This is a genomic window from Ideonella paludis (assembly GCF_018069865.1).
In the GTDB taxonomy this organism is placed as follows: domain Bacteria; phylum Pseudomonadota; class Gammaproteobacteria; order Burkholderiales; family Burkholderiaceae_C; genus Ideonella; species Ideonella paludis.
The window spans coordinates 279,986-333,751 of sequence record NZ_JAGQDG010000005.1; the positions used below are offsets into that span (position 1 = coordinate 279,986).

At 65.2% G+C, this 53,766-nt stretch carries 55 protein-coding genes, 2 pseudogenes and 1 riboswitch (2 of these 58 only partly in view); of the genes and pseudogenes, 21 read left to right on the forward strand and 36 right to left on the reverse strand.

Translation table 11 applies throughout. The features are described from left to right. Window positions 1–135 carry the 3' end of a hypothetical protein gene (locus KAK11_RS14570; protein ID WP_210809924.1) on the forward strand. Its footprint begins 987 nt before the window's first position, so the window shows 135 of its 1,122 coding nt (coding positions 988–1,122); its start codon lies beyond the left edge, outside the window; it ends in the stop codon at window positions 133–135. Window positions 136–199: 64 nt separating this feature from the next. Here the strand turns inward: KAK11_RS14570 and KAK11_RS14575 are convergent, their stop codons facing one another. Further along, on the reverse strand, window positions 200–1,168 hold the full coding sequence (locus KAK11_RS14575) for a tetratricopeptide repeat protein (RefSeq protein WP_210809925.1): 969 nt from the start codon (window positions 1,166–1,168) through the stop codon (window positions 200–202). 164 nt (window positions 1,169–1,332) lie between these two features. Here KAK11_RS14575 and purE point away from each other — a divergent pair, with 164 nt between their 5' ends. From purE to KAK11_RS14595, 4 genes are read left to right on the forward strand one after another with little or no spacing between them, the layout of a single operon-like run. After that, window positions 1,333–1,797 (forward strand): 5-(carboxyamino)imidazole ribonucleotide mutase, encoded by a 465-nt coding sequence (gene purE / locus KAK11_RS14580; RefSeq protein WP_210810074.1) that lies wholly within the window; start codon window positions 1,333–1,335, stop codon window positions 1,795–1,797. Beyond that, window positions 1,794–2,975 (forward strand): 5-(carboxyamino)imidazole ribonucleotide synthase, encoded by a 1,182-nt coding sequence (locus KAK11_RS14585; RefSeq protein ID WP_210809926.1) that lies wholly within the window; start codon window positions 1,794–1,796, stop codon window positions 2,973–2,975. Before purE ends, KAK11_RS14585 begins: the two co-directional genes overlap by 4 nt. Window positions 2,976–2,985: 10 nt before the next feature. Beyond that, window positions 2,986–3,987, forward strand: a complete 1,002-nt coding sequence (locus tag KAK11_RS14590; RefSeq protein WP_210809927.1) for an L-threonylcarbamoyladenylate synthase — start codon at window positions 2,986–2,988, stop codon at window positions 3,985–3,987. A gap of 31 nt (window positions 3,988–4,018) precedes the next feature. After that, the gene (locus tag KAK11_RS14595; RefSeq protein WP_210809928.1) at window positions 4,019–4,972 is read left to right on the forward strand and encodes an SGNH/GDSL hydrolase family protein; all 954 of its coding nucleotides are present in this window, start codon (window positions 4,019–4,021) and stop codon (window positions 4,970–4,972) included. A 23-nt stretch (window positions 4,973–4,995) separates the two neighbouring features. Here KAK11_RS14595 and KAK11_RS14600 read toward each other — a convergent pair whose 3' ends face one another. Together KAK11_RS14600 and dacB are read right to left on the reverse strand one after the other, a co-directional pair. After that, window positions 4,996–5,289: an SWEET family sugar transporter gene (locus KAK11_RS14600; RefSeq protein WP_210809929.1), complete on the reverse strand. Its 294-nt coding sequence runs from the start codon at window positions 5,287–5,289 to the stop codon at window positions 4,996–4,998. Window positions 5,290–5,302: 13 nt separating this feature from the next. Next, window positions 5,303–6,748, reverse strand: coding sequence for a D-alanyl-D-alanine carboxypeptidase/D-alanyl-D-alanine endopeptidase (gene dacB, locus KAK11_RS14605; protein WP_210810075.1), 1,446 nt, complete (start codon window positions 6,746–6,748; stop codon window positions 5,303–5,305). A gap of 92 nt (window positions 6,749–6,840) precedes the next feature. Between dacB and tsaB the strand changes: the two genes are divergently transcribed. The 4 genes from tsaB to KAK11_RS14625 are packed head-to-tail and all read left to right on the forward strand — an operon-like array spanning window position 6,841 to window position 9,773. Then, complete coding sequence (tsaB, locus tag KAK11_RS14610; protein ID WP_210809930.1) at window positions 6,841–7,578, forward strand: tRNA (adenosine(37)-N6)-threonylcarbamoyltransferase complex dimerization subunit type 1 TsaB; 738 nt, start codon at window positions 6,841–6,843, stop codon at window positions 7,576–7,578. After that, window positions 7,575–8,108, forward strand: a complete 534-nt coding sequence (rimI, locus tag KAK11_RS14615; RefSeq protein ID WP_310737809.1) for a ribosomal protein S18-alanine N-acetyltransferase — start codon at window positions 7,575–7,577, stop codon at window positions 8,106–8,108. Before tsaB ends, rimI begins: the two co-directional genes overlap by 4 nt. Then, a complete protein-coding gene (locus KAK11_RS14620; RefSeq protein WP_210809931.1) occupies window positions 8,095–8,982 on the forward strand; it encodes a uracil-DNA glycosylase in 888 nt (295 codons plus the stop codon). The genes rimI and KAK11_RS14620 overlap by 14 nt, the downstream gene beginning before the upstream one ends. A 59-nt stretch (window positions 8,983–9,041) precedes the next feature. Beyond that, the gene (locus tag KAK11_RS14625; protein ID WP_210809932.1) at window positions 9,042–9,773 is read left to right on the forward strand and encodes a lysoplasmalogenase; all 732 of its coding nucleotides are present in this window, start codon (window positions 9,042–9,044) and stop codon (window positions 9,771–9,773) included. Here the strand turns inward: KAK11_RS14625 and glmU are convergent. From glmU to KAK11_RS14650, 5 genes are read right to left on the reverse strand one after another with little or no spacing between them, the layout of a single operon-like run. Continuing rightward, a complete protein-coding gene (glmU, locus tag KAK11_RS14630; RefSeq protein WP_210809933.1) occupies window positions 9,706–11,094 on the reverse strand; it encodes a bifunctional UDP-N-acetylglucosamine diphosphorylase/glucosamine-1-phosphate N-acetyltransferase GlmU in 1,389 nt (462 codons plus the stop codon). The two genes, KAK11_RS14625 and glmU, sit on opposite strands and share 68 nt — an antisense overlap. 13 nt (window positions 11,095–11,107) lie before the next feature. Further along, complete coding sequence (locus KAK11_RS14635; RefSeq protein ID WP_210809934.1) at window positions 11,108–11,740, reverse strand: DUF4136 domain-containing protein; 633 nt, start codon at window positions 11,738–11,740, stop codon at window positions 11,108–11,110. 29 nt (window positions 11,741–11,769) lie between these two features. After that, window positions 11,770–12,747, reverse strand: coding sequence for a tRNA 2-thiocytidine(32) synthetase TtcA (gene ttcA, locus KAK11_RS14640; protein ID WP_210809935.1), 978 nt, complete (start codon window positions 12,745–12,747; stop codon window positions 11,770–11,772). 10 nt (window positions 12,748–12,757) lie between these two features. Further along, the gene (locus tag KAK11_RS14645; RefSeq protein ID WP_210809936.1) at window positions 12,758–13,150 is read right to left on the reverse strand and encodes a dihydroneopterin aldolase; all 393 of its coding nucleotides are present in this window, start codon (window positions 13,148–13,150) and stop codon (window positions 12,758–12,760) included. A gap of 7 nt (window positions 13,151–13,157) precedes the next feature. Next, entirely contained in the window at window positions 13,158–14,006 is an 849-nt protein-coding gene (locus KAK11_RS14650) for an SDR family oxidoreductase (RefSeq protein ID WP_210809937.1), read from the reverse strand. Window positions 14,007–14,023: 17 nt separating this feature from the next. Between KAK11_RS14650 and KAK11_RS14655 the strand changes: the two genes are divergently transcribed. Further along, complete coding sequence (locus KAK11_RS14655; protein WP_375140687.1) at window positions 14,024–15,202, forward strand: class I SAM-dependent methyltransferase; 1,179 nt, start codon at window positions 14,024–14,026, stop codon at window positions 15,200–15,202. Between the two features lie 3 nt (window positions 15,203–15,205). Continuing rightward, window positions 15,206–15,397, forward strand: a complete 192-nt coding sequence (locus tag KAK11_RS14660; RefSeq protein WP_210809939.1) for a DUF2905 domain-containing protein — start codon at window positions 15,206–15,208, stop codon at window positions 15,395–15,397. Between the two features lie 3 nt (window positions 15,398–15,400). Here the strand turns inward: KAK11_RS14660 and KAK11_RS14665 are convergent, their stop codons facing one another. The 11 genes from KAK11_RS14665 to KAK11_RS14715 form a co-directional block, all read right to left on the reverse strand. Continuing rightward, entirely contained in the window at window positions 15,401–16,714 is a 1,314-nt protein-coding gene (locus tag KAK11_RS14665; RefSeq protein ID WP_210809940.1) for a hypothetical protein, read from the reverse strand. Window positions 16,715–16,722: 8 nt separating this feature from the next. Next, window positions 16,723–17,442 (reverse strand): ABC transporter ATP-binding protein, encoded by a 720-nt coding sequence (locus KAK11_RS14670; protein ID WP_210809941.1) that lies wholly within the window; start codon window positions 17,440–17,442, stop codon window positions 16,723–16,725. 1 nt (window position 17,443) lies between these two features. Beyond that, window positions 17,444–17,869 carry a GntR family transcriptional regulator gene (locus tag KAK11_RS14675; RefSeq protein ID WP_246498968.1) on the reverse strand — a complete coding sequence of 142 codons (426 nt, stop codon included), beginning with the start codon at window positions 17,867–17,869 and terminating at the stop codon, window positions 17,444–17,446. 155 nt (window positions 17,870–18,024) lie between these two features. Further along, on the reverse strand, window positions 18,025–18,993 hold the full coding sequence (locus KAK11_RS14680; RefSeq protein ID WP_210809943.1) for an exopolyphosphatase: 969 nt from the start codon (window positions 18,991–18,993) through the stop codon (window positions 18,025–18,027). A 129-nt stretch (window positions 18,994–19,122) separates the two neighbouring features. Next, the gene (locus KAK11_RS14685; protein ID WP_210809944.1) at window positions 19,123–20,091 is read right to left on the reverse strand and encodes an exopolyphosphatase; all 969 of its coding nucleotides are present in this window, start codon (window positions 20,089–20,091) and stop codon (window positions 19,123–19,125) included. A 120-nt stretch (window positions 20,092–20,211) separates the two neighbouring features. Then, complete coding sequence (locus tag KAK11_RS14690; RefSeq protein ID WP_210809945.1) at window positions 20,212–21,435, reverse strand: multifunctional CCA addition/repair protein; 1,224 nt, start codon at window positions 21,433–21,435, stop codon at window positions 20,212–20,214. After that, window positions 21,432–21,866 carry a GNAT family N-acetyltransferase gene (locus KAK11_RS14695; RefSeq protein WP_210809946.1) on the reverse strand — a complete coding sequence of 145 codons (435 nt, stop codon included), beginning with the start codon at window positions 21,864–21,866 and terminating at the stop codon, window positions 21,432–21,434. Before KAK11_RS14695 ends, KAK11_RS14690 begins: the two co-directional genes overlap by 4 nt. 21 nt (window positions 21,867–21,887) lie before the next feature. Further along, complete coding sequence (locus tag KAK11_RS14700) at window positions 21,888–22,865, reverse strand: complex I NDUFA9 subunit family protein (RefSeq protein ID WP_210809947.1); 978 nt, start codon at window positions 22,863–22,865, stop codon at window positions 21,888–21,890. Then, entirely contained in the window at window positions 22,862–24,871 is a 2,010-nt protein-coding gene (locus KAK11_RS14705) for a lytic transglycosylase domain-containing protein (protein ID WP_210809948.1), read from the reverse strand. The genes KAK11_RS14700 and KAK11_RS14705 overlap by 4 nt, the downstream gene beginning before the upstream one ends. A 50-nt stretch (window positions 24,872–24,921) precedes the next feature. Next, window positions 24,922–25,611 carry a glutathione S-transferase family protein gene (locus KAK11_RS14710; protein ID WP_210809949.1) on the reverse strand — a complete coding sequence of 230 codons (690 nt, stop codon included), beginning with the start codon at window positions 25,609–25,611 and terminating at the stop codon, window positions 24,922–24,924. Window positions 25,612–25,708: 97 nt separating this feature from the next. After that, complete coding sequence (locus KAK11_RS14715) at window positions 25,709–26,701, reverse strand: LysR family transcriptional regulator (RefSeq protein WP_210809950.1); 993 nt, start codon at window positions 26,699–26,701, stop codon at window positions 25,709–25,711. A gap of 89 nt (window positions 26,702–26,790) precedes the next feature. Between KAK11_RS14715 and KAK11_RS22310 the strand changes: the two are divergent. After that, window positions 26,791–26,958: pseudogene (locus KAK11_RS22310) on the forward strand (DUF2917 domain-containing protein); the annotation flags it as partial. A gap of 56 nt (window positions 26,959–27,014) precedes the next feature. Here the strand turns inward: KAK11_RS22310 and KAK11_RS14720 are convergent. Next, a complete protein-coding gene (locus KAK11_RS14720) occupies window positions 27,015–27,437 on the reverse strand; it encodes a TfoX/Sxy family protein (RefSeq protein WP_210809952.1) in 423 nt (140 codons plus the stop codon). A 213-nt stretch (window positions 27,438–27,650) separates the two neighbouring features. Between KAK11_RS14720 and KAK11_RS14725 the strand changes: the two genes are divergently transcribed. The 3 genes from KAK11_RS14725 (at window position 27,651) to KAK11_RS14735 (ending at window position 32,952) form a co-directional block, all read left to right on the forward strand. Further along, entirely contained in the window at window positions 27,651–28,244 is a 594-nt protein-coding gene (locus KAK11_RS14725) for a 5-formyltetrahydrofolate cyclo-ligase (protein WP_210809953.1), read from the forward strand. A gap of 7 nt (window positions 28,245–28,251) precedes the next feature. After that, window positions 28,252–30,240, forward strand: coding sequence for a hybrid sensor histidine kinase/response regulator (locus KAK11_RS14730; RefSeq protein ID WP_210809954.1), 1,989 nt, complete (start codon window positions 28,252–28,254; stop codon window positions 30,238–30,240). A 201-nt stretch (window positions 30,241–30,441) separates the two neighbouring features. After that, on the forward strand, window positions 30,442–32,952 hold the full coding sequence (locus KAK11_RS14735) for a bifunctional diguanylate cyclase/phosphodiesterase (RefSeq protein ID WP_210809955.1): 2,511 nt from the start codon (window positions 30,442–30,444) through the stop codon (window positions 32,950–32,952). Here the strand turns inward: KAK11_RS14735 and KAK11_RS14740 are convergent. From KAK11_RS14740 to ahcY, 5 genes are all read right to left on the reverse strand, one after another. Further along, on the reverse strand, window positions 32,949–33,551 hold the full coding sequence (locus KAK11_RS14740) for an OmpW/AlkL family protein (protein ID WP_210809956.1): 603 nt from the start codon (window positions 33,549–33,551) through the stop codon (window positions 32,949–32,951). The genes KAK11_RS14735 and KAK11_RS14740 overlap by 4 nt on opposite strands. Before the next feature lie 178 nt (window positions 33,552–33,729). Then, window positions 33,730–34,461: a response regulator gene (locus KAK11_RS14745; protein ID WP_210809957.1), complete on the reverse strand. Its 732-nt coding sequence runs from the start codon at window positions 34,459–34,461 to the stop codon at window positions 33,730–33,732. A gap of 97 nt (window positions 34,462–34,558) precedes the next feature. Next, a complete protein-coding gene (metF, locus tag KAK11_RS14750; RefSeq protein WP_210809958.1) occupies window positions 34,559–35,395 on the reverse strand; it encodes a methylenetetrahydrofolate reductase [NAD(P)H] in 837 nt (278 codons plus the stop codon). Between the two features lie 5 nt (window positions 35,396–35,400). Next, the gene (locus tag KAK11_RS14755; protein ID WP_210809959.1) at window positions 35,401–36,171 is read right to left on the reverse strand and encodes a TlyA family RNA methyltransferase; all 771 of its coding nucleotides are present in this window, start codon (window positions 36,169–36,171) and stop codon (window positions 35,401–35,403) included. After that, window positions 36,171–37,613 (reverse strand): adenosylhomocysteinase, encoded by a 1,443-nt coding sequence (ahcY, locus tag KAK11_RS14760; RefSeq protein WP_210809960.1) that lies wholly within the window; start codon window positions 37,611–37,613, stop codon window positions 36,171–36,173. The genes KAK11_RS14755 and ahcY overlap by 1 nt, the downstream gene beginning before the upstream one ends. A 95-nt stretch (window positions 37,614–37,708) precedes the next feature. Further along, window positions 37,709–37,813: riboswitch (S-adenosyl-L-homocysteine riboswitch) on the reverse strand. A gap of 165 nt (window positions 37,814–37,978) precedes the next feature. Between ahcY and KAK11_RS14765 the strand changes: the two genes are divergently transcribed. From KAK11_RS14765 to arsB, 5 genes and pseudogenes are all read left to right on the forward strand, one after another. Beyond that, complete coding sequence (locus tag KAK11_RS14765) at window positions 37,979–39,022, forward strand: ArsJ-associated glyceraldehyde-3-phosphate dehydrogenase (RefSeq protein ID WP_210809961.1); 1,044 nt, start codon at window positions 37,979–37,981, stop codon at window positions 39,020–39,022. A 15-nt stretch (window positions 39,023–39,037) separates the two neighbouring features. Beyond that, window positions 39,038–40,276 carry an organoarsenical effux MFS transporter ArsJ gene (arsJ, locus tag KAK11_RS14770; RefSeq protein ID WP_210809963.1) on the forward strand — a complete coding sequence of 413 codons (1,239 nt, stop codon included), beginning with the start codon at window positions 39,038–39,040 and terminating at the stop codon, window positions 40,274–40,276. A gap of 52 nt (window positions 40,277–40,328) precedes the next feature. Beyond that, window positions 40,329–40,556 (forward strand): annotated as a pseudogene (locus KAK11_RS22065) (ArsR/SmtB family transcription factor); the annotation flags it as partial. A 117-nt stretch (window positions 40,557–40,673) separates the two neighbouring features. Beyond that, entirely contained in the window at window positions 40,674–41,168 is a 495-nt protein-coding gene (locus tag KAK11_RS21860; RefSeq protein WP_246499011.1) for an arsenate reductase ArsC, read from the forward strand. 117 nt (window positions 41,169–41,285) lie between these two features. After that, window positions 41,286–42,299: an ACR3 family arsenite efflux transporter gene (gene arsB, locus KAK11_RS14780; protein WP_210809965.1), complete on the forward strand. Its 1,014-nt coding sequence runs from the start codon at window positions 41,286–41,288 to the stop codon at window positions 42,297–42,299. 78 nt (window positions 42,300–42,377) lie between these two features. Here the strand turns inward: arsB and KAK11_RS14785 are convergent, their stop codons facing one another. The 3 genes from KAK11_RS14785 to KAK11_RS14795 form a co-directional block, all read right to left on the reverse strand. Next, the gene (locus tag KAK11_RS14785) at window positions 42,378–44,606 is read right to left on the reverse strand and encodes a PhoX family protein (RefSeq protein ID WP_210809966.1); all 2,229 of its coding nucleotides are present in this window, start codon (window positions 44,604–44,606) and stop codon (window positions 42,378–42,380) included. Between the two features lie 149 nt (window positions 44,607–44,755). Then, window positions 44,756–45,214 carry an rRNA maturation RNase YbeY gene (gene ybeY / locus KAK11_RS14790; protein WP_210809967.1) on the reverse strand — a complete coding sequence of 153 codons (459 nt, stop codon included), beginning with the start codon at window positions 45,212–45,214 and terminating at the stop codon, window positions 44,756–44,758. A gap of 18 nt (window positions 45,215–45,232) precedes the next feature. Further along, window positions 45,233–46,240 (reverse strand): PhoH family protein, encoded by a 1,008-nt coding sequence (locus KAK11_RS14795; protein WP_210809968.1) that lies wholly within the window; start codon window positions 46,238–46,240, stop codon window positions 45,233–45,235. Window positions 46,241–46,297: 57 nt separating this feature from the next. Between KAK11_RS14795 and ruvA the strand changes: the two genes are divergently transcribed. Continuing rightward, the gene (gene ruvA, locus KAK11_RS14800; RefSeq protein ID WP_210809969.1) at window positions 46,298–46,873 is read left to right on the forward strand and encodes a Holliday junction branch migration protein RuvA; all 576 of its coding nucleotides are present in this window, start codon (window positions 46,298–46,300) and stop codon (window positions 46,871–46,873) included. 15 nt (window positions 46,874–46,888) lie between these two features. Here the strand turns inward: ruvA and KAK11_RS14805 are convergent, their stop codons facing one another. The 8 genes from KAK11_RS14805 to KAK11_RS14840 form a co-directional block, all read right to left on the reverse strand. Next, complete coding sequence (locus KAK11_RS14805; RefSeq protein WP_210809970.1) at window positions 46,889–47,350, reverse strand: copper chaperone PCu(A)C; 462 nt, start codon at window positions 47,348–47,350, stop codon at window positions 46,889–46,891. A gap of 85 nt (window positions 47,351–47,435) precedes the next feature. Continuing rightward, on the reverse strand, window positions 47,436–48,077 hold the full coding sequence (locus KAK11_RS14810; protein ID WP_210809972.1) for a Crp/Fnr family transcriptional regulator: 642 nt from the start codon (window positions 48,075–48,077) through the stop codon (window positions 47,436–47,438). Window positions 48,078–48,336: 259 nt separating this feature from the next. Beyond that, window positions 48,337–48,819 (reverse strand): copper uptake system-associated protein, encoded by a 483-nt coding sequence (locus tag KAK11_RS14815; protein WP_210809973.1) that lies wholly within the window; start codon window positions 48,817–48,819, stop codon window positions 48,337–48,339. A gap of 11 nt (window positions 48,820–48,830) precedes the next feature. Beyond that, window positions 48,831–50,750, reverse strand: coding sequence for a TonB-dependent receptor (locus KAK11_RS14820; RefSeq protein ID WP_246498970.1), 1,920 nt, complete (start codon window positions 50,748–50,750; stop codon window positions 48,831–48,833). Between the two features lie 30 nt (window positions 50,751–50,780). After that, on the reverse strand, window positions 50,781–51,248 hold the full coding sequence (locus KAK11_RS14825) for a copper chaperone PCu(A)C (protein WP_210809974.1): 468 nt from the start codon (window positions 51,246–51,248) through the stop codon (window positions 50,781–50,783). Next, window positions 51,248–52,483: a hypothetical protein gene (locus KAK11_RS14830; protein WP_210809975.1), complete on the reverse strand. Its 1,236-nt coding sequence runs from the start codon at window positions 52,481–52,483 to the stop codon at window positions 51,248–51,250. Before KAK11_RS14830 ends, KAK11_RS14825 begins: the two co-directional genes overlap by 1 nt. A gap of 22 nt (window positions 52,484–52,505) precedes the next feature. Next, window positions 52,506–53,693, reverse strand: coding sequence for a methanobactin export MATE transporter MbnM (locus KAK11_RS14835; protein WP_246498972.1), 1,188 nt, complete (start codon window positions 53,691–53,693; stop codon window positions 52,506–52,508). Between the two features lie 5 nt (window positions 53,694–53,698). Then, window positions 53,699–53,766 carry the end of an MbnP family copper-binding protein gene (locus KAK11_RS14840; protein ID WP_210809977.1) on the reverse strand. It continues 844 nt past the right edge of the window, so only the last 68 of its 912 coding nucleotides appear in the window; its start codon lies beyond the right edge, outside the window — the gene reads right to left on this strand; it ends in the stop codon at window positions 53,699–53,701.

Sequence of the window (53,766 nt, forward strand, 5' to 3'; positions counted from 1 at the left end):
GCGGAGGCAGCCCAGCATCAGCGTGAAGCAGAGCGGCAGCTCCAATGGCTGAAGCATCAGCAGGCCGAGTTGTGCATCCAGTTGGCGCGGGTCGAGGCCGAGCGCGCCCGCCTGCTTCAGAAGTCGGCCCACTGACTGTGCACCGGGCGGGCTGCTGAGCGGCCTGGGGCGTCCCGCCAGAGGGCTTGCCCCAAATGGCTCAGAACAACACCATGCTGAGCTTGCGCCGGTACTGATCCACCACCGGGTCATTGGGCGCGACCGCCGCATGGCCGGCGATCTCCAACGTGCCCTTGCCGCCAGAGGCGGCCTCGGGCGCGGCTTTGGGCAGTGGCTTGCTCATCAACTCCAAGATGGCGACATAGGTCTTGCGTGCCAGGCCCTCGTTCCAGGCCTTGTCGCGCATCAGGATCTCCAGCAACTCGTCCATGGCTTGCGTGGGTTCGCTCTCCACCATCTTGCGCTGGGCCAGGGCATAGCGGGCGTCAAAGTCGCGGCGGTTGGCCTCAAAGGCCGCGCGCAACTCGGCTTCAGCGCGGGCGCTTGGGTAGGCTTCAGCGGCCTTCAGCCACTGCTCCACCGCAGCAAATCGGGTGTCGGACAAGGTCTTGGCCGCCACCGGGTCAAAGGCGAGCCGGGCTTGTTGGGTGCGCTGCGGCTCGTGCCGCGCCATCTCCAACAACAACTTGAGGTAGTCCAGACGTGCCGCATCGTTGGCCGGGTCAATGGCCACGGCCTCTTGCAGCTTGTCGAGCGCGCTCAAAGGGTCTGCGCCCTGGGCGAGCATGGCTTCTGCCTCCTCCAGGTCGGCCTCCGCTTCCAGCGCATCCTCAGTGGGCACGTGCTTGTCCAAGAAGGCGCGGATGTCGGATTCAGGAATCGCACCCACAAAACCGTCAACCGGCTGGCCTTGCGAGAACATCACGCAAAACGGGATGGAGCGCACGCCAAAGGCTTGGCTGAGTTGCCCCGCAATTTCGGGCTGTTCATCGCTGTTGAGCTTGGCCAGCACAAAGCGGCCGCCGTAGGCCACTTCCAGCTTCTCCAGCACCGGACCCAAGGATTTGCATGGCCCGCACCATGGCGCCCAGATGTCGAGCAGCACCGGCTGCTGCATGGAGGCGTGGATCAAGTCGGCTTCGAAGTTCTGCAGGGTGATGTCGATCATGGTCGCGTGGAGTGGCTACGGAGGGCAGAAGGCGCCGGAGCGCCCGAGAAGAGGGAGATGGGGGCTAACCCTGGCGACACAAGCGTCGTCGCCTAAAATCACCGGTTTACACAATGTCGGAGCACTGAGCCTTGAACACTGCCCAACCCGTGGTCGGGATCGTCATGGGGTCTTCCAGTGATTGGGAGACCATGAAGGCTGCTGCCCAGATTCTCGCTGAGTTCGGCGTGGCTCACGAGGCTCGCGTGGTCTCGGCCCACCGCATGCCGGACGACATGTTTGCCTACGCCGAAGCCGCCCAGGCGCGAGGCTTGCAAGCCATCATCGCCGGTGCGGGCGGTGCCGCGCATTTGCCAGGCATGTTGGCGGCCAAGACGGTGGTGCCGGTGCTGGGCGTGCCCGTGGCCAGCCGGCATCTTCAAGGCGTGGATTCCTTGCATTCCATTGTGCAGATGCCCAAAGGCATTCCGGTGGCGACCTTTGCCATTGGCACGGCCGGGGCCGCCAATGCCGCGCTGTTTGCTGTGGCCATGCTGGCCAACCGTGATGACGCCCTGCGGGCCCAGTTGCAGGCCTATCGTGCCCGCCAAACTGAGGTGGCGCGGGCCATGACGCAGGACCTGGTATGAGCACAAGGGACCGCCAAGCGCTGCTGCCCGGTGCCACCTTGGGCGTGATGGGCGGCGGCCAATTGGGCCGCATGTTTGTGCACGCCGCCCAAGCCTTGGGCTACAGCACGGCGGTGTTGGACGCCGACCCGCACAGCCCCGCAGGCTTGGTGTCGCACCATCATGTGCAGAAGGCCTATCTCGACGCCGAAGGCCTGCAGCAGTTGGCCGCGGTGGCCCAGGCCATCACCACCGAGTTTGAAAACGTGCCGGCCGAGGCCCTGCGCACCTTGGCCCAAAGCCGCCCTGTGGCGCCCAGCGGCGATGCGGTGGCCATCTGCCAGGACCGTGCCGCCGAGAAGGCCCACATCACGGCGTCCGGTGTGCCTTGCGCGCCTTTCGCCCTGATCGACTCTGAGGCCTCGCTGGCCCGTGTCAGCGACACGCTCTTGCCCGGCATCTTGAAGACGGCGCGCATGGGCTATGACGGCAAAGGCCAAGTGCGCATCCAGAGCCGGGCTGAGTTGGCCGAGGCCTGGGCCGGCCTGGGCCGCGTGCCCTGCGTGCTAGAGCAGCGCTTGGCCCTGCACCGCGAGTTGAGCGTGATCGTGGCGCGCGGCGTGGATGGTCAGTGGGTGCATTTCCCGGTGCAGCAAAACCTGCACCGTGAGGGCATCTTGGCGGTGACGGAAGTCCCGGCACCGGACGTCGACCCCGCCCTGGCCGCCCAGGCGGTGGCCCATGCCGGTGCGATTGCCCAGTCCATGCACTATGTGGGCGTGCTGTGCGTGGAGTTCTTTGTGGTCAAGGCGGCCGATGGCCGCCTGAGCCTGGTGGCCAATGAGATGGCCCCGCGCCCGCACAACTCCGGCCACTACACGATAGACGCCTGCGATGTGTCGCAGTTCGAGCTGCAAGTGCGTGCCATGGCCCAACTGCCCTTGGTGGCGCCCCGCTTGCACTCGCCCACCGTCATGCTCAACCTGCTGGGTGACCTGTGGTGGCGTGACGGCGTCGAGCGCACACCGGCCTGGGATGCTGTGCTCGCCTTGCCCGGCGCACATCTGCACCTCTACGGCAAAACCAGTGCCCGGCCCGGCCGCAAGATGGGCCACCTGACGCTCACGGGCGCCGATGCGGCCAGCGTGCGGGCCGTGGCCCTGCAAGCGGCCAGCCTCCTGGGCCTGCCCGCGTGGTGAGCATCACAGCATGACCGTGCTCCAGGGCGCTTCGGCGCAAGCCGTGACCCAAGCGGCCCAATGCTTGGCCGACGGGGGCTTGGTGGCCCTGCCCACGGAGACCGTCTACGGCCTGGGCGCACGGGCTGACGATGACGCGGCCGTGGCCGCCATCTTCGCCGCCAAAGGCCGCCCGGCCGACCACCCTTTGATCGTGCATGTGCTCGACGCGGCCCATGCCGCGCCCTTTGCCGCCGCTTGGCCTGAGAGTGCCCAGCGCCTGACCGCCGCCTTTTGGCCTGGGCCTTTGACGGTGATCGTGCCACGCACGCCAGGTTTGGCCCAAGCCGCTGCTGGGGGCCAGTCCACGGTGGGCTTGCGCTGCCCGGCACATCCGGTGGCCCAGGCCTTGTTGGCCGAAGCCGCCCGTCTGGGCGTGCGGGGGGTGGCCGCCCCCAGCGCCAATCGCTTTGGTCGGGTCAGCCCGACCTCGGCGGCGCATGTGGCCCAAGAGTTTGGCGATGCGCTCTTGATTCTGGATGGTGGCGACTGTGAGGTGGGCATTGAGTCGGCCATCGTCGACTGCAGCAGTGAGCAGCCCACCTTGCTGAGGCCGGGCCAACTGAGCCGCCACGCCATTGAAGCCGTGCTCGGGCAGTCCTTGCAAGCGCCGGGCTTGCATGCGCCCAAAGCCTCAGGCACGCTGGAGGCGCACTATGCGCCACGGGCCAAGGTCAGGCTGATGAGTGCTGCCGAGCTGCAGACAGCCTTTACCTTGGTGCAACCATTGAGCGCCACGGGAGGGCCGGTGGCAGCGGTATATTCACGCACCGTCTTTCCGGCGGCCGACTCAAGCGCACAGTGGCCGCACCGCCGCATGCCTGACAATGCGTCTGATTGCGCGCACGAGTTGTTTGCCGTCTTGCGGGCTTTGGATGACACCCAAGCCCCGCTCCTCTGGATCGAGCGGCCCCCGGATTCCCCAGAGTGGGAAGGGGTGCGAGATCGGCTACAACGCGCCGCTGCGGCCTGACGCAGCGTGCCTAGACTACAACGGAGTTTTTATGACATTCGCCCCTTGGGCCTCGCGCCTGACGGCCCCTCTCTCGGTGTTGGCCCTGAGCACTGCTTTGTTGGTGGGCTGCGGCGGCGGCACCTCGCAGGTGGACCAGTTCCGGCCCGCACGCTTGCTGAGCTTTGGCGATGAGATGAACCTGCTGACGACCGACGGCAAGAAGTACAGCGTCAATGCGATCAGTGACACCGACGCCGTGCTGTGCGTCAACAACCCCCTTTGGGTGCAGACCGTGGCGACCTATTACGGTCTGACTTTCGCCCAGTGCAACCCGAACAATGTCACGGACATCAAGGCCTTCAATTTGGCGACCGTTGGCGCCGGCGTGAATGAGTTCTTGACTCAAGTCGACACCTTTGAGGCGAGCAATGCTCTGACCAATAACGACTTGTTGACTGTGCTGGTGGGTTTCAACGATGTGAAGGCGGCCTACGCCAAATACCCGGCGCTGAGTGAGGCGACGCTGGTGGCTGAGATCCAGGCCAAAGGTCAGGCCCTGGCAAGCCGTGTCAACGCCATCACGGCCAAAGGCCCTCGTGTCTTGGTCTCTACCGCCACAGACATCTCGGTGTCTCCTTGGGCGGTGAATGAAGGCCTTGCCACGGATGGCAAGGTGCGATTGGCCTTGTTGGACCGACTGACCAAAGCCTTCAATGAAGCGCTGCGCAATGGCTTGGTCAACGATGGCAGCAAGATCGGTTTGTTGCTTGGCGATGACCTCTCGCGCGCCATGGCCAGCGACCGCACTCGGGGCGCCTACGGCATTGCCAACGCCACGGTGGCGGCCTGCAGCGTCGCCTTGCCCAACTGCACCACCAAGACGATGGTGACCAATGCCACTGCGGCCACTTACCTCTGGGCGGACGACACCCGGCCGGGCTATGTGTTCCACACCTATTTGGGCAACCAAGCGACCTCGCGCCTGTCCAACCTGCCGTTCTGACGGCGGCCCTCACGGGCCTCAGCTCACGCGCCAGCGCCCTTGCGGTGTTTGGCGCGTTTGTCTTCTTGCAGCTTGATGATCAGAATGCTGGCGGCCATGGGCAGCGTGATGCTGTTGGAGGCAATCAGCGCCCAGTCCTTGATCGCCAAGCCATAGGCCAACCACAGCGACACGCCGACGGTGAACGCCAGATAGGTGAGGGCCGAGATGCCCTCGACATTGCGCGTGCGCAGGGTCAACCACGCTTGGGGCACAAAGGCCAGGGTGGTCAAAGTGGCGGCGGGGTAACCTAGCCAGCGCAGGCTGTCAGCGTCCATGAGTGATCGAGGTTCAGCGAGTGGGAGCGTCGCGGATTGTCCACTGAACCAAGGCGTCAAAGGCTGGGCGGCCTGCGGCTGCATTCGGGTGGTTCAAGATGGCCACCAGCACATAGCGCTTGCCGCTGTTGGACAGCACATAGCCCGCGACGGCCGCCACGTCGCGCAGCGAGCCGGTCTTCAGGTGCGCCCGGCCCTGCGGGGCTTTGGAGCGCCGCAGTGTGCCATCCACCCCGCTGATGGGCAGCGAGCTCATCAACTCGGCCATCACTGGGCTGCTCCAAGCCTGCTGCAGCAAGCGCGACAAGCCCTGTGCGGTCAGCCGGTTGTCGCGTGACAGGCCCGAGCCGTTGTCCACCACCCAGCCCTTCAAGCCTTCTTCACCCAAACGGCTGGCCAAAAAGCGCCGGACCTGTTCGCGGGCATCGTCCGGGGTGATGGCGCCAGCGGGCTTGTCGGCCAGCCCCAGGCTCAAGAACACCTGCTCGGCCATCACGTTGTTGCTGAACTTGTTGATGTCCCGCACCACCTGTTGCAGCGGCGGCGAAACCTGTTCAAACAGCAAGCGTGAACCCGGCGGCACGCTGCCGTCCTTGACCTGCCCGCTGAGGCGGCCGCCCAACTGCTGCCACATTGCCTCCACCAAGCGGGCATTGAAGCTGGCTGGGTCGCCATAGGCCATGGAAAAGCTGCGCTCGCCGCAGCTCACCGGGTAGCGCCCCCCAAAGCGCATCAGCTTGGGCTCGCCCCATTGCGGTTTAAGCTGGGCTGACCAATCCTCGCAAGGCACGGCGGCCAGCGGCACGGTCTCGTCGGTGCGCACGCCGGCCAGTGGTGGGTCGGTTTGCACCAGGGCCAGGCCGCGGGCCGTGTCGGGCGTGAAGGTGTAGGTCACGGCCTTGAAGTTCATCATCAAGGCGTCCGGCCGCACGTTATAGGGCTGGCTGGCGTCGTCATCAAAGGCCTTGGGCGAGACCACGGGCAGGTTGAACAGGCTGCGGTCCAGCAGCAAATCGCCGCGGATCTCGCGAATGCCCAATTGCTGCACCCGGCGCAGCATCAGCCAGACCCGCTCCAGCACCAAGCTCGGGTCGCCCGAGCCCTTGATGATGAGGTTTCCTTCCAGCACTCCGTCTTTGACCGTGCCCTGCACCCAGACCGGGGTGCGCCAACTCCACGCCGGGCCCCATTGGTCCAGGGCTGCATAAGTGGTCACCAGCTTGAAGACCGAGGCTGGGTTGACCGGCTCGCGCTCGCGCCAGCCCAGCTTTTGGCTGCCGCTGCCCACCTCCTGCACGGCCACCACCAAGGCGCTCTCAGGCAGCTTGGCGCGGCGCAATGCCGCCTCCACTTCGGCGGGCAGGTCTTGGGCCAGGGTCGTCAGCGGCAGGCTCAGGCAGAGCGCGGCCAAAGGGGCGAGGGCGGGAGACCCGCCGGTGCGGCGCAGGGTGTTCAGCATGGCGGCGATGTTCGCACGGCTACACTTCCAGGCTCGGTGAGACATGCTCAGATCCGTCCCATTTCCCTTACGGCTTGCCCCATTTTGACCCCATGAAGTTGCTGGCACTCGACACCGCGACCGAACACATGGCCCTGGCCTTGTGGGACGGCAGCGCCGTGGCCGAGCCTGGCACGCACCGGCTCGCTGACGGGGGTGCGCAGTCCTCTGCCCATCTCATTCCCATGCTGCTGGCGATGCTGGCGGAGCGCGGCCTGCGTTTGTCCGACCTCGACGCCATCGCCGTGGGCCAAGGGCCTGGGGCCTTCACGGGGCTGCGCACGGCCATCTCGGTGGCCCAAGGCCTGGCCTTTGGGGCGAACAAACCTGTGCTGCTGCTGGACTCCTTACTGCTGGTGGCCGAGGCGGCCCACCTGGAGGCCCCGGTAGCCTCTGGCAGCACCGTCTGGGTAGCGATGGACGCCCGCATGGACGAAATCTATGCCGCCGCCTACGCCCACGACGGCCACACCTGGCAGACGCTGGCCGCGCCCGCGCTGATGGACGCCCCCAGCCTGAACGCCGCTTGGCAGGCCTTGCCGCCGGCCTGTGTGGCGGGCTCGGCGGCAGCGGCCTTTGGCGAGCGCCTGCACACCCAAGGCCTGCTCACGGTGGCGGGCGTGACCCACCGCGCCCAGGCGCTGCTGGCACTGGCGTGCGCCGCCTGGCAGCAGGGCCCCAAGGTGGCCCCTGAGGACGCGCAGCCGCTCTACCTGCGCGACAAGGTCGCCCAAACCACGGCGGAACGCTTGGCCCAGCGCCTGGCTAAAGAGCAAGGGGCGGCCCCGTGAGCGCGCGCCCCAACCCCCAGCAGGCCACCCTGACGCTGCGCCCCATGAGCGTGGCGGATCTGGACACGGTGATGGCCATTGAGCCGCGCGCCTATCCCTACCCCTGGAGCCGGGGCAATTTCACCGACTCCTTGGCGTCGGGCTATTTGGCCTGGATGCTGGAAGCCAGCACCGAAGCCCCGCGCCGCGCCGAGCGCGACACCGAATGCCTGGGCTATTACGTGGCCATGCTGGGCTTTGAAGAAATGCACTTGCTCAACATCACTGTTAAGCCCGAGGCCCAAGGCCGCGGCCATGCAGTGAGCCTCTTGAACCACCTGGCCGAGCGCAGCCGCGAGGCCCAGGTCCACAGCCTGTGGCTGGAAGTCCGCCGCAGCAATGCCCGCGCCCGCGCGGTGTACCAGCGCTGGGGCTTTGCCGAGATGGGCGTGCGTCGAGGCTATTACCCGGCCGCCGGGGGCCAGCGCGAAGACGCGGTGCTGATGAGTTGGCGCTTGAATCAAGAAAGTCTTGGCCATGCGCTGGACTGAACGCCAACAGAGCATCTTGTCGGCCATGGGCTTGAAGCCCTGGGGCCCGGCACGCAAGGCATCTGCACCCGCGCCTGCGCCCGTGGAGGCGGCGGTGATGGCCCAGGAGCCTGCCCCGCCAACGGCGGCACCCCGCCCAAGCCCTGCGCCCGTGGCACCTGCTGCGCCCGTGGCTGCACGGCCCATCACCGTCACCCGCGACAAGCCTGCTCCGATGGCCGGCGCTGCGGCCTTGGCGGGTGCGGCGGTGCAGGCCTTGCGGCCCGAGGCCGACAAAGCCCGCGCGGCCGAGATCGCCCAGATGGACTGGGCCGGTCTGCAAGAGGCCGTGCGCCAATGCCAAGCCTGCGGCCTGTGCCAAAGCCGCAAGCAGACCGTGTTTGGCGTGGGGCACGAGCACGCGCATTGGATGATCGTGGGCGAAGCCCCCGGTGAGCAAGAAGACCAGCAAGGCGAGCCGTTTGTCGGCGCGGCTGGGCAACTGCTGGACCGTATGCTGGCCGCGCTGGCGCTGTCCCGCAGCGAGGGCGACGCGGCCCAGCGCACCTTCATTGCCAACACCCTCAAGTGCCGCCCTCCGCGCAACCGCAACCCCAGCGCCGAAGAAATGGCCCAGTGCGCGCCGTTCTTGCAACGTCAAATTGAGCTGGTCAAGCCCAAGCTCATTCTGGCCATGGGCCGCTTTGCCATCCAGCAATTGCTGGGCACCGAAGAGCCCATCGGCAAGCTGCGCGGCCGCCTGCATAGCTATCAGGGCACGCCCGTCGTCGTCACCTACCACCCCGCCTACCTCTTGCGCCAGCCGCTGGACAAAGCCAAAGCCTGGGCGGACCTGTGCCTGGCAGCCGACACGGTCGAGAAGCTGCCCGGCTGAGCCTTTGGGGCCGCCGTGTTTCCGCTGCCGCCCCCTCTTTTCCACGCAGGAATCCCGACATGACCTTGCGCGCCTCCCCCGCTGCTCTTGCGGCACTCTTGCTGGGCTGCGCCAGTTTGGCCATCGCCTCCGCCCCCTGGGCCTTGAACCTGCCGTGGCTGAACTTTGTGTTCAAGCCCTTGGCCACCCTGGTCATCATTGCCTACGCCTGGGGGCGCGGCCTGAGCGAGCCTCTGTTGCGCCGCTGGGTGGTGGCGGGCTTGGTGCTTTCATTGGGTGGTGACATCGCCTTGCTCTGGCCCGAGCAAGGCTTTCTGCCCGGCTTGGTGAGCTTCTTGCTGGCCCACCTGTGCTACCTCTGGGCCTTCACCCGCCGCCAGCGCCTGGCCGCATGGTGGCCGGCCTTTGCGGCCTATGCCCTCATCGCTGCGGCCGTGCTGTCGCAACTCTGGCCCGGTGTGCCGGGCCCCCTGCGCGGCCCGGTGCTGGCCTATGTGCTCTGCTTGGGCGCCATGGCGGCGCAGGCGGCGGTACTGTGGCGCCAAGGCGAGCCGCGCGGCTGTGTGTTGGCTGTGGGCGGCGCACTTTTCATGCTGAGCGACGCGCTGTTGGCCACCAATAAATTCGCGGGGCCGCTGCCCCTGGCCAGCCTGTGGGTGCTCAGCAGCTATTGGGCGGCGCAGTGGTGTATTGCGACAGGCCTAGCGCCCAAGGCCGCTTCGCTCACTTCTTCTGCTTCACCGGCCTCGTCCACCCCGCAATCGCCATCTGCTTGGCGCGGGTCACGGTGAGCTGGCCTTCTGGTGCATCGCGGCTGATGGTGGAGCCGCCGCCGATGGTGGCGCCGGCGCCGATGGTGACCGGGGCGATGAGCACGCAGTTGGAGCCGACGTGCACGTCGTTGCCGATGACGGTGCGGTGCTTGTTGGCGCCGTCGTAGTTGGCGGTGATGGAGCCAGCGCCGTAGTTGACGCGCTCGCCGACGGTGGCGTCGCCCAAATAAGCCAGGTGGTTGGCTTTGGAGCCCCGGGCCATGGTGGAGTTTTTGACCTCGACGAAGTTGCCGATGTGCACCTCTTCGGCCAGCACGGCGCCAGGGCGCAGTCGGGCATAGGGGCCGATCAGTGAGCCCGCGCCAACGCTGGCGCCTTCGCTGCCGCCATCAATGTGGGTGTAGGGGTGGATCACCACGCCTGCGCCGATGGTCGCATTGCGGATCACGCAGTGCGCGCCCACGCGCACATCGTCGCCCAGGCTGACTTCGCCTTCAAAAATGCAGCCCACGTCGATCTCGACATCGCTGCCGCAAGTCAGGCTTCCGCGCAGGTCAAAGCGGGCTGGGTCGGCGAGGCGCACGCCTTGCTCCAGCAGGGCGTTGGCGCGGCGGGTTTGCAAGCGGCGCTCCAGGTCGGCCAATTGCAGCGGGCTGTTCACGCCCAGGACTTCGGTTTCATCGGCCGCGCTGGCGCTGGTGACGGCCACGCCCTCGGCCACGGCCATGGCCACGATGTCGGTCAGGTAGAACTCGCCCTGGGCGTTCTGGTTGTTCAGCGCCATCACCCAGCGTTTCAGCGCGGCGGTGGGCGCGGCCATCATGCCGGTGTAGACCTCGCGGATCTGGCGCTGGGCTTCGCTCGCGTCTTTGTGCTCGACGATGGCCTCAATGCCGCCCTTAGCGTTGCGCACGATGCGGCCGTAGCCGGTGGCGTCTGGCAGCGTGACGGTCAGCAGGGCCAGCTTATCGCCGCCGCAGGCCGCGGCCAGGGCTTGGGCCGTGGCGGCCTCGATCAAGGGCACGTCCCCGTTCAGGATCAGCGTCACACCCTCATCGCCCAGGTGGGGCACCACCTGCTGCACGGCATGGCCGGTGCCCAGTTGCGGCTCTTGGCGCACGCTGCTGAGGCCCACCACGCCCAGGCCTGCCACACTGGCTTCCACCACCTCGGCACCGTGGCCGGTGATGACCAGGGTGCGTGTGGGCTGGAGGGTGGCGGCGGTGTGCAGCACATGGTGCAGCAGCGGGGTGCCGGCCAAGCGGTGCAGCACCTTGGGCAGCTTGGAGCGCATGCGGGTGCCTTTGCCCGCGGCCATGATGACGATGTTCAGGGACATAAAAACCTACAAATCAGGGCAAGGTCACCGCCACGTTGTGGGGTTCGTTCTGGACCTTGGGAAACTCGGCCAGCGAGGCCAAAAACATGCCTTGCAGCACGCTGGTTCCACCGACGGTGCCGCCGTTGCTGCGGGCCCGGGTTTCGTACAGGGCCTCACCGCTCTTGCGGTCGCGGATCAGCAGGGCCACTTCGCGTTCATACTCCACGGCCCCCCAGGGCGCCACCACGCCCCAGCCCAGCCGCGGGTATTGGCCACCCATGCGGGTGCCGATCGTCAGTCGGCCCCACAGCGGGTCGTCCCAGGGGGAGCGCACCTGGCGGGAGACCTTGGCGCCAATCTGCACCAGCACATCGGGCTCGCTGCCTTCGGCGGCCGGTGCAAAGCCCGCACGCGCCAAGGCCTGGGCTGCGGCGTCCTCCAAGGACTGTTGCATCTCGGGCTGCGTGGCTTGCGACGGCAGGCGCTCAAAGCGGTAGGTGCCGGGTTTGCGCTCGGCGGCCCAGGCGCCAAAGCTGGCCACTTCGGCATGGAAGGTGTTGACCAGCGCGCAGCCACCCAGGGTGGCTGCCAGCAGCAAGGCCGCCGCGGGCGCCAAGCGCAAGGCGTGGCGACGCGTGAGGGCAGGGGAGGTCGCAGCAGTCATGGCAGTCTCCTTCGTGGTCTGCAGGCTCATCAAGGCTTGGAATCGTCCCACATCAGCCTCACCGTTTGAACTTCTTTACCTGCGTTTGCGGTGGGGGTGGCGCAGCTCTCTTCGTCCTCGTCAAAGGCTTTGTCGCCTTGCGGGTCAGGGATGCCGGTGGCTTTGATGCTCTCAAACGGATGCAGCTTGCGGTCCATCATGTGCGAGAGCGTGATGTTGCCCATGGCGCTGAACATATTGTCGATACGCCCCGGGTATTGCTTGTCCCATTCGCGGATCATCTTCTTGGTCAGCACGCGCTGCAGGTTCTCTTGGCTGCCGCAGAGGCTGCAGGGGATGATCGGAAACTGACGGTGATCGGACCAGCGCACCAAGTCGTCCTCGGCCACATAGGCCAGCGGGCGGATCACCACAAACTCACCGTTGTCGCTGACCAGCTTGGGCGGCATGCCCTTCATCCGGCTGCCGAAGAACATGTTCATCAGCAGGGTCACCACCATGTCGTCGCGGTGGTGGCCCAGCGCGATCTTGTTGCAGCCTAGCTCCCGCGCCACGCGGTAGAGGATGCCCCGGCGCAGCCGCGAGCACAGGCTGCACATGGTCTTGCCTTCGGGGATGTGGCTCTTGACGATGCTGTAGGTGTCTTGCGTCTCGATGTGAAACGGCACGCCGACTTGGCGAAGGTAGTTGGGCAGCACCTCGGCCGGAAAGCCCGGCTGCTTTTGGTCGAGGTTGACGGCGATCAGCTCAAACTTGATGGGCGCCCGCTTTTGCAGGTTCATCAAGATGTCCAGCATGCTGTAGCTGTCTTTGCCGCCCGAGAGGCAAACCATGACCTTGTCGCCGTCTTCAATCATGTTGAAGTCGGTGATGGCTTGGCCCACTTGGCGGTGCAGGCGCTTGCTGAGTTTGTTGGTCTCGAAGGCGGCCTTCTTGGCTTGCTTGGCGGCCAGCTCTTCGGCGCTCAAGGGGGCGCTCGCTTCGGGGGTTTGGAGAACGTCGCTCATACGTGCTTGCTCAGTCTTTCATGCCGAAGACTTCCACGCCCACTGCATCGCAGTCGGGGTAGACATCGGGCTTTTCAGTGGACACGCGCGCGGCCCGCACATTCGGGTGGGCCAGCATCAGGGCCAGCACCTCGTCGCACAGGGTTTCTTGCAGATGGATGTGGCCTTTGGAGACCCGCTCGGCAATGGTGCGGCGGATGAAGTCGTAGTCCAGCACCTCGTCCAGCTCATCAGCCTTGGGCGTCGAGGTGGCCAGAGGCACATAGAGGTCCACATTGATCAGCACGCGCTGCTCGCCCTTTTTTTCGAAGTCGTGCACGCCGATGTTGATCCACACCTCGTAGTCGCGCAAAAACAGGCGGCGGCAATCGCGCAGGCCAGGGTGAAGCAAAGAGGTCTGCATGATGAGATTAGCCTTGAGAGTTCAATGATTGTTGCGCCAAGAACAGCACGTCGCGCGGCTGCGCGGCCAGGTGCTGGCCACCGTCCACCAACAAGGTGGTGCCGGTGATGGCGGGGGATTCAATGCAAAAGCGCACCGCCCGCGCAATGTCTTGCGGGGTGGACGAGCGCTGCAGAGGCGTCAACTGGTGCGCGGCGGCAAATTCGGCCTCGTTCATGGGGCCCGAGACCAGCGTCACGCCGGGGGCCACGCCCACCACGCGCACGGCCGGTGCCAGGGCTTGCGCCAGCAGCACCGTGGCCTCGCGCAGCGCGGCCTTGGAGAGCGTGTAAGAGAAATAGTCTGGGTTGGGGTTCCAGAGTTTTTGGTCCAACAGGTTGACCACGCAAGCCTGGCCGCCGCGTTCGGCCACATGTTGCGCCAAGGCTTGGGCCAGCAAGACCGGGGCCACGGTGTTGGCCTGCCAGTGCGCGCGCAAGGCCTCGGCCGTCAGCGCCTGGCTGCTGGCAGGGCCGGGCGCGTCGTAGTCAAAGCGCGAGGCATTGTTCACCAGTGCATCCACCCGCCCCAGCGCCGCCACCGCGCGCGGCAGCAGGCCCGCACAGGCGCTGTCGTCGCTCAAGTCGGCGGCCAGCACCGCCACGCGGGCCCCCAGGGCTTGCAGTTGGGTCACCCCCTCTTGCACAGCCGCCGCTGCCTCACCATCGGTGCGCCGCACATGCAGCGCAATATCGTGGCCCGCAGCGGCCAGCTCGCACGCAATGGCCAAGCCAATGCGGCGGGCTGCCCCCGTCACCAAGGTGACCGGGCGGGTGGGGGCCGATGTCGTCGCGGAGAGGGGGGTGAGGAGGGGCACGAACCTACAATCCAAGAATGCAAAAAATGCCGTCGTCCAAGCCTGCTGACACAGCCGGTGGCGAACCCCACAGTTTAAATGGCCGCCCTGACACGGGCGTGCTCGCCGAATTGAGCGCCCAGATTCGTGGGGCCATTGCCCGCAACGGCGGCTGGCTGCCCTTTGACCAGTTCATGGGCCTGGCGCTCTATGCCCCGGGCCTGGGCTACTACAGCAACAGCAGCCGCAAGTTTGGCGCCCTGCCCAGCAGTGGTAGTGATTTTGTGACGGCGCCTGAACTGTCACCCCTGTTCGGCCAAGCCCTGGCCCAGCAGGTGGCCCAAGCCCTGCAAGCCACCGGCACGCAAGAGGTGTTCGAGTTTGGCGCGGGCTCTGGCGCCTTGGCCGAGCAGGTGATCAGCAGCCTGGAGGCGCTGGGGCAGCCGCTGGCCCGCTACACCATCATTGACCTCTCGGGTGAGCTGCGCGAGCGCCAAGCCCTGCGGCTGGCCCGCTTTGGCGATCGCGTGCAGTGGGCGCAGACTTGGCCTAGCGCCATGCGCGGCGTGGTGCTGGGCAACGAGGTGCTGGACGCCATGCCGGTGAACCTGCTGCACTTCGACGGCCAGCAGTGGCTGGAGCGCGGCGTGGTGTGGGACGAGGCCACCCAAGCCTTTGCCCACGCCGACCGGCCCACCGATCTGCGCCCATCGCTGGAAGACCTGAGCGGCTTTGTGCCCGGCACCACCACCGAAGTCCACCCCCAGGCCGAGGCCTTTATCCGCAGCCTGGCCGAGCACCTGCAGCATGGCGTGGCCCTGTTCCTGGACTACGGCTTCCCCGAGGCCGAGTACTACCACCCCCAGCGCATTGGCGGCACTTTGATGTGCCACCAGGCCCATGTGGCCGACACGGACCCGCTGGTGAACGTCGGCCTCAAAGACATCACCGCCCACGTCAATTTCACCGGCGTGGCGCTGGCTGCCCAAGACGCTGGCCTGCAGATTCTGGGCTACACCAGCCAGGCCCGCTTCCTGATGAACTGCGGCCTGATGCCCCTGCTGGCTGCCGCCAGCGTGCAGGAGCGCACCATGGCCCAAAAGCTGATCACCGAGCACGAAATGGGCGAACTCTTCAAAGTCATCGCCCTGGCCTCCGCCGAGGTCACGCTGGACCCTGTGGGCTTTGTGGCGGGTGACCGCACGCACAGGCTCTAAGCCATGCGCTGGCTCATCGTCTTCCTGCTGGCCTTTCTGATTTTCAACCGCTTGGGCGCGTGGCTCGGCCGCATTGGCCTGGGCCGCCTGCCCGGCGATGTGCGCTTCACGCTCTGGGGCCGCGAGATTTTCTTGCCCTTTGCCAGCAGCATCGTGCTGTCGGTGCTGGCGGCGGGGATCAGTTACATGCTGTGAGCCTTACAGGGTGAGGCGGCGCCAGCGGCTCGTTTGCGAAGCGATGACGACGACAGCTAATAGGGCCACGAGGCCAGAGGCAAGGAGGATGACAGCGACGATGTCGAGTTGCAACAGCTCGGCAGCACCCTTCAGGCCCCCTACAAAGAGGCCCAACATCAACCCCACTGCGACAACCCACAGAGCTCCTCGAACGGAATGTCGTTGTCGGATCGCGACCAAGCTCAGCTCGACCAAGAGACTGGCCGCTATGGCTGCGAACAGACTCAGCGTATCCATGAGTGTCCAGTGCATGCCCCAAGCAAAACCGAAGGTCACACAGGCTTTGGAGGTCGCTGATCCCCAGGTGGTCGGACAGGTGCCGTAGAGCCACAGCGCTTCGCGCAGCAAGGTAGAACGATGCAGCCCCCGAGGCAACAGGAGGCCGCGAGGTGGTGGCATCACCCGACCGTCCATCCGGTTCAGATCAAACAGATTTGCTGGGATGAGGGCGACCAGAATCGGAACGAGGGATTCGTTGAAGCCAGGCCACAGCCAGCGACTCACCATGGCCGAACCGATGAACAAGGGTAAGGGGATGATCCGCTGCAGCCATCGGTCCACCGGCGTAGGAGGGGCTTCGATCAGGCTTCGCAGCTGACGCTGTTCAGGCTTGTCTCTCGCCAAAAGGTGCGAAGGTGATGCGAGCAGGTCTGTCAGTGAGAGCGAGTCTGCTTTCAGAGGGGCCCCGATTAGCACTTGACCCGTCTTGCGAATCAATGCTGCAGAGGCCAGTATCAGGATCGCACTGATCACCAGCATGACGCTTGGCGCATTCACGCCCTGCATCCAGGCGGCGAGATCTGAAAAGAGCCACTGCTGGGAGCTCCAACTTGCTAACAGCACCGCACCGAAGAGCGCCGAAACCACCCAGCGTGTCCAAGCCAGGCTCAAGCCTGCTGCCATGCTGAATGCCAGCAGCGCGCTAAACCATATCCACACCGTGACCCCGTGATGAGCTTGACTCAGAAAGGCTGCTGGGATGACCAAGGCTACCCACCAGGGCAAGGCCCAAGCTAGTAACCACCGCCGCCACCCTCGTCGCGCCCAGTGCTGAGTCTCGGGGCGGCGCAATGTGGGCACCAATTGCCCGCCGAGCAGCGCAGATTGGAGCAAGGGCGCAAAAGGAATCAGCAAGCTTCCCAGCACCCAGCTTGATTCGTCATGCGCGCCCTTGAACAACATCATCCACAGCGGTGCCGCCACGCACAAACCAATGAACACCGCCCCCGCATGCCCCACCTTGGCCCCCCGCCACAGGGTCAAACTCAGTGCCAAGCCCGGGCTCATGCCTGCGCCTCGCTGACGAACAGGTCTTCCAGGGCTTGGTGTCGCTGCTCTTGCACCTCGTCCCACGGCGCGTTGATCACCACTTGGCCGTCTTTGAGCATCACCAGGTGGGTGATGACGCGCTCCAAGTCGCTGAGCAAATGGCTGGAGATCACCACGGTGCGTGGCGCAGCGCGCTCGGTGTCCCACTCAAAAAGCAGCCGCATAAAGTCCCGGCGCGCCAAGGGGTCGAGGTTGGAGACGGGCTCGTCCAGCAGCAGCACATCGGGGTCATGGGCCAGGGCCAGCACGATCTCCAGCTTTTGCTGGTCGCCGCCACTCAGCGCAGACACCTTGGTGGTCTCACTCAAGGCCAGACGTTGGCAAAGTTGGTGCGCGCGCTCAGCAGTCCAGCGCGCATAAAAGCTGCCGATGTATTCGATGTGCTGCCACACGGTCAGCCAGGGCAGCAGATCAGGCGCTTGGCTGACCAGGCCTAGGCGCTCACGCACGGCATCACTTAAGTCCATGCTGTCGCAGCCCAGCACCGAGGCTTGCCCGCTGCTCGGCGGTGTGAGCCCGGCCCAGCAGCGCAGCAAGCTGCTTTTGCCCGCTCCATTGCGGCCCACCAGCCCGACCACGGCGCCGCTAGGGATGTCCAAGGAGGTGGGCTGCAAGACGGTGTGGGGGCCGTAGCTCAGGCTGAGCTGTTGCAGGCGGAGTGCTGGGGTGTTCATGTCAGTCAGGCTGTATCTGTGGCGTGGGTGATGACTCGTCAGCGCGATGAGTGGTGAGGCATGTGATCAAGGTCTGCTCAAACGCCGCCAGCGCCTCCGCAGGAGTAATGCCCAGTTGCAGCGCTTGGCGTGCAGCGGCTTCTAAGGTGGGCATCAGCAGTGCGGCGCGGTCGTCGGCGCTGGGGGGGCTTTGGTCGGCCACCACCATGCCCATGCCGCGTCGGCGCACCAGCAGGCCTTCGGCCTCCAGTTGGCTGTAGGCCTTAGAGACGGTCATGGGGTTGATGGCATGGGCCAAAGCCACGGCGCGCACGCTGGGCAGCTCATGGCCGGCGGGCCAATGGCCACCGGCGATGTAGCGGCGCGCTTGGTCGACGATCTGGCGGTAGATCGGCGTCGGGTCGCTGGGGGTGATGGCAAAGTCCATGGGCTGCATTGGTGTATTAATTCAATAATACACATGGCCCGCGGCGTGCGTCAACCCGACCTGTGTCGTAGCCTGGCCTATATGTTGAAGCGGCGCCCAGGGGCGCCGCAGTGCGAGGGGTCGTCAGATCGCAGGGCCTTGTGCCCTGCAAGGGGTCACGCCGCGTTCTTCAGCGGCGGCCGCTTGGACTGCTCAAGAATCTGCGCAATGAGCGTGCGCTTGCGCATGTCGGCCTGCTCATTCGGCCCTTGGCAGGTGCCCGCCGCATGGTGGCCGCCGCCGCCGTGTTCCAGCATCAGTGCGCCCACGTCCATGGGGTTGCGCTGGCCGAAGATGGACTTGCCTACGGTGTAGACGGTGTTCTGCTTTTCGCGGCCCCACATCACGTGCATGGAGATGTCGCACTGCGGGAACATGGCGTAGACCACGAAGCGGTTGCCCGCAAAGATGGTGTCTTCTTTGCGCAGGTCCAGGATGACCAGGTTGTCGTGGACTTCGGCCACGCGCTGAATCTGCTCGCGGAACAGGGCGTGCTGGGCGAAGAAGAGATCGACCCGCTCTTTGACATCGGGCAGGGCCAGGATGTCGGCAATCGGCATGTCGCGGCAGCATTCGATGAGCTGCATCATCAACTGGTAGTTGGAGATGCGGAACTCTCTGAAGCGGCCCAGGCCCGTGCGCGCGTCCATCAAGAAGGACAGCAGCTCCCAGCCTTGGGGGTGCAGCACATCGGCCTCGGTGAATCCGGCGGAGTCGGCCTTGTCCACGGCATGCATCATCTCGTCGCTGATGCGTGGAAAGCGGGCCTTGCCGCCAAAGTGTTCATAGACCACACGCGCGGCGGATTTGGCATCGGCCTTCAGCACATAGCCGGGCGTGGGCTTGCCGTTGTTGCGCTCGGCCTCGCTGGAATGATGGTCAAAACACATGCCGCAGCCGGGCACATAGGGCAGGTTGGTGAGGATGTCTTGCGCCGTCACCGCGACCTTGCCGTCTTGCACGTCCTTGGGGTGCACAAAGACGATCTCGCCCAGCATGTCCATTTCTTTGAGCAGCACGGCGCAGACCAGGCCGTCCATGTCGCTGCGGGTCAACAGGCGGTACTTTTGAGGGGCAGAGGTCATGTGTGTATAGCTCCCAAGGTCAATAAAGCTGGCGCCGGCTTGTGACCAAGCGCCTGCCGCTATTTCGGCCAAAGTGGGGCCAGCTTTACCTTCGGCTCAGCAAGCGGCCGTGGCGCTGGGTAGAAAGTCTCAGGCCGGCACCGGCTGCGCCTGGTGGGACAGGTTCACGATGCGGTCGATCAAGCGTTGCTTGCGTTGGTCCGCCTGCGCATTGGGGGCTTGGCACGCCCCGGCGCCATCGTGGCCACCGCCGCCGTGGTCCAGCATCAAGGCGCCGACATCCATCTTGTTGCGGCGGCCAAAAATGGACTTGCCGACGGTGAAGGCGGTTTGGTCGCTGTGCCGCGAGCGCAAGATATGCATGGAGATGTCGCACTGCGGAAAGACGGTGTAGACCACGAAGCGATTGCCCACGTAGATGGGGTCTTCGTCGCGCAGGTCCAGCACCACCAAGTTGCCGTGTACCTGGCCCACACGCCGCAACTGCGCTTCAAAGGCCTCTTGCTGAGCAAAGTAGCGCTCGGTGCGCTCCTTGACATCGGGCATCTCCAAGATTTGATCCACGCTCAGCGTGCGGCAGGCGTCGATCAACATCTCCATCAATTGATAGTTGGAGATGCGGTAGTCCTTGTAGCGGCCCAGGCCGGTGCGTGCGTCCATCAAAAAGGACATCAAGGCCCAGCCGCTGGGGTGCAGCACCTCCTCACGGCTGAAGTCGGCCGAGTCGGCGCGGTCCACCGCGTCCATCAGTGCGGGGCTGATATTGGGAAAGCTGTCCGCACCGCCGTAATAGTCATAGACCACGCGTGCTGCGGACTTGGCTTGAGCGTGCAGGACATAGCCTTGGGTGTTGAAGCCGAGGTTGCGCTTGGCCTCGCTGGAGTGGTGGTCAAAGCACAGGGCGCAGCCGGGGAGGTAGGGCAGGTTAGCCAGGATGTCGTGCTCATGCACCTCGACCTTGCCGTCTTGCACATCTTTGGGGTGGTGAAAGACCACCTCGCCCAAGAGGCCCAACTCCTTCAGCAACACCGCGCAGATCAGGCCGTCCATATCACTGCGGGTCAGCAGCCGGTATTTGTCGGGAGGGGTCGCAATCATCAGTCTGTACGCCAAAGTTGGGAGGGCGCAGGCGAGCTTCCGCCATGCGTCCGCCCGCTATCGTCCCGAAGCGCCAGTCCTCAAGCCGCTGATGCACACAGCAGCGCAGAGTGCGCAGTTCTACACGTTTGCCGCACTCAAGGCCGCTTCGCGGGCCCGCTGCAAGGCCTGGCCTACGCCGGGGCCACGCACGCCGCGGGCCAGGGCGTCGGCGGCCACGGCTGCGGTGTCCACGGCGTCCAAAACGGCCAATGCCTTCAGAAGCCGCGGGCGGCTGGGGTAGGCGGCGTCGTCAAAGCCGAGGCGGCCGCGCGCATCGGCCTCGCAGGCCAGCAAGGCCTGCTCAAAGCGTTCTCGGCGGCGGAAGGCGTCGCAGCGCTCGATCAGCCGCAGCAGGGCGGCGGCACTGAGTTCGGTGGCACGGTGGATATTGGTGTGCTCCCGCGCCACCATCACGGCCAGTTCGCCGCAGTCGGTCGGCACTTTGAGGCGCTGGGCCGCTTGCCGGGTCAGGCGCTCGCTGCGGGCTTCGTGCGCAATGTGGCGTGGCCACTCGGCAGGTGGCGTGCTGCCCTTGCCCAGGTCGTGGCAGAGCGCGGCAAAGCGCACCGGCAAGGGGGCGTCTAGGCGCGCGGCCATGTCCACCACCATCAGGGTGTGCACGCCGCAGTCCACCTCCGGGTGGTGCAGGGGCGGCTGGGGCACGCCCCACAGCGCATCCAGTTCGGGCCACAGCCGGGCCAGGGCGCCGCAGTCGCGCAGCACTTGCAGCATGCGGCTGGGGCGGGCTTCCATCAGGCCGCGCGACAACTCTTGCCACACCCGCTCAGGCACCAAGGCGTCCACCTCGCCGCTGGCCACCATCTGCTGCATCAGGTGCAGGGTTTCAGGGGCCACGCTGAAGTCGGTCAGGCGGGCGGCAAAGCGGGCCAGGCGCAGGATACGCACCGGGTCTTCGGCAAAGGCAGGGCCAATGTGCCTCAGCACGCGCTGCTGCAGGTCGGCTTGGCCACCATAGGGGTCGATCACCTGGCCGTCGGCGTCTTGCGCCATCGCATTGATGGTCAGGTCGCGCCGCTGCAGGTCTTGCTCTAGCGTTACATCGGGCGCGGCATGGACGGCAAAGCCGTGGTAGCCGGGCGCGGTTTTGCGCTCGGTGCGGGCCAGGGCATATTCCTCATGGGTCTGCGGGTGCAAAAACACGGGGAAGTCTTTGCCCACCGCCACAAAGCCGGCATCGAGCATGGCCTGCGGCGAGCTGCCCACCACCACCCAATCGCGGTCATGCACGGCGCGGCCCAGCAGGGCGTCGCGCACCGCACCGCCCACCACATAGCATTTCATGGCGCTGGAGGCAGCTCGCGCTGCATCATGAATTTGCTGATCTCGGGCGTGAAGCCCGCCACTTCCCAGACCATGCGATAGCCCAGCTTCTCGTAAAACCCCCGGGCTTGAAAGCTGAAGGTGCTCAAGTAAATGCGGCGCACGCCACGCGCTTGGGCGGCGTGTTCGAAGTCTTGCATCAGGCGCCGCCCGATGCCGCTGCGGCGCATGGCCTCATCGACCCAGACCTGCTCGACCTCGGCGCACTCGCCCCAGGTGCGGCCGACCACGCCCCCCAGCGTCGCACCGTTGTCATCTTGGGCGGCACACACCAAAGGCTGCACCTGCTGCAAGGGGGCATGGCGCAGGTTGTGCTGATCCAGCCCCGCATCGACGGCCTCGACAATGCCTGCCGGGCGCTCTTGGGTGGTGATCCAGCGGATGTCGGACATGGCGAGGCCCACAGCAGGGCGTCAACGATGCAAGGCCCGCCACGCATCCAGGCGGGCGCAGCCTTGATGGTGGCGCAGGTAGGCTGGGGCCACGGCCATCAAGGCGGTGGGGGTGATGCCCAATGCAGCCAGCCCAGGGCGGCCCGGTGTGGCCACATTGGGTGTGGTCATCGAGGCCAGGTTGTCGCGCGACATCAAGGGCTCGCCGGGCAAACATTCCATGGCCAAGGCTTGAAGCTGGGCCAGCGCTGACGGCAAGGGCAGCACGGTGCGGGAGTTACCGCTGAGTTGTCCGGCGGTCTCGACCAACTGCCGCAATGTGAAGACCTCCGGCCCGGCGCACTCGATGGTCTGGCCTGCGCTCTGGGGCTGGCGCAGGCTGGCCACCAAGGCTTGCGCCACATCGCCCACCCACACGGGCTGAAAGCGTGCCTCAGCCCCCGCCAGCGGCATGAAGGGGAACAGGGCTTGCAAGGCCGCAAAGAGGTTCAGGAACTTGTCATTCGCGCCAAAGATCACCGACGGCCGCAGCACGGTGAGCTGCAAGCCTTGGCTTTGCGCCGCCTGCTGCAGCGCCTGCTCGCCGGCCGCCTTGCTGCGCAGGTAGTCAGAGGGGGCTGGCGCACTGGTGTCGGGCACACCCAAGGCACTGACATGCACCAAGCGGCGTACGCCCTGCCGTGCCATTGCCGCCACCAAACGCCTGGGCAAGCCCACATGCACCTGCTCAAAAGCAGCAGCGCTGCCGTGCAGGATGGCGACCAAGTTGACCACGGCGTCGCAGCCGTGCAGCAGTGCGTCCAGCGCCGCGTCTTGGTGGATGTCGGCTTGGATCAAGTCCACATTGGGCAGCATGCGCACGGCTGCGGCGCGCTGGGCCCGGCGCGAGGGCACGCGCAGCCGAGTGCCGGCAAACGCAGGGTCGCGGGCCAGTGCATCGCACAGGGCGCTGCCCACAAAGCCGGTACCGCCCAAGACCAAGACCTGACGTGCGCTCATGGCAGCTCCTTGTCGGGAGCCGGGGCCTGGGCGTCGCGGGGGCCGATGGTATTGCCCAAGCGCGGCTTCAATGCCACGGGCTTGCCAGCCGCTAAGCCGGCGTAATAGCTGGCGTTGGACAGCACGCGCTTCACATAGTCGCGCGTCTCATGCAGCGGAATGTTCTCAATCCAGATGGCGGTCTCCAGCACCGGGCCTTCACGCCAGCGCCGGGGCCGATTGGGCCCAGCGTTATACGCCGCAGCGGCCATGGCTTGGGAGCCGCCCAGGTCGTCTAACACCATCTTGAGATAGGCATTGCCCAGCCGCAGGTTGGTGTCACGGTCGGTGATCATCTCGGGCTTGTAGGGCAGGCCGATGCGTTTGGCGGTCCAACTGGCCGTGGCCGGCATGATCTGCATCAGGCCCGACGCCCCGACATGCGAGCGTGCCGCGATGATGAAGCGCGACTCTTGCCGGATCAAACCATAAACGTAGGCTGGGTCCAGGCCCGCCTCGCGGGCACGCGGCACCACCTCATCGCGCAGCGGCCAAGGAAAGCGCTGCTCCATGTCCACCTCGGTCTTGCTGCGCTCACTGGAGTTGATGCAGCGGTCCCAGATCTCGCGGCTGCAGGCCAGTTGCGCGGCGGCCAGCAGTTCGCGATCGGTCATGCCGATCAGCGAAAAGTTCCACTCGCGCACGCCCTCGCTGCGCAGGCCCAGGGCCAGGGCCGCCAGCGCACGCTGCAGGCCGGGGTGGTTGCGCGCCGCGTCGCGCTCGGGTGCCGTGGGGGCAGCGGGCTTGGGTGGCAAAGGCTGCACAGCGCCAAGGTCTTCAGAGGCCAGTTGGCCGTAGAAGTGCAGCTCGTCCGACAGGTCTTTGAGCAGCCCGCGCGCTTGCTCGCGCTGCTCGTCGCCCGCGCTGCCAGGCTTGGCCAAGCCCTGCAGTGCGCGCGCTCGCCAATAGCGCCAGGTCGGGTCGGCACGCTCTTCTGGGCTCATGGCGTCGATGGCGCGCAGGCTCAAGACCCATTTCTCGGTGTTCCCGCCCAAGCGCAGGGCGGTGCGGGCGTGCCAGCCCAGGGTTTCGTCGCTCCAGTCTGGCTTGTCGCGCAACTTGGATTTCAGGCTGTCCCAGGCGTTGCGGCTCCATTCCAGCGACTCCGGCCGCAAGGCCAAGGCTGCTTGCTTGGCGGTTTGGGCCCAGGCCCAAGCACCATGCTCGCCGCCCAAGGCGCCGGCCCAACGCTCTTCCAGCAAGCGCGCAGCGGCGGCCGGGTCACTGGCGGCCAATCGGCCCAGGGCGATGGACGCCAGCTCGCTGCGGGCATGCCCCAGCGCAATGGCTCGGGTGTTGATGAAACGCGAGGGGTTGTCTAGCGCATCTTGGGTGGAAGCGGCCACGTGGTCGCCCAGCAGCGAGGCGGCTTGGCGGGCCTGCCGCAGCCGCGCATGCTCGGTGGCATGACGTACTTTGCGCCACACGTCTTCGGGCATGAAGCGCTCGCTGTCCAACTGGGCTTTAGCCAGTTGGTGGCAGCCGTCGTCGGCTTCTTTCTGGGCCATCCAGGCTTTGCGAGCGGCGTCACGCACGTCTTTGCCCGCTTGGTGCTCGGCCAGCAGCCGGTAGCAGTTCACCTCGCGGTCGTCGTTCATTTTGAAGCGCGGCACCTCTCGACTGAAAGCGGCCCAGTCCCGGCGCCGGCCCAGCTCCAGCAGCCAATCATTGCGCAGCCGGTCTTCGACATAGCTGCCGGGCCAGCGGGCATAAAAGGCGTCAAGGTCCTCGCTGCGCGCTTCGGGCAGGCGCAGGTTCAGTGACCAATAGTCGGCCCACGGCGCCAGCGGATGGCGCGCGTCCATCAGCGCATTGCGCAGACTGGTGAGCTTGACTTTGTCTTTACGGACAAAAGCTTGGCGCGCATCGCGAATCAGGTCGTCCGCACTGGATTGAGCCAGGGCGCTGAAGCTGGCGACAGAGGCGGCCAAGGCCGCCAGCGCAAGGGGAATTCGGGTTTTCCACATGACGGGGCACTGTACCCCGATCTGCCCCTCGCGCGCAGGTCAGCAACGAGTCAACGATGCTTGCGATAGGGTTCTTCGAAGTCCAAGTATTCCTGCTCCGCCAGAGCCTCGCTGACCCAGGCGGCGACGCCCGGTGAGGCCCAGACGCGGTCCATGTAGGCGGCGACCGTGGTGTTGACGGGCAGGGCATAGGTGCGCAGCCGCCCCACCACCGGGGCGAAGTAGGCGTCCACGATGCCGAACGCCCCGAAGAGGAAAGGCCCGCCGCTGCTGGCCAGCGCTTCGCACCACAGGGCTTGCAGGCGGTCCAGGTCGGCGCGCACGCTGGCTTGCTCTTGCAGCACGCGCTGGCCGACCTCCGGCAGAGAGGCCTCGATGTTTTGCGGGCAGTGGCTGCGCAGCGCGCCAAAGCCGCTGTGCATCTCCGCACACAGGCTGCGAGCCCGGGCGCGCTGCAAGCGGTCGCGCGGCCACAGCGGGTGCTCGGGGTGGCGCTCGGCCAGGTACTCGGCAATCGCCAGGGTGTCCCAGACGGTAAAGCCGTCGTCGATCAAGGCCGGCACCTTGCCCGTGGGCGAGATCTCGGCCATGCGCTGCTTGAAGGCCGAGTCGGGCGTGAAGCCGTCGAAGCGCACCATGTGCTCCTCAAAAGGGATGCCAAAGTGCTGCAGCAGCACCCAAGGCCGCATGGACCAAGACGAGTAGTTCTTGTTGCCGATGACGAGTTTCAGCGTAGACATGGTGTGCCCCAAAGGCAGTGAAGAATGAGCGTGATGCTAGCGCGATGACACCTGCCCATGGGTGCAATCGCTGCATGGCGACCATGCGCGCTGTGCATCAATCGCTGTCGATCTCGGCTTCGGGGTCTGGCGTGTCGCCGATCGCTTGGCGGGTCAAAGCGGCTTGCTGCTGCACCCAGGCGCTGAAGGCCAGCACCTCGGGCCGGGGTTGGGCACCGGCCCCGCCCAGGGGCAGCAGCCAATAGCACCACGGCGCCCAGCGGCGGCCCTGCGCGCCGAACGGTTCAATCAAGTCGCCGTTTTCCACCGCCTCGTGCACCATGGCCAAGCGGGCCAGCGCCACGCCCTGGCCAGCCAGCGCGGCTTGCATCTGCTGGTGGGTGTAGTTCATGCTGAGCCAGCGCCGTGGAGCCAGGCCAGGCAGGTGATGGGCGGCGAGCCATGCCCCCCAGCCCAGCTCGCTGGCATGGGGTGAGCCGTCGTCCATGTCGAGCAAGGTGTGCTGGGCCAGGTCGGCCGGGCGAGCCAGTGAGGGCGCCTCGCCCCGCGCGATGGCTTCGGCCAAGCGGCGGCCAATCACCGGGGTCAGCACCTCGCCAAACAGACGTTTGGAGGCGGGTGGTGCGCGCTCCGGCCGGCAGTGGCGCAGCGCCAAGTCCAGTTCGGTGTCGTCTTCGTCCACCATGCGGTCTGACGCTGCGATGCGGATGTCGGCATCGGAGTGGTCGTGCTCAAACAGCGGCAGGCGCGGCATCAACCACAGCGAGGCAAAGGACGGGAAGGTGGTGACGCTGACCTTGGCGCGGCTGCGGCTCATGCGGATCTGCCGCACGCTGGCGTCCAGCCGAGCCAGCAGCGGCTCGGTCGCCCGCAGCAGGGTGTGGCCTGCGGCAGTCAGCTCGACTTTGCGGGTCGCCCGCTGAAACAGCGGCGCGCCCAATTCCTCCTCCAAACCTTTGATTTGGCGGCTGACGGCAGGCTGGGTCAGATGCAATTCTTCAGCCGCCGCGCTGAAGCTGAGGTGCCGGGCCACAGCCTCAAAGCTGCGCAGACAGTCCAAGGGCAAGGGGCGGTGGGGTGGTCGATTCATGATGCCAGCTTATCAATCTTGAACCGCAATGTCATTGGATTTGTCGCTGTCTCCCTTGCATCATGCAGGCACTGACCAGGAGCTGATTCATGACTTCCACACCGCTTCACCACGTTCAACGCCTGCGCCTCAGCGGGGATGCACAGCTCTGCGCTGTGCAGGGCACGCTGTGGGTGACCCGCGACCATGACCCCGAAGACCATGTGCTGCGCGAAGGCGCTTGCCTTGCCGTGCGGCGCGGTGACTGGGTGACGCTGGAGGCCTGGCACCACGGTGCCCCCAGCGCCTGGGGCTTGCGGCCCGAGCCTCGCCGTCAAGGTTTGGCGAGTCGCCTCTTTGCAGCCGGTTTGGCGCTGCTGGCCGCACGGGTGCGTGGCTTGGCCGGGGCTTTGCTGGCCTTGGCGCGCAGGGCTGAGGCCATGGCTTCACGGGCCCAGGGTTGCATCTCGGCCACCGACTCCAAGGCCTCGGCCGGCACGGTGTAGTAGCGCAGGTGCCCCATGCGCCCGTCGGCCATGATGTACTCAAAGCGGCTGCAACCGGCGGCTTCAAAGCGTGCTTGGTTGTGCTCATCGGCCTTGAGATAGAGCTGATCGTTCAGGATCAGGGCGATGAACAAGTCGTCCACATAAATGCCGTGGCCGCCGAACATGCGGCGTGAGCGTACGCGCCCTTGAGGGCTCAGCAGTTCAAGCGCCCAAGCCAAGAGCTCGGCACTGGGAGGGGGCGTCTTCATCCGGCGTGGCGTGTCGGGTAGGCGGATGGCGGTGACCCATGCACAATCGGGCCTCCGCCGCTTTGGTCTATTGAGGATCGACGCAAAACAGGCATGGCGTGTTGCTTCGGCTTGCCGTACCGGGTGTATGGCCTGCGCCTTCGCACCTCGCACCGCCCGCTTTGCGTCAGTCCTCTTATTGTGAGGCGCATTTGCAGCGCTGAGTGACCCGCCATGACCCTGCCGTTCAAGCTCAACCTCGAACCCTCCCGCGACAAAGCGGTGCTGCGCAAGCAACTCCAGGCCGAGCGCCTGAGTTTGTTAGACAGGCACCAGCGGGCCGCCCATCTGCAAGAAGTGCTGCAGGTCTGGCTCATCAGCCGCAAAGAGCAGACCATCGGCGCCTACTGGCCCATCAAAGGTGAGTTTGACGCGCTGCCCGCGCTCTATCGCTGGAGCGAAGCGGCCGAAGGCCGGCGCATCGGCCTGCCGGTGATCAACCGGGAGACCAAGCAGTTGACCTTCCATGTCTGGTATCCCGGCTGCCCCATGGAAGATGATGCCTACGGCATCCCCAAGCCCAAAGACACCGAGGCCTTTCATCCTGAATTGCTGCTGGTGCCTTGCGTTGGGTTTGGTCCAGGCGGCACGCGCTTGGGCTACGGCGGCGGCTTCTATGACCGCACCTTGGCGGCGCTGCAGCCTGCACCCTCCACGGTCGGTGTGGGCTATTCGCATGGCTATGTACCCTGGCTGGAGCCCGAGCCGCACGATATGCCGCTGGATGCGCTGCTGACCGAAGAGGGCGTGTTCTGGCAGCGTGAGTGATGGCGGCATGAGCGCCTTTTTTTCCGACCTCAACGGGGCCTGGCAGCGGGGTTTCCCGCGCGCCTTCGAGGCGGAACAAGAACGCACCTACGGCGAGTGGCTGAACCGCAGGTTGATGGCGGTTCGTCGCGTGGCCACCTTGGTCGGCGTGGCTGTTTGGTGTCTGTTCTTGGTGTGGGACTACGGCTTGGCGCAAGCCGATCCGCGTTATGCGGCCGTCATGCCCCTGATTGCGGGCTTGCGGGTGTCGGTGGCCTTGGTCATCTTGGCCGCACAAGCCGTGTTTGTGTCCTCGCCCCGCGTGTTGTCAGAGCCGGGCTATGGTGAGCGCATCATTTTGTGGACGGCGGCCTTTGCTTACCTGGGTTTGGCGGCAATCGTGGCCATCATGCCGCCGCCTTATGATCAGCTTTACGGTTTCACGGGCCTAGCGCTGGTGAGCGCCTTCACATTTGGCTTGTATGGCCTGTCTGCTCGCACGGCCACCTGGTTGGCGGCTTGGCAGGCCTGTGCGCTGAGTGCTGTCATGGCTTGGTCCACCACGCAAAAGCCGACCATCATGCCGGCGGCTGTGGCCCAGCAGTTTTCTGTCAGTGCCTTGCTCTTGTTGAGCTTGTTCATTGGCGTGGGTTGCATGGTGTGTTGGCTGTTCGAGCTGATTTCGCGACGCAGTTTTTTGGATCAGCAAGCGCTGGCCGCACAAAACGAGGAGATCCGCACGCATGGCCTTGAGGTGCAGCGCTTGCATGACGCGCTGGCGGAGTCCAGCGCAGAGGCTCAAGAGCGATTGCAAGCGGTGATCCGGCTCAAAGAGCGCTTGCACCAAGAGGCAGAAGCCCGGAATCGGGAACGTACGCAGTTCATGGCCAATGCGGTGCATGACTTACGCCAGCCGGTGCAGGCCATTCTGGCGGCCATGTACCCCGTCTCAAGTGCGCTGGAGCGTGGCGATCGGGAAGCGGTGTCGCAACTGCTGCAACTCTCGCATCAAGCCACGCATTTCCTGCAGGATCAACTGACGGGCATGCTGGAGATTGCGCGCTTGGAGTCGGGGCGGGTTCAACCAGACTTGGCGTGGATCGACTTGAGAAAGCTGGCGCAGGACATGATCAGCGCCTTCTCGGCGCAAGCCCAGTCCGAGGGCGTGCGCCTGAGCTTGGAACTGCCCTCAGATGCGTGCTGGGCCCGCAGCGATGCACAGTTCTTGAGGCGCATTCTGGGTAACCTCATCAGCAACGGCATCAAGTATCGACGCGCAGACGCGCCGGGCGGCCCCTGGGTGGGTGTCAGCCTGCGCGCCGTCGAGGGGAAGGCCCGCATCCAGGTCGCCGACAACGGCTTGGGCATTGCGCAAGAGCTTTTGGATAAGGGGCTTATCTTCCAGCCCTTCTTCCAGGCCAACAACATGCTGGCCCAGGCCGAGAAAGGCGTGGGCTTGGGGCTGGCAGTGGTGCAAAAGCTCTTGGCCTTGCTCACCGAGCATGACTTGGAGGTTCGGTCTGAGCTGGGAGGAGGCTCCTTCTTTGAACTGAGCCTGCCTCAGATGGCCAACGAGTTGCAGTCCGTCGCCCTGCGGCTGCCGGATGACCTGGACCTGCCGACACTCTCTGGCCTTTATGTGGCCCTGGTGGAGGATGATGTGATCGTTCGGGAGTCCCTGCAGCACATGCTGAAGGTGGTCGGTGTGCGCTGTGAGCCCTTTGCCGCCTACGATGATTTGGCCGGCGTGGCCGAGGATCTGGAGCGCATACCAGACCTGGTGATCAGTGACTACCGCCTGCCCGCTGGCCGCACCGCTTTGGATGTGCTGCGTCTGCAGCGGGCGGTGTGGCCGGACGTCCCGCTCATGGTGCTCAGTGGAGAGCCCTTGGATGTGCAGAGTCAGCCCGAGCTTGCTGGCGTGACCTTCATGCGCAAGCCTGCGCCCGTGGAGAGCTTGCTGCGTGAGTTGGTGGCCCTGTCGCGACAGGCCCGAGGCGCGGTAGGCTTACCCTGACAAATGTCGGGGCCCTCATCAAGGGGGTGGACTCGCGCCTCACTTAGCGCATGATGAGATACCCTGCAGGCTGTTGGCCTCTTATGCACGGGTCGTTAATCCGGATTGCGAGCTTTGAGCCCCTTGGACCCTTCTCCCGCGACGGCAGAAGAAAGAACCCCTGCTTGGTCGCCGCTTGGCGCGAGACGCTGGCGCATTGGATTGCGCCAGGCCATTGCCTTTCCGGTGATCGCCGTTCTGGTGTTAACGCTGGTCTTGCAAGCCAGCCTGCAGGCCCGCAGCATCCAGCAACTGCTGGACGATGAGTCTGCCCAACTGCTGCGAGGCCGCACAGCCACCGTCATGGCTCGGCTCGACTTCTACACGGCCGCGCCGGTGTATGCGCAGAAAGCCCTGGCTGAGCTGGTGCTCAGGCAGGGCGCACTCAGCACCTTAGATCCCGAGCCATTCAGCGCCTCGATGCTTGGCTTGGCGCGCAAGCACTTTGGCCAAGAGCAGCACCTGAGTGTTTTCAGTGTGGGAACCATACGCGGCGACTACATCGGCTTTCGCCGCAATGCCGCAGCCGACTTCGACCTGATGATCCGGGATGCCCGTCAAGAGCCGGGGCTGCGGATCTACAAGGGCGCGGAAGCGTCTGTCTTGGCCACGACCGTTCCGGCCTACGACCCGCGGGTGCGCCCGTGGTACTTGCCGCCCGCACAGCGCCGCGCGCCGGTCTGGAGTGAGCTGTATGTGAACCAAGACGAGCGGCAAGACCTCGCGATGTCCTACTGCGGCCCGATCGAAGTCAAGGGGCAGCTGCTGGGCGTGGCGGCCATTGATCTCAGCTTGCAGGGCTTGAATGCGCAGTTGCGGGCCGAACTGGGCGCCTTTGGGGGCCTGCTGTTGATCATCGACAGCCAGGGTCGCTTGGTGGCGCACTCGGAGCCCGGCCCGGTGGTGATGTCGGCCTTGCAGGCGGAGCAGCCGCTGCAGCGTCAGCGCCTCGAAGACCACGTCAACCCCTTGGTGCGCGCCATCGCGCCTTGGGTGGCGGCGCGTGCGGCGGCCCAAGAGGCCGACTTTCGGCTCGAGCACCTGGGGGACACCTATCACGGGCGTGTGATGCAGTTTTCAAGACCTGCTGGGCTGGAGTGGCGCGTTGTCGCCTTGCTCCCAGAGGCCGCCTTGCTGGGGCATATTCGGCGCACGCAATACGCCAGCGTGTTGATGTCTATGTTGCTTGGCGCTGCGGGCCTGGCCCTCATCGTCTGGGTGGTTGGCGGCGTGACCCGGCCGTTGCTGCAGGCGGCACTGGCCGCTGAGCAGCCCACCCTGACGGCCGTGAAAGACCTGACAGCACAGCACACCTTGGTGCGCGAACCGGCCGTCCTGCTGAGAGCCATGTCGGGCATGGCCGACCGCCTGCAGGAGTCCTTCGCCACCTTGCGCCGGCAAGCCTTGGTCGACGAGATGACGGGCTTGGCCACGCGCCGTGGCCTGTTGGATGAGGCGGGGGAGTGGATGCCGCAGTCCTGTGCGCTGGTCTTGGTGGGGCTGGATGACTTTCGTAGCATTAACGACATCTTGGGCTACGCCTCAGGCGATCAAATTCTTCGGCTGATCGCGCAGCGCTTGCAGGCTCACTGCCCGCCCTCGACTTTGGTGGCGCGGGTTGGCGGCGATGAGTTCGCGGTCCTGCTGCGCTCGCAACGGCCTGGCGACGACCTGTATGCGGTGGGGCGTGACATCTTGTCGGCCTTGGATGAGCCCTTGGAGATGCGCGGGGAGGCCTTGTCTGTGCGAGCCAGTGCAGGGGCCGTGGGCGGCACCTTGCAGCCGGGTCAGTTGCCCGAGTGGTTACGGCAGGCCAGCATGGCGTTGGGGCAGGCCAAGAGCCATCATCGGCTGGACTGTGTGGTCTACAGCGACGACTTGCTCACCGCTTCGACGGCGCGCACCCGCTTGGTCAATGAGTTGCGAAAGGCGGTGGCGCGGCAGGAGTTTGTGGCCCACTATCAGCCCATTGTGAGCCTGACGTCGGGCGAGGTGGTGGCGGTCGAAACTTTGGTGCGCTGGCAGCACCCAGAGCGCGGCTTGCTGGCGCCGGCGCATTTCTTGGAGGTCGCAGAGGAGTCCGATCTGATTGTTCGCTTGGGCGAACACATGCTGCGCCAAGCCTGTCTGGACGCTCGGCAACTCTTCGAGCGGCGTGGCATTTGGTTGGATGTCCACGTCAATGTCTCAGCCCGCCAGTTGCTGCAATCCAACTTCGTGGCCATGGTGATGGGCGTGTTGGACCACACAGGCATGCCGGCACAACACCTGACTTTGGAGTTGACCGAGTCCTTGTTCATTGGCGGAGCCGAGACCAGCACTGGCCCCCTGTTGGAGTCGCTCAAGCAGGCGGGCATCCGGATTTCCATCGACGACTTCGGAACCGGTTACTCGTCGCTGTCTTACCTGGAGCGGCTACCCCTGGATGGGCTCAAGGTGGATCGCAGCTTTGTGCAACTGCTGGACACCCCCAGCCACCGCGGTGCGGGCTTGGCGGCCGTCATCATCGATGTGGCGCACAAGCTCAGCCTAGAGACGGTGGCCGAAGGCGTGGAGACGCCCACCCAAGTGCAGGCCTTGCGAGCCATGTCTTGCGAGCGGGCGCAAGGTTTTCTCTTTGGGCACCCCGCGCCCATGTTTGCGTTGGACTTGGGGCGCCGCGACTTGGCTTAGAAGCGCTTGCCGAAGCCCACGCTCAGCAGCAGGGGGTCCACCTTGAAGGTGCCGGCATTGGTTTCGGTCGCGCCGACCAGCACGTCGGTCTTGATCTGCACCTTCTTGGCATCCAAGTTCAGCACCCAGCCGCCGCCTACGGGCACGTCCACACCGACTTGCAGGGCCAGGCCGAAGCTGTTGCGCTTCAGGTTCGCGCCGCCGTCCAGCAGGCGCACGTCAGACACATTGGTGTAGTTCACACCTGCACCCACATACGGGCGGAAGCCGCTCGTGCCGGTGAAGTGGTACTGCGCCGTCACGGTGGGCGGCAGGTGCTTGAAGCTGCCGATGGAGGCGCCATTCGAATACACCGTTTGCTTCTGCGGCACGGTCAAGATCAGCTCAACGGCGACGTTAGGCGTGACGAAGTAGCTGATGTCCACTTCGGGCAGCCACTTGTCGTTGATGGTCAGGCCCAGGCCTGTGCTGTCCTTGTTGGCCGACTGCAAGTGAACGGCGCGGGCGCGCACGAGCCAGTCACCGCTGTCTTGAGCGGCGGCGAGTTGCGGGGCGGCGAGAGTGGCCACAGTGGCCAGGGCGATCAGGGTCTTGTGCATGTCATGCTCCTTGAGTGATGAAACCAGAACCTCGCTGGAGGTCTTGGGCTCATTTCAGCGCCGAGGCGCAGGAGCAGACTTGTTCGACATCAAGCCTGTGGTGGCACGAAGTCCGAAGCCGATCCAGCCTTGATATGGCTCAGAGCTTGTGCAAGTGGCTGATGCGCGCGCGCGACGATCAGGCTTGCGTGAGGGGCGCGGGCCGTGGCACGCGCAGACCCAGACGCGAGACTTCAATGATCAACTCGGTGCGGCGGGTCACCTTAAAGTGCCGCAGCAGCTCCGACACATAAGTCTTTCGCACCGTGCCTTCGCTGATGCCCATTTGCCGCGCAATGCCTTTGTTAGGCATGCCTTGGCACAGGTAGTAAAGCACCTCGGTCATGCGGGGCGAAAGGGCGTAATCCGCCAGGCTCTTGGGGGCCGGTGGGCGTTCGGTAGGAAGGCCGTGGTCCCCGGCTGCGAGGATGGACGCGGGCAGAAACACGCCATCGTGGAGCACCGTGCTCAATGCCTCCACAAACACCGACTCGTCACCAGAGCTCTTGGCAATATAGCCCGACGCTCCGGAGGCCAAGCAATGCAGCACGGTCTCTCGATCATCGGACGCCGACAGCATGATGACCTTCACCGGCAAACCTTGCTGGCGCACATGGGCCAAGAGATCTAGGCCCGACTTTGCGGAGCGCAGATCAATGTCCAGCAGCACAAAGTCGATGGGCGTCTGCGCCAGTTGCCGCAGCGCATCGTCATAGTCGCCGGCTTCGATGATTTGCAAGCCGGGCTCGACCATGTGAAGCATGGTCTTCATGCCGGCTCTCACCAGGCTTTGGTCTTCCACCAACAGCACACGCGTTGTCAACGACGTGGGGTTGTTAGCCTGCAATTCCTCCGCGGACAGCGCGGGCATATCGCCATCCAGGGAGGTCTCCAACGATTTTTTTCTGAGTGGGCACATGGCGGCTATTGTGATGTAAATCTCGCCGCCGATAGAAATTACCCAGAACTTAACGTCCTAATCGGCGACAAACTTCCAGGGAAAGAGCTGACTGATTAAGTGTATAGAAGTGGATTCCTGGGGCTCCGCCCGCAAGTAAGCGCTCGCACAACTTGGTCACGACGTCCAAGCCAAAATCTCGCACGGCTGTGGCGTTGTCCATGAAGCCCTCCATCTTCAGTGCCACCCAACGCGGAATCTCGATCCCATCGCGCTGGGCAAACTGGGCGATGCGCGCATAGTTGTGGATGGGCATGATGCCCGGCACGATGGGGGCCGTCACACCCAGCTTGCGCACTTCGTCGACGAAGTGGAAGTAAGCATCAGGGTTGAAGAAGAACTGCGTGATGGCCGCATTGGCACCCGCTTTCATCTTCTCGGCGAAGTGCTGCAAGTCTCGTGCAGCATAACGCTGCTGCGGATGGTACTCGGGGTAGGCCGCGACTTCGATGTGCCAATCCTCGCCCTGCGTCTCACGGATGAAACGGACCAGCTCCGCAGCGTAACGGAATTCACCAGCGACGGCGGTGCCACTGGGCAAGTCGCCCCGCAATGCCACCAAGCGGCGGATGCCTTGGGCCCGGTAGGTTTGCAAGATCTCGGCAATGCCCTCGCGGGTGGAGCCCACGCAGGAGAGGTGCGGTGCAGCCTCGTAGCCCATGGCAGCAATGTCCTGCACCGTGGCCAGGGTCTTCTCGCGGGTGGCACCGCCAGCGCCATAGGTCACGCTGAAAAACTCGGGGCTCACCACCGAGAGGTCTTTCACCACGGTCTTGAGCTTCTCGCTGCCGACGGGGGTGTTGGGGGGGAAGAACTCGAAGCTGATCGGGGCTTGTCGTTCACTCATATCACTCACTCCTTGTCGAGCGCGGCAGGCACCGCCTCGATGAAAAACTCTTTATTGCCGTCGCCGCCCGTGATGGGGCTGTGGTGCCAGCCCACGACGCTCAGGCTCAAGCGCCCGCAGGCCTTGCGCAGCTTGGCTTCCACATGGCCATAGGCCGCTTCGCTCTTGACCAGGCCACCGCGGCCGATGTCCACCGGCTGCAGCTCAAACTGCGGCTTCACCAGCATCAGCATGCGGCCCCCCGGCGCCAACAAGGGCACCAAGGCCGGCAGCACCAGGGCCAGCGAGATGAAGGACAAATCACCGGTGATGAAGTCAAAGCCCGCCGCGGGCGCATGCTCGCCCAGGTGGGCGGCGGTCAGTTCGCGGGCGTTGAGGCCTTCAAACGCGGCGACCCGCGGGTCCTCGCGCAGGCGTTGGGCGAGTTGGTCGTGCCCCACGTCCACCCCCACCACCTTGGCGCACCCTTGAGCCAGCAGCACGTCGGTGAAGCCGCCGGTGCTTTGGCCCACGTCCAAGGCCGTGGCCCCACGCAAGGGCACGCCCAGCGTGGACAGCACCCCTTCGAGCTTGAGCCCGGCCCGTGAGGCCCAGCGCAGCTCAGCGTCATCGGTGACTTCCAGCGTGCAGCCCTCGGGCACCTGTTCGCCCGCCTTCTTAGGCAGCGTCCAGCCCTTAGGCCCCAGCCAGCGCACGGCGCCTTGCTCGATCAGCCGCTGTGCGGCCGATCGAGTGGGGGCCAGCCCTTGTTGGACCAGCAGTTGATCTACTCGCATCAATAGCGATATGAATCGGGCTTGTAGGGGCCGGTCTTCGCCACGCCGATATAGGCGGCCTGCTCGTCGCTCAGCTCGGTCAACATCGCGCCGACCTTCTTGAGGTGCAGGCGAGCGACCTTCTCGTCCAAGATCTTGGGCAGCACATAGACCTGGCCGACTCGGTAGGCGTCAGGGCGGGTGAACAGCTCGATCTGGGCGATGGTCTGGTTGGCAAAGCTCGACGACATCACAAAGCTGGGGTGGCCGGTGCCGCAGCCCAGGTTCACCAAGCGGCCCTTGGCCAAGAGGATGATGCGCTTGCCGTCCGGGAAGATGATGTGATCGACCTGGGGCTTGATCTCTTCCCAGGTGTACTTTTCCAGCGAGGCGACATCGATCTCGTTGTCAAAGTGGCCGATGTTGCAGACGATGGCCTGGTCCTTCATGGCGGCCATGTGCTCGTGGCGGATCACGTCCTTGTTGCCGGTGGTGGTCACGAAGATGTCGGCCTTGTCGGCGGCGTACTCCATGGTCACGACCTTGTAGCCTTCCATCGCGGCTTGCAGGGCGTTGATGGGGTCGATCTCAGTCACCCAGACTTGGGCGCTCAGCGCGCGCAGGGCTTGGGCCGAGCCCTTGCCCACATCGCCATAGCCGGCGACCACGGCCACCTTGCCGGCGATCATCACGTCGGTGGCACGCTTGATGCCGTCCACCAGCGACTCGCGGCAGCCATAGAGGTTGTCAAACTTGCTCTTGGTCACCGAGTCATTCACGTTGATGGCGCGGAACAGCAGCTTGCCTGCCGCCGACATTTCCTTCAGGCGGTGCACGCCGGTGGTCGTTTCTTCGGTGACGCCGATGATCTCTTTGCTCTTGCGGGTGTACCAGGTGCCATCCACGGCCAGCTTGGCCTTGATGGCCGCGAACAGCTCGCGCTCTTCTTCGCTCTTGGGGTTGGCGATGACGGACAGGTCTTTCTCGGCGCGCTGGCCCAGGTGCATGAGCAGCGTGGCGTCGCCGCCGTCGTCCAAGATCATGTTCGGGCCTTCGCCCGCGGTGCCTGCGGCGCCGAAGTCAAAGATGCGGTGGGTGTAATCCCAGTAGTCCTTCAGCGACTCGCCCTTGTAGGCAAACACCGGCGTGCCGGTGGCCACCAAGGCGGCGGCGGCATGGTCTTGGGTCGAGAAGATATTGCACGAGGCCCAGCGCACTTGGGCACCCAAAGCCTGCAGGGTCTCCACCAGCACGGCGGTCTGGATGGTCATGTGCAGCGAGCCGGTGACGCGCGCGCCCTTGAGCGGCTGGCTGGCCGCGAATTCTTCGCGGATGGCCATCAGGCCGGGCATTTCCGTTTCGGCGATCTTGATCTCTTTGCGGCCCCAGGCGGCAAGGCTCAGGTCGGCAATGGCGTACTGGTCAGCGGCCAGCAGTTGGGTGGGGTGGGTTGCAGCGTTCATGGGCAAAGACTCCGTGTGGTTCAACAGGAATCCCGCATCACATGTTCTGAACGCGGCTGACATCAGACGCGACTCACCCACGGCCAGAAAAGGAATGCGGGTGAGCGCCGTTGCCAAAACAGTGCGAGGCACTGGCTTGATGGGTTCGAGCCTGGGGCCTCTCACCACGGTGGGTGGGCCTTGCAACGCTCCTCGAACAGGTCAGCAGTGTATATCGGCCGCGCCAACCCTTGCTTAAACACGGGGCTGGCCTGTCATGGGACTGTCACAAGCTTGGCATATGATTCGATATTGATAGAAATATTGAATCGGGCTGATGCTCACCCAGCAGCAGCGACGGGCCGTCCATTGAAAGAGGAGTCAGCATGCGAGTCGGCATTAACGGAATGGGGCGCATTGGGCGCTTGGCTTTGCGGGCAGCCATGGGGGCTGCAGAGCGCGGCAGCGATGACCCGCGTGCCGGCAACCGGCTGGAGGTGGTGCACCTCAATGAGCTCAAGGGCGGTGCTGCTGCCACCGCGCACTTGCTGCAGTTTGACAGCGTTCAGGGCCGCTGGCGCACGGAGATAGCGGCTGAGGGGGAGTCGGCGATTCGGATCGGAGATCGCGCCCTGGGCTTCAGTGCGCATGCCACAGCCGCAGAGATTCCCTGGGGCGAGTTGGGTGTGGATGTGGTGCTGGAGTGCACCGGCAAATTCTTGACCCCGGAGACGCTGCAGGGCCATCTGGATCGTGGTGCCAAGCGGGTCATCGTGGCGGCCCCGGTCAAGGTGGGCGGGGTGTTGAACATCGTGGTGGGCATCAACCACGGCTTGTATGAGCCCAGCCGAGACCGCATCGTGACGGCGGCCTCGTGCACCACCAACTGCTTGGCACCGGTGGTCAAGGTTGTGCATGAGCACCTTGGCATTCGCCACGGCCAGATCACCACCATTCACGACCCCACCAACACCAATTTGATGGTCGATGCGCCGCACAAAGACCTGCGGCGCGCGCGCAGCGCCATGCTGAGCTTGTCGCCCACCACCACCGGCAGCGCCACCGCGATTGCCTTGATCTACCCCGAGCTCAAGGGCAAGCTCAATGGGCATGCCGTGCGGGCGCCGGTGCTGAATGCCTCGCTGACGGATTGCGTTTTCGAGCTCAAGCGGGAGACCACCGCCGAAGAGGTCAACCGCCTCTTTGCAGAAGCGGCCCGAGGCGAGCTGGCCGGCATCTTGGGTTATGAAGAGCGGCCCTTGGTCAGCGCCGACTATGCCCGCGACACACGCAGCAGCATCATCGACGCGCCCTCGACCATGGTGACCGACGGCACCTTGCTCAAGGTCTATGCCTGGTACGACAACGAAATGGGCTATGCCTGCCGCATGGTCGACTTGGCCTGCCACATGCAAAGCCAGGGCATCTAAAGGGGCGATGAGGGCATGAACACCGGCACCCGCAACTACGCCGTCGTCACCGCAGCCTATTGGGGCTTCACCCTCAGCGACGGCGCCCTGCGCATGCTGGTGCTGCTGCATTTCTACCGCTTGGGCTACTCGCCCTTCACGCTGGCGTTTCTCTTTTTGCTCTACGAGGCCATGGGCATCGTCGCCAACCTGATTGGCGGCTGGCTGGCCACGCGCTACGGCATCAAGCGCATGCTGACGGTGGGACTGTTCACCGAGATCGTGGGCTTTTTGCTCATGTCGGCACTCTCGCCAGGATGGTCGGCAGCGCTGTCAGTGGCGTGGGTCGTGGCGGCGCAGGGCATTTGCGGGGTGGCCAAAGACCTCACCAAAACCGCCAGCAAGTCGGCCATCAAAGCCACGGCGGGGGATGCCTCCGGCCAGTTGTTCAAGTGGGTGGCCTTCTTCACGGGCAGCAAGAACGCGATGAAGGGTGTGGGCTTCTTCCTCGGCGGCCTGCTGCTGCAAGCGCTGGGCTTCCAGGCGGCGCTGTGGGTGATGGCGGGACTGCTCACGCTGGTGCTGTTGGGTGTGGCAAGCTTTGTGCCGCCGCTGATGGGCAAAGCCAAAGCCTCGAAGTCGGCCAAGGAGCTGTTTGCCAAGAACCAGGGCATCAACTTGCTGGCAGCGGCGCGTGTGGCTTTGTTCGGGGCACGTGACGTCTGGTTTGTCGTGGGCGTGCCCGTCTTCCTCTATGCCTCTGGCTGGACCTTCACCATGGTCAGCGGCTTTGTGGCGCTCTGGACCATTGGCTATGGGGTGGTCCAAGCCGCAGCACCTGCCCTGATCCGGCGCAGCGAGGATGGGCTCAGCACCGAAGTCCCAGCGGCGCGTTTGTGGTCTGCCTTGCTGGCGATTGTGCCCATGGTGTTGGCTGTGCTGGTGGCCTTCAAGGTGCCGCATTTGGAGTGGGTGGTGGTGGCCGGTCTGGGCGTCTTCGGCTTCGCCTTTGCCGTCAACTCCTCGGTTCACTCCTACCTGGTCTTGGCCTACGCGGGCTCTGAAAAGGCCGCGGAGGATGTGGGCTTCTACTATGCCGCCAACGCTCTGGGCCGCTTCTTAGGCACCTTGATGTCGGGGCTGCTGTATCAGTGGGGTGGGTTGATGTTTGCCTTGGTGGGCTCGGCCGTCATGCTGACGATTTGTTGGCTGGTCTCACTGGCCTTGCCCTTGACCCGTGCTCTGCCGAGCACTGCGGCTCAGGCTCAAGCCTAGGCTGCCACAGGGAGCCGCGAAGATGGAGCCTCCAGTCCACCCTACCGCCTTGATGGACGAAAAAGGCGCTGTCGCCGCGCTGGCGGCGCTGGCCCAGGAGATGCGGTTGCGCATTTTCCGCGCCTTGGTCGGCGCAGGGCCGGCAGGCACCACGCCGGGTGAGCTCTCGAGCTTGCTCAATGTGACGGGTTCCACTTTGTCCTTTCACCTCAAAGAGTTGACCCATGCAGGCTTGGTGACGCAAGAGCGCGAAGGCCGCCATCTGTTCTACAGGCCCGCCATCGACACGATGAACGGATTGTTGACCTATCTGACGGCCCATTGCTGCCAAGGCTCAGCCGCCCAGGGGTGCAATCTGCCATCGCCGGCCACGCAGTGCTTTTCTTCAGGAGTCACCATGAATCCCAAGAGCTACAACGTTCTGTTCATCTGCACCCACAACTCAGCGCGCTCCATCATGGCTGAGGCGCTGCTCAACCACGTGGCACCCGCCCACTTCAAAGCTTTCTCCGCAGGCAGCCAACCCAGGGGTGAGGTTCATCCCTTGGCCTTGCAAACGCTGGAGCGCATGAGCATTCAAGCTGAGCAGGCGCGCAGCAAGAGCTGGGAAGAATTTGCGGCACCGGACGCCCCAGCCATGGACTTCGTTTTTACCGTGTGCGACAACGCAGCGGGCGAGGTCTGCCCGGTCTGGCCTGGCCAGCCCATGACGGCCCATTGGGGTGTGCCTGACCCCTCGGACATGCGCGGCAGCGAAGAGATCCAGGCCAAAGCTTTCTGGGAATGTGCCGTCACACTCAAGCGGCGCATCGACCTGATGCTGGCGCTGCCGCTGGCATCGCTGGACAAGCTGGCCCTCCAGCGCGAGATCACCGACATCGGCCGGCGTTGAACCGCCGCGCAGAGCCCGTCAGGGCCCTGTCGTTGAGGCGCTGTAGGGTGCCGCCATCCAGCCCAGTCTCGGTCTTCCTGAGCCTGGGCCTTCTGCTTTCTTGATAAGGGGACCGCCGTGGGCCTGTTTGAGCGTTATCTGACCGTGTGGGTGGGGCTGGGCATCTTGGCAGGCGTCGGCCTGGGGCTGCTGGTACCTGGGGTGTTTCAGGCGGTGGCCGCGCTGGAGTTTGCGCAAGTGAACCTGGTGGTCGCCGTTTTCATCTGGGTCATGATCTACCCGATGATGATCCAGATCGACTGGCAGGCCGTGAAGGGCGTTGGCCAGCGGCCGCAGGGCTTGTTGCTCACCTTGGTCATTAACTGGCTCATCAAACCCTTCACCATGGCGGCCCTGGGTGTGCTGTTCTTTCAGCACTTGTTCGCAGCCTGGGTGGACCCGAAGTCGGCCAGCGAGTACATCGCGGGCATGATCTTGCTGGGTGTGGCGCCTTGCACCGCGATGGTGTTTGTGTGGAGCCAATTGGTCAAAGGTGATGCCAACTACACCTTGGTGCAAGTCTCGGTGAACGACCTCATCATGATCTTCGCCTTTGCACCGATCGCCGCCTTCTTGCTGGGCGTGACCCAGGTCACGGTGCCTTGGCAGACGCTGCTGCTGTCCACGCTGCTGTATGTGGTGTTGCCGCTGCTGGCTGGCATGGCCACCCGCAAGGTCCTGCTCCAACGCTCGGACTCAGCCTTGGGGCAGTTTGTGGCACGCCTGAAGCCTTGGTCCGTTGTGGGCCTGATCGCCACCGTGGTGCTGTTGTTTGGCTTTCAGGCCGGCACCATTGTCGAGAAGCCGGGTGTGATCGGCCTGATTGCCGTGCCCTTGGTGTTGCAGTCCTATGGCATCTTTTTCATCGGCTGGTGGGGCGCGAAGTGGCTCAAGCTGCCGCACGACATCGCGGGTCCTGCGTGCTTGATTGGCACCTCCAACTTCTTTGAGTTGGCTGTCGCCGTGGCCATCTCGCTGTTTGGCTTGAACTCCGGCGCCGCCTTGGCCACGGTCGTGGGCGTGCTGGTTGAAGTGCCTGTCATGCTGTCGCTGGTGGCCATCGTCAATGCGCGAAGGCCGTCTAGCGCCTGAGGGCTGCGCGACCGAGCTTCAGTCAGCTTGGCGGCCCATCTGCAGCGGATGGGCCGCAAGCTGCATGTTCGCGGGGACTCAGTTGCCGATGCGGCCACCGTCATTCTTGGTGATGACGATGGTGGCTGAGCGAGGCCGCTTGCCCGCCCCGTAACCGGCGTTGGACGGCCACTGGCTGGTGTACTTGCTCGGGTCGGCAATATCCGCCATCTTCGTGCCTTCACCGGGGTGCTGGATGTTGATGAACAAGGTCTTGCCGTCCGGCGTTTCCACCAAGCCGGTGATCTCGCAGTCCTTGGGGCCGACCAAGAAGCGCTTGAGAGTGTCCGCCGTGGGCGCCTTGCCCAAGAAGGTGTCCACACTGAGGGTGCTGCTGTGTGCCAGGGTCTTTTTGGCACCGTCGCCCACGCTGCCAGGGATGCCCGCCAGCATCATGCAGTTGCTGGCGTCGGTGTAGGCGCCATCATCGGTTTGGATCCAGCAGATGCCCGTGGACTTGCTGAAGACCAGGCCATCGGGGCTGGAGAAGTCCTGGTCGGCCGTCAAGCTCGACAGGTTGACCAAGCCCGTGTCGGCATCAGATTGCGCGCCGAACAAATACACATCCCACGTGAAGGCCACTGCGGCGCCGCCGCCGCTGCCTTCCTTCACGCGCAGGATGTGGCCGTTGACATTGCCCTGCTGGGTGCTCGTGCCTTTGACGTCGCTGTAGGCGCGCGGGTTGGCGCTGTCTGGTGCCAGTTGTGTGGTGCTGCCCGCCGTGGGCGCAACGCGGCGATTGCTGTTGTTGGTCAGCGTGAAATAGATTTCGCCGCTGGTGGGGTGGGTGGCGCACCACTCTGGGCGGTCCATCTTGGTGGCGCCTACCGCGTCCGCCGCCAGGCGGCAGTTGATGCGGATATCGGCCTCATCGGCAAAGGTGTATGCGGTGTAGCTGCTGGGGATGGCGGCCAGGTTCAGCTCGATCCACTGGCCCGAGCCGTCGCTGTTGAACTTGGCCACAAACAGCTTGCCGCTGTCCAGATACTTGGCGCCGGTCGCGATTCTGTCTACGGGGTTGGCATCGGCGGCAGACCACGCATTGTCGGACACAAACTTGTAGATGTATTCGTTACGAGCATCGTCGCCCATGTAAACCGCCAGCTTCTCGCCGGCCTTGGGCAGCGAGAAGGCCGCGCTTTCATGCGCAAAGCGGCCCAAGGCGGTGCGCTTGACCATGCGGCTGGACGGGCGGTAGGGGTCCATCTCCACGATGTAGCCCATGCCGTTCATCTCGTTGCGATAGTCGTCAGACCCATCGGCGGAGGTGCCCGTCTTGGCGTTCAGCCAGCGCGCATAGATGTCAGCGCTGCCGGCAGACTCCCAGCCGTGACGCGACGTGGCACCTTCGGCGCGGCCGTAGCGCTTCAAGGCGGTGACGGACTTGTCATTGCCGCGGGCGGCATCGTCGCCCACCGGGCGCGTGAAGTAGCCAAACCAGTTTTCTTCGCCGGTCAAAAAGCTACCCCAGGGAGTCTTGCCGGTACCGCAGTTGTTAAGCGTGCCGCGGGTGCGGGTGCCGTCGATGGAGTACTTGGTGACCAGTTGGGCGTGACCACGTGCCGGGCCGCTGATCTCGACCTCGCTCAGGGAGGTGACTCGGCGGTTGTAGGCGGAGTCCTTCACATAGGCCCAGGTGCTGCCCGTGCGCTTGACTTCCACCACGGAGATGCCATGGATCGCGGTTTCTTTATCGACTTCGCTGGCCGGGCGCGGTAGCGTGGCGGTGCCGCCGTTGGCATGGAGGAAGAAGGACGAGCGGGTCTCGTCCGTGGTGGCCTCGTGGTTGATGGCCAACAGGCCGCGATCGTTGGCGCTGCTGGAGGGCAGGCCGTCGCTGGAGAGACCGAACCACTCCATGCCGTCATGGTGGTCGCCGGCACGGCGCTCAAAGTCGGTGTCGGTACCGTCGTTCTTGAAGGCGGCGGTGTCGGCGGTCAAGGGGTCGCCCAATGCATACACCACCGTGGCCGTGTAGCCACTGGCCAGGGTCACGGTGTCCGCGGTGCTCTTGGCAACGGCTTGGAAGCCCAGCTTGCTCATCGGGCCAGTGTCTGCAGCCGGGGGTGGTGCAGGCACTGGGGCAGGCGTGTCGTCGCCGCCACCGCAGGCCGCCAGGGAGATGCTGCCAAACAGGGCCGTGGCGGCGGTGCCGACGCTGCCACGCAAGATGTTGCGGCGGCTCAGGCGCGCATCCAGCACGGTTGCAAAGTGGGCGTTGTCGCTGGTGTTGGAGTTCTCGTCATTGAAGTCGGATGAGTGGCTCATGGTCTGTTCCTCAGGGGTGATTCATTGCTCAAAGAGCAGGTGAACCTGAGGTTAGACGTGGCGTGTGACGACTTCGAGACGGGGAGATGACAGGCTTGTGACGTGAGTGTGGCGGGACCTGGGTGGGCCGGTTCGCTGGTGCCTGTGCTTCACCTGCCGCGCTTGTACGGGTCTTTCAAGCCCAGGCCTAGCATGATCTCGGTCTCACGCGCTTCCATAGCCTCGGCTTCGGCCTCATCATCTTCATGGTCCCAGCCCTGGGCATGCAGGGTGCCGTGCACCAGCAAGTGCATGTAGTGGTCGGCCACGCTGATGCGCATCTGCTTGGCCTCGGCCTCGACGATGGGCGCGCACAGCACCAAGTCGGCCATCACCACGGGCTCATGGCTGTAGCTAAAGGTCAGCACATTGGTGGGGTAGTCCTTGCCTCTGAACTCGCTGTTCAGCGCCTGGCCTTCGACCTCGTCCACGATGCGCACCGTGATCTCGCCGGGGGCCTCCAGCGCATGGCGAATCGCCCGCGTCACTTTGTGCCGAGGCAGCAGGCTGCGATGCCGACCATCGGCACACTGAAGCGACAGGGTCAAGGGGTGCAGGGCTTTGCTCATGATGGCGTGCGGGTGGGGTCAGCGGTTGTCACGGGGGCGGTCGTGTGAATGGTGATGTGGGGGCTGGGTGTCGGCCTGTTGCTGGGCCTCGTAGGCCTCGACGATGCGCGCCACCAGCGGGTGGCGCACCACATCGGCACTGGTGAAGCGGGTCATCGCAATGCCCTTCACATCGCGCAGCACCTCGGCGGCGTCGATCAGGCCGCTCTTCATGCCGCGCGGCAGGTCGATCTGGCTCACATCGCCGGTGATCACGGCCTTGGCGCCAAAGCCGATGCGGGTCAGGAACATCTTCATCTGCTCGGGCGTGGTGTTCTGAGCCTCGTCCAAGATCACAAAGGCATGGTTCAAAGTGCGGCCGCGCATGAAGGCCAGCGGTGCAATCTCCAGCGTGCCTTTTTCAAAGGCCTTGGTGACGCGGTCAAAGCCCATCAGATCGTAGAGCGCGTCATACAGCGGCCGCAGGTAGGGGTCGACTTTCTGCGTTAAGTCGCCAGGCAAAAAGCCCAGGCGCTCACCGGCCTCTACCGCCGGGCGGGTCAGGATGATGCGCTGCACCCCGCTGCGCTCCAGTGCATCGACTGCGCAAGCCACCGCCAAAAACGTTTTGCCCGTGCCGGCCGGCCCGATGCCAAAGCTGATGTCATGCGACAGGATCTGCCGCAGGTACTGCATTTGGTTGGGCGTGCGGCCAGTTAAGTCGGCGCGGCGGGTGTGCAGCACGATCTCGCCTTCACCCACTGCCCGCGCCGACACCGCGGGGCCGTGGCCGCGCCGCAGGTCATCCAAGGCCAGCTGAAACAGCTCGGGCTTCAGGGGTTTGGCCGCGCGCTCATAGAGGGAGGTCAACAGCGCTTGCACGGCCTCGGCGTCGCGCTTGGAGCCTTCGATGCGGAATTCCGACTGCCGGTGCTGGATGGCAACGGGCAACACCTCTTCAATGGCACGCAGGTGCGCGTCAACGGGGCCGCACAAATGGCCCAGGCGGGTGTTGTCCAAGGGTTCAAACTGATGCTTCAGGATCATGGGGTGCATTGTCCGGCATCGCGCTGCCGCCTTGTGGCGACCCCGATAATGCGCCGCATGATTGGACGACTCACGGGTCTCATCGCGGAGAAGACCCCTCCGCAAGTGCTGCTCGATGTGGGCGGTGTCGGCTATGACGTGGAAGTGCCCATGAGCACCTTCTACAACCTGCCGGCGCTGGGCGAGCGCGTCACCTTGCTGATCCACGAGGTGATCCGTGAGGATGCCCACCTCTTGTTCGGCTTTGGCACGGCGGCCGAGCGCGCCACCTTCCGTGAGGTGGTCAAAGTGTCGGGCGTGGGGCCGCGCACGGCGCTGTCGATTTTGTCGGGCCTGTCGGTCACCGAGTTGGCGCAGGCCGTCTCGCGCCAAGAAGGCGGGCGGCTGCAGAAAGTGCCGGGCATCGGCAAGAAAACAGCCGAGCGCTTGCTCTTGGAACTCAAGGGCAAGCTAGGCCCCGATTTGGGCCTGCCAGCCGGTGGGGCCGTGGTCAGCGACAACCAAGCCGACATCGTCCAGGCCTTGATGGCCCTGGGCTACAACGAGAAAGACGCCGCTGCGGCCTTGAAGAAGCTGCCCGCCGATGTGGGCGTGAGCGAGGGCATCAAGCTGGCGCTGAAGTCGCTGGCCTGAGCCCTGCTTCAGGCTTTACTTGTGCATGCCTTCGTGGGCCTTGGGCATGGCCAGGGCCTTGATGGGCGCCTTCACTTCGAGTGTTTCTTTCTTGCCGTCCTTGCCCTCGATGGTCAGGGTCAGCGGCACGGTCTCGCCGTCTTTCAAGGGCTGCTTCAGGTCCATCAGCATCACGTGATAGCCACCGGGCTTGAGCTCCACCGGCTTGCCTGCGGGCAGATCCAGGCTGGGGATGGCGGCCATCTTCATCACGTTGCCGTCCATCTTCATCTCATGCACTTCCACCACCCCGGCCACGGGAGAGGCGGCTGACAGCAGCTTGCCGCCCTGGGTGCTCGTCAGTGTCATGAAGGCGCCGGTGGCCTTTTGCTGGGCCACCGTGCCACGCACCCAGGCGTCTTTGACGGTGGTTTGCGCAAAGGCGGGCGAAGCGACGAGGGCGGCGGCCAAGCTGGCCAGTGCAAACAGTTTGTTCATGGTGATCCTTGATCGGTGAAGGTGATTCAACCCGGATAGAGACGAACGGGTTGACCAAAAGTTCAATGTAGCGCGCGTTTTGAGGTCAGGTCGGGCTCAGCACGCCCAGGCGCTGGCTGCCGTCGCTGCGCGTCATGCCGCTGGGCCACTCGGCCTGCACCAGGCGCGAGAGGCTGAAGCTGGCCCCCTGGCGCTGGCGCCCGGCCAAGATTTGGGTGCGCTTCAGGTTGGCAAAGATGCGCGAGACGGTCTCGGGCGCGGTGTCGATGATGGCGGCCATGTCCTTGATGGTGGGCAAGGCGCACTTGCCCTCGCCCGACCAGGGCGTGCCCTCAGGCGTCAGCGTCAGCAGCAGGTGCTTCAGGCGGTCTTGGGCCGGGCCGCTGCGCAGCTTGACCACATCTTCGCCACGGCGTTGCTGCTGCAGCAAGCCCTCGATCAGCGCCATGCGGCGCTGGGTCTCGCCGGGCAACATGCGCTGGCGTGCGCTGCTGGGCACGATGGCCCGCGCGGTGTAGGCATAGGGATAGGCCGCCAGCAACTCCAGCCCCAGCAGGTCACCCGGCAAGGCCAGGTGCACAAAGCGTGGGCCTTCGCGCTCCATGCGGTCTAGGCGCACAGCGCCCGACTCCAACTGCCACACCGTGCCCGAAGCGCCGGCCTCAAACAGCGCCTCGCCACTGGCCAGGTGCATCAATTCCAAGGAAGAGGGGGTTTCCAAACTCATCATCAAACTCCCGCAGCCGCCGGCCCGTCAGGGCTGGCGTTGCAAGGCTTGCGGCCCTGCGCTGCGCAACAAGGGGATGGCTGTGCGGCCCGGGCCTGCACTGCCGTACCTGCGCGAACTTGCGCTTGCGCAGGAAAGATACGGGTTTCTACCAGGGTTTGCCGTCATGGAACTTGCGAGACATCAAGTCTTGTGGACTTGGAGGGAGCGCGCGTTGAAGGTTGAGAAGGACGTCACAGCGGATCCATCGCCGAGGCGTTCAGGGGTGGCGGGCTGCAGCAGGTGCCGAGGCACCATGGCTGGCGGGGCCGTGGGCTTGGCCAGGCTGCAGGCGAATGGTTTGCTTGAAGGTGCTGAGCTGTTGGCGGTGCGCTGCGGGCAGCCGGGCTTCCGCCGCCGCTTGGGCGCGGCTCAGGCGCTGGGCCGCAGGAGCGGCCAGGCCCGCCTCAGTGAGCAGCGACGCACGCTGGAGCTCGTCGCCGCCGCAGACCAAGACCTCCCAGGTGCTGCCATGGCGTTTCAGCAGCGCCCGGCCCCCTTGCGGGCCTTGGGTCCAGCCCGCGAGGGCGTGCTCGCCGTCGACGGTGACAGGGCTGACGTTCAGGGGCGCATCGGGGCGGTCAAATTGTTTTTTCAAGGCGGCTGACACCGCCTGTTCGTCAGTGGGCGCGGCGCAGGCCAGCAGGCTGCTCAAGCCCAGGGCGGTGGCCAGCAGGGCGCGATGGAAGACATGCGGTGTCATGGTGATGTCCTTCACAGGCTGAGGTTGAGCCCGACCTGCACCGAGCGCCCCGCCATGGGGTAGTTCGGGCGGTAGGCATAGCGTTTGTCGCCCAGGTTCTCCAGGCCGAGGAAGACTTCACCGCGCGGCCCCAAGGCCGGCACGGCGTAGGCAGCGCGTCCGCTGAAGACGGCAAAGCCGCCCACACGGCCGGCATTGCTGCTGCCGTCTGCGCGGGCTTGGCTCAGGGTGTTCATGGCGCTTTGCGCCTGGCCGTCGGCCGAGACACGCCACGGGCCGGCTTGCCAGGTGAGCCCCAGGCCCAGACTGCGTTCGGGCGCGTAGGGCAGGTCGGTGCGAGACGGGTCCAGCAGCGTCACGTTCACATGGCTGCTCCACTGCGGCGACCAGCGGCCTTGCCAGCTCAGCTCGGCGCCGCGCATCTCATAGCGGCCCAGGTTGGTCCAACTGGGCAGCGCCACAGCGGGTGGGAAGGCAAACACATAGCGGTCGGCCACAGCGTCCTTGAACAAGGTCACATCCAGGCTGTGACCAGCCTGCGGCCGCCACTGCATCCCGGCTTCCAGGTGGTTCATGCGCTCGGGGTTGAGCTCACGCCAGCCATTGGGTGAGGCGGCCAAGGGCGGCACCAGGCTGTTGAGCAACGGGGCGTCCAAGCCCGGGTGGTTCAGCCCGCGCGAGGCGTTGAGGCGCCAAGCCCAGGTCGAGCCCTGCTCCAGCACCACGCCCACATGCGGGGCCGTGCTGCGGCCATAGACGCTGTGGTCATAGAGCCGCAGGCCCACCGAGGGCTGGATCTGCCAGTCGGTGCTCAAGGCCCAGCGCTGGGCCAGGGCCAAGTGGGGCGAGCTCAGGCGCATGCTCACCCCCTCGAAGGCGGTGAAGCCGTTGAAGGCCACGCTGCCGTCGATCTGGTCCACATCCCAGCCAGCCTGCAGCTCGGCACCGGCCCAGGGCTGAGCGGTCTCTTGCCAACGCCAGCCGCGCAGCGCGAAGGTGCTGCGGGTGACGGCCGCCTGGGGGTTGTCCCAGGTGCCCGCACCGTGGTTGTCATAGACCTGCAAGCGGCCGCGCCAGGTGCCGTGTTGGTGGCTCAGGCTCAGGCTGCTGAGCGTGCCGCGCGTGCTGAACTGGCCGGTTCGGCTGGCCGGCAGGCCTTCTTCGCCAGGGTCAGAGACTTTGTTGTCGGCGCTCAGCAGCAAGGCGCCCACCGACCACTCGGGGCTCAGGCGCCAAGCGGCACGCAGCAGGCTGTTGTCCAAGCGGCCTTGGGCGGCGTCGCGGTGGCCATCCGATTCGGCATGGCTCTGCGCCACGGACAAATCCACATCGCCCCAGCGGCCACTGAAGTCCGCTTGCTCGACCAGGGTGCCAAAACTCCCCCCCATCAGCCGCAGGTTGCCGCGCACGCCGGCTTCTTTGGCCTGGAGCGGCAGCATGTCGATGGCGGCAAAGGTGTTGCCCAGCGCCTGGGGTTGCGGCCCCTTGAGCACGCGGATGCGCTCCATGCCATGCACGGGCAGCAAGTCCAGCAAGGCGTGGTTCCACACGCCCATGTAGAAGGGCAAGCCGTCGACAAATGTCTTGACCTCGCTGCCCGGCCGGCTGGCCCCCAGGCCGCGCACATAGACGGCGCCACCTTCGTCGCCGCCGAAGGAGCCCACGGGGTTGAAGCGCGACACATTCACGCCCGGCGTGCGCCGCAGCGCAGCAGAAAGATCCAGCGCTTGCAGGTCGCGCACTTGGGTCGTGCCGACCTCGGTGCTCAGGCTGCCAAAGGCATCCACACGTTGTGCCTCTACCAGCGGCGGGGCGATGACCTCCACCCGCTCTGTCGGGGGGGTGGACTGGGCCAGAGCCCCTTGGCAGGCCAGAACGGCGGCCATCGACAGCAGGTGGTGGCGAGGGCGGGTCGCGGTGAAACGGGGCATGGTCGGTGTCTCCGAGGGTTACAGCAAAAATCAGGGGTTCGCGTTGCGGGGCTGTTGCACCCACACGCGCACCTCTATCGATCCACTGCGCTCAAAGCGCAGGGTCAAGGGGAAGCGGTCGCCCGCCTGCAAGGGCGATCTCAGGCCTTGCAGGCTGAGGCGCCAGGGGCCGTCATGGCGCAGGGGCATCTCACTGTGGGGAGCGACGGGCAGGGCCTCCACCGTGCGCCAGGCTTGGGCCTCGCGCTGCTGAATCAACACGGCGCTGGCCACGGGCGTGCGGCCGCCCAGCAGGCGGTCGGCTTGTCGGCCGCTGTTGCGAAGCTGGCGCAAAAATGCAAATCCTTCCAGCATGCCCGGGGCGGATGGAATGGCGTAAGGGTGGTCCAGGGTCAAGTCACCGAGCTGGCTGCCGTGGGCCACGCTCTGGCCACAAGCCAGCAGGGCCAGGCCAGCACCGGTGGCTTGAAGGAGGTGACGCCGCTGCACTGTGGCCATCACCAGCCTCCTTCCAGCAAGCGTGGGCCCTGCCACAGCAGGCGCAGGGCGGCATAGGGCTGCGTGGTGGCGGCGCGTTCTTGGCCCGCCTCCAGCCACAGCTGCACCGGCGACCAGCCGCTGTAGCCCAACGACAGGGCGGCGCGGCTGACCGGCTGTGCGCCCGTGAAGCCGGCTTCGGTGGCCAGCAGGCTGGCGCCGGGGCCGTGCAAGTCCTGGCGTGTTTGCAGATGCTCCAAACGCGCGGCAACCTGCCAAGTGGGCCGCCAGCGCCACTGGCCTTGCAACCACACGCCGCTGGTGTCGCCCGCATAGGTGGCGCGGCCATTGACCGAGCTGAGATCCCCCCGCTCGCGCCGCCACAGGCCTGCCGCTTGCAGTGTCCAGCGGCCGTCGTCGCTGTCGGTGGCAAGGCTGGCCGCCAAGAGCTGGGCTTGGCCATCAAAGCAGATCCGCTGTGCCATGCTGACGCGGCAGTCTGGAACGCCGTGGCTGTGGCCGACCCCGCCCACGCCTTGCACGGCGGCCCCTCGGCCCTCAGGCTGGAGCCACACCGCGCCCACATCGGCCCGCCAATGGCCCCACTGGCCTTGCAGGCGCAGCGAGGGGGCCGCCGCTCCATGCGGCCCGGCGGGGAACTTGCGCGCCCGCCACACGCCCAGTTCGACCTGGCTCAGGCGAGGCCCTTCCGCGTCGTTCGGGGCTGCTTGCCATTGCAGGCTGCTGCTGCCGTCCACCCAGGTGGTGTTCAACACCGTTTGCTTGGCCAAAGGCGCTTGGGCGAAGGGGTCGAGCTGACCGGCCTGCCCGATCACCGCGCCCAGGGGCACGGTCTGGCGGCCAAGGCGCCAGCGCAGTTGCTCGCCGGGCTGCCACCAGCCCACCGTCCACTCGCCTTGCACACGGGCCACCTCCACGTGAGGGGCATCGCGGTCGTGCTGGCCCAGCGCCCACTGGGCGGACCAGTGCCGGTTCGCGCGCAGGCCGAACCCCAGCACGGCGTGTTCCAAGCCCAGCTCGCCGCTGCGGTCGCGGGCCTGTTCACCCGTCAGCAGCACGCCAGCGTGCCGAGGCGTGGGCCAGGCTTGGTTCGCGTGAATGGCGCTCAGCGCCACGCCCGCAGACAGGCGCCAGCCCGGCATATTGGGAACGGCTTCGTCCTCCAGCTCATGGGCCACGCCCAGGCTGGGCCAAGCCAAAGCCATCAGCAGGACGCACACACCAGGGCGTGGCACGCCCGCGTGCAAGAGGCGATGCTTATGGGGCTGCATGGGGGTTGGAAAACTTGGGGTTGGTGAGGAAGTCCGAGTCGGTCAGCGTTTTGAGAAACGCCACCAGATCGGCCTTGTCTTGGGTCGTCAGGTCGATGCGCGAGATCAGGTCGCTCTTGTTGGGGTGCGCCCGGCCATCGCCCGCGTTTGGGCCGCTGGTGATGTGGCGACCACCGGCGGCATAGAAGTCCAGCACCTCCTCCAGCGTGGCCATGCTGCCGTCGTGCATATAGGGGGCGGTGACGCCCACATTGCGCAAGCTGGCGGCGCGAAAGCGGCCTCGGTCGGCGGGCTTCTCCGTCAGCTCGAACAAGCCCTGATTGCCGGCGGGGAAGTTGCCTGTGCCGCCCAGGTTGTAGAGGCCGGTGTTGTGAAAGGGGATGTCCAGCACCTGGGTCGAGGCATGCACCACCTGATCATTGAAGTTAAATCCAGCGTGGCAGTGGAAGCACTCGGCCTTCTCACTGTTGAAGAGGTCCAAGCCACGACGCTCACTCTCTGTCAGGGTGACGGTGCCTTGCAAGAACTGGTCATAGCGGCTGTGGCCCGAGATCAGCGTGCGCTGAAAGCTGGCAATCGCGCGGGTGATGTTGGCCCAAGAGATCGGTGCGTCCACACCGGGGTAGGCGGCAGCGAACAGGCTGGGGTAGCGGGCATCGCCACTCAGGCGCGCCAGGATCTCGGCCACATTGCCGTCGTTGACACCCAGCTCCACCGGCGTTTCAGAGAACAGCGGCACCTGCATCTGCGCTTCCAAGCTCAGCAGCGAGGGGTTGGCCCAGGTCAAGGTCGGGTGGTAGGCCACATTGGCCAGCCCTTGCGAATTGCGTGGGTGTATGGCACCCGTAGAGCCCACGGCCGTGATGCGGCCATCGGTGAACGCCTTGTCTTGGTGGTGGCAACTGGCGCAAGACTGCGTGCCATTGCCCGAGAGCCGCTTGTCATAAAACAGAAAGCGCCCCAGCTCCACTTTGGCGGCGCTCATGGGGTTGTCTGCGGGGACTTTGGGTGTCGGGAAATTGGCGGGCAATTGCCAGGTCCAGCCATTGCCAGGCTGGGTTTGCGCCGTGTCGTTCACCGTCACGCCGCTGCCCCCGCAGCCCCACAGGGACAGCGTGCCTGCGGCCACGGCTGCCCCTGCAAGGCCCAGCAACGCCTGTTTGAAGCGTTGCATGCGCATCACTTGCTCACGGCCCTGAACAGGGTTTGGGTGGGAGTGGTGGCCAACTGTGTGCCAGTGATCAGAT

Bases quoted from the DNA above. Each gene is read 5' to 3' on its own strand.
- purE (WP_210810074.1), top strand. From the start codon at position 1,333: ATGGGGTCTTCCAGTGATTGGGAGACCATGAAGGCTGCTGCCCAGATT.
- KAK11_RS14600 (WP_210809929.1), bottom strand. From the start codon at position 5,289: ATGGACGCTGACAGCCTGCGCTGGCTAGGTTACCCCGCCGCCACTTTG.
- KAK11_RS14795 (WP_210809968.1), bottom strand. From the start codon at position 46,240: ATGATCCTGAAGCATCAGTTTGAACCCTTGGACAACACCCGCCTGGGC.
- KAK11_RS14685 (WP_210809944.1), bottom strand. From the start codon at position 20,091: ATGATTGCGACCCCTCCCGACAAATACCGGCTGCTGACCCGCAGTGAT.
- KAK11_RS14740 (WP_210809956.1), bottom strand. From the start codon at position 33,551: ATGCACAAGACCCTGATCGCCCTGGCCACTGTGGCCACTCTCGCCGCC.
- KAK11_RS14765 (WP_210809961.1), top strand. From the start codon at position 37,979: ATGCGAGTCGGCATTAACGGAATGGGGCGCATTGGGCGCTTGGCTTTG.
- tsaB (WP_210809930.1), top strand. From the start codon at position 6,841: ATGAAGTTGCTGGCACTCGACACCGCGACCGAACACATGGCCCTGGCC.
- KAK11_RS14710 (WP_210809949.1), bottom strand. From the start codon at position 25,611: ATGTCTACGCTGAAACTCGTCATCGGCAACAAGAACTACTCGTCTTGG.
- KAK11_RS14695 (WP_210809946.1), bottom strand. From the start codon at position 21,866: ATGTCCGACATCCGCTGGATCACCACCCAAGAGCGCCCGGCAGGCATT.
- KAK11_RS14620 (WP_210809931.1), top strand. From the start codon at position 8,095: ATGCGCTGGACTGAACGCCAACAGAGCATCTTGTCGGCCATGGGCTTG.
- KAK11_RS14575 (WP_210809925.1), bottom strand. From the start codon at position 1,168: ATGATCGACATCACCCTGCAGAACTTCGAAGCCGACTTGATCCACGCC.
- KAK11_RS14835 (WP_246498972.1), bottom strand. From the start codon at position 53,693: ATGCAACGCTTCAAACAGGCGTTGCTGGGCCTTGCAGGGGCAGCCGTG.
- KAK11_RS14745 (WP_210809957.1), bottom strand. From the start codon at position 34,461: ATGCCCGCGCTGTCCGCGGAGGAATTGCAGGCTAACAACCCCACGTCG.
- KAK11_RS14645 (WP_210809936.1), bottom strand. From the start codon at position 13,150: ATGCAGACCTCTTTGCTTCACCCTGGCCTGCGCGATTGCCGCCGCCTG.
- KAK11_RS14755 (WP_210809959.1), bottom strand. From the start codon at position 36,171: ATGCGAGTAGATCAACTGCTGGTCCAACAAGGGCTGGCCCCCACTCGA.
- ruvA (WP_210809969.1), top strand. From the start codon at position 46,298: ATGATTGGACGACTCACGGGTCTCATCGCGGAGAAGACCCCTCCGCAA.
- KAK11_RS14715 (WP_210809950.1), bottom strand. From the start codon at position 26,701: ATGAATCGACCACCCCACCGCCCCTTGCCCTTGGACTGTCTGCGCAGC.
- metF (WP_210809958.1), bottom strand. From the start codon at position 35,395: ATGAGTGAACGACAAGCCCCGATCAGCTTCGAGTTCTTCCCCCCCAAC.
- KAK11_RS14680 (WP_210809943.1), bottom strand. From the start codon at position 18,993: ATGACCTCTGCCCCTCAAAAGTACCGCCTGTTGACCCGCAGCGACATG.
- arsJ (WP_210809963.1), top strand. From the start codon at position 39,038: ATGAACACCGGCACCCGCAACTACGCCGTCGTCACCGCAGCCTATTGG.
- KAK11_RS14805 (WP_210809970.1), bottom strand. From the start codon at position 47,350: ATGAACAAACTGTTTGCACTGGCCAGCTTGGCCGCCGCCCTCGTCGCT.
- KAK11_RS14635 (WP_210809934.1), bottom strand. From the start codon at position 11,740: ATGACTGCTGCGACCTCCCCTGCCCTCACGCGTCGCCACGCCTTGCGC.
- KAK11_RS14590 (WP_210809927.1), top strand. From the start codon at position 2,986: ATGACCGTGCTCCAGGGCGCTTCGGCGCAAGCCGTGACCCAAGCGGCC.
- KAK11_RS21860 (WP_246499011.1), top strand. From the start codon at position 40,674: ATGAATCCCAAGAGCTACAACGTTCTGTTCATCTGCACCCACAACTCA.
- KAK11_RS14690 (WP_210809945.1), bottom strand. From the start codon at position 21,435: ATGAAATGCTATGTGGTGGGCGGTGCGGTGCGCGACGCCCTGCTGGGC.
- KAK11_RS14675 (WP_246498968.1), bottom strand. From the start codon at position 17,869: ATGGACTTTGCCATCACCCCCAGCGACCCGACGCCGATCTACCGCCAG.
- ttcA (WP_210809935.1), bottom strand. From the start codon at position 12,747: ATGAGCGACGTTCTCCAAACCCCCGAAGCGAGCGCCCCCTTGAGCGCC.
- KAK11_RS14595 (WP_210809928.1), top strand. From the start codon at position 4,019: ATGACATTCGCCCCTTGGGCCTCGCGCCTGACGGCCCCTCTCTCGGTG.
- KAK11_RS14655 (WP_375140687.1), top strand. From the start codon at position 14,024: ATGCAAAAAATGCCGTCGTCCAAGCCTGCTGACACAGCCGGTGGCGAA.
- KAK11_RS14705 (WP_210809948.1), bottom strand. From the start codon at position 24,871: ATGTGGAAAACCCGAATTCCCCTTGCGCTGGCGGCCTTGGCCGCCTCT.
- ahcY (WP_210809960.1), bottom strand. From the start codon at position 37,613: ATGAACGCTGCAACCCACCCCACCCAACTGCTGGCCGCTGACCAGTAC.
- KAK11_RS14660 (WP_210809939.1), top strand. From the start codon at position 15,206: ATGCGCTGGCTCATCGTCTTCCTGCTGGCCTTTCTGATTTTCAACCGC.
- ybeY (WP_210809967.1), bottom strand. From the start codon at position 45,214: ATGAGCAAAGCCCTGCACCCCTTGACCCTGTCGCTTCAGTGTGCCGAT.
- KAK11_RS14725 (WP_210809953.1), top strand. From the start codon at position 27,651: ATGACCCTGCCGTTCAAGCTCAACCTCGAACCCTCCCGCGACAAAGCG.
- KAK11_RS14820 (WP_246498970.1), bottom strand. From the start codon at position 50,750: ATGCCCCGTTTCACCGCGACCCGCCCTCGCCACCACCTGCTGTCGATG.
- KAK11_RS14670 (WP_210809941.1), bottom strand. From the start codon at position 17,442: ATGAACACCCCAGCACTCCGCCTGCAACAGCTCAGCCTGAGCTACGGC.
- KAK11_RS14585 (WP_210809926.1), top strand. From the start codon at position 1,794: ATGAGCACAAGGGACCGCCAAGCGCTGCTGCCCGGTGCCACCTTGGGC.
- glmU (WP_210809933.1), bottom strand. From the start codon at position 11,094: ATGTCCCTGAACATCGTCATCATGGCCGCGGGCAAAGGCACCCGCATG.
- KAK11_RS14730 (WP_210809954.1), top strand. From the start codon at position 28,252: ATGAGCGCCTTTTTTTCCGACCTCAACGGGGCCTGGCAGCGGGGTTTC.
- KAK11_RS14825 (WP_210809974.1), bottom strand. From the start codon at position 51,248: ATGGCCACAGTGCAGCGGCGTCACCTCCTTCAAGCCACCGGTGCTGGC.
- dacB (WP_210810075.1), bottom strand. From the start codon at position 6,748: ATGCTGAACACCCTGCGCCGCACCGGCGGGTCTCCCGCCCTCGCCCCT.
- KAK11_RS14720 (WP_210809952.1), bottom strand. From the start codon at position 27,437: ATGAAGACGCCCCCTCCCAGTGCCGAGCTCTTGGCTTGGGCGCTTGAA.
- KAK11_RS14785 (WP_210809966.1), bottom strand. From the start codon at position 44,606: ATGAGCCACTCATCCGACTTCAATGACGAGAACTCCAACACCAGCGAC.
- KAK11_RS14700 (WP_210809947.1), bottom strand. From the start codon at position 22,865: ATGAGCGCACGTCAGGTCTTGGTCTTGGGCGGTACCGGCTTTGTGGGC.
- KAK11_RS14815 (WP_210809973.1), bottom strand. From the start codon at position 48,819: ATGACACCGCATGTCTTCCATCGCGCCCTGCTGGCCACCGCCCTGGGC.
- KAK11_RS14625 (WP_210809932.1), top strand. From the start codon at position 9,042: ATGACCTTGCGCGCCTCCCCCGCTGCTCTTGCGGCACTCTTGCTGGGC.
- KAK11_RS14810 (WP_210809972.1), bottom strand. From the start codon at position 48,077: ATGAGTTTGGAAACCCCCTCTTCCTTGGAATTGATGCACCTGGCCAGT.